54 protein-coding genes and 1 tRNA gene (1 of these 55 running past the window's edge) are annotated in these 56,172 nt (G+C 66.0%); 23 read left to right on the top strand and 32 right to left on the bottom strand.

Annotated elements, in window-relative coordinates; genetic code table 11:
• The first annotated feature begins 63 nt into the window (after positions 1-63).
• A complete protein-coding gene (locus SPHN_RS09630) occupies positions 64-1,215 on the top strand; it encodes a GNAT family N-acetyltransferase (protein WP_248522922.1) in 1,152 nt (383 codons plus the stop codon).
• A gap of 162 nt (positions 1,216-1,377) precedes the next feature.
• Here SPHN_RS09630 and SPHN_RS09625 read toward each other — a convergent pair whose 3' ends face one another.
• The 7 genes from SPHN_RS09625 to SPHN_RS09595 all read right to left on the bottom strand — a co-directional run bounded on the left by SPHN_RS09625 (position 1,378) and on the right by SPHN_RS09595 (position 8,180).
• Positions 1,378-1,704 (bottom strand): hypothetical protein, encoded by a 327-nt coding sequence (locus tag SPHN_RS09625; RefSeq protein ID WP_248522921.1) that lies wholly within the window; start codon positions 1,702-1,704, stop codon positions 1,378-1,380.
• Positions 1,705-2,511 carry a transporter gene (locus SPHN_RS09620; RefSeq protein WP_248522920.1) on the bottom strand — a complete coding sequence of 269 codons (807 nt, stop codon included), beginning with the start codon at positions 2,509-2,511 and terminating at the stop codon, positions 1,705-1,707.
• Complete coding sequence (gene xth / locus SPHN_RS09615) at positions 2,508-3,278, bottom strand: exodeoxyribonuclease III (RefSeq protein ID WP_248522919.1); 771 nt, start codon at positions 3,276-3,278, stop codon at positions 2,508-2,510. The genes SPHN_RS09620 and xth overlap by 4 nt, the downstream gene beginning before the upstream one ends.
• Before the next feature lie 8 nt (positions 3,279-3,286).
• Positions 3,287-3,625, bottom strand: coding sequence for an iron-sulfur cluster insertion protein ErpA (gene erpA / locus SPHN_RS09610; protein ID WP_187504898.1), 339 nt, complete (start codon positions 3,623-3,625; stop codon positions 3,287-3,289).
• Between the two features lie 358 nt (positions 3,626-3,983).
• Positions 3,984-4,742, bottom strand: coding sequence for a M23 family metallopeptidase (locus SPHN_RS09605; RefSeq protein ID WP_248522918.1), 759 nt, complete (start codon positions 4,740-4,742; stop codon positions 3,984-3,986).
• Positions 4,743-5,038: 296 nt separating this feature from the next.
• Positions 5,039-5,503: a peroxiredoxin gene (locus SPHN_RS09600; protein ID WP_248522917.1), complete on the bottom strand. Its 465-nt coding sequence runs from the start codon at positions 5,501-5,503 to the stop codon at positions 5,039-5,041.
• Positions 5,496-8,180, bottom strand: a complete 2,685-nt coding sequence (locus tag SPHN_RS09595) for a bifunctional [glutamine synthetase] adenylyltransferase/[glutamine synthetase]-adenylyl-L-tyrosine phosphorylase (RefSeq protein ID WP_248522916.1) — start codon at positions 8,178-8,180, stop codon at positions 5,496-5,498. Before SPHN_RS09595 ends, SPHN_RS09600 begins: the two co-directional genes overlap by 8 nt.
• Here SPHN_RS09595 and SPHN_RS09590 point away from each other — a divergent pair.
• Positions 8,170-8,439 (top strand): hypothetical protein, encoded by a 270-nt coding sequence (locus SPHN_RS09590; protein WP_248522915.1) that lies wholly within the window; start codon positions 8,170-8,172, stop codon positions 8,437-8,439. The two genes, SPHN_RS09595 and SPHN_RS09590, sit on opposite strands and share 11 nt — an antisense overlap.
• 32 nt (positions 8,440-8,471) lie before the next feature.
• Here SPHN_RS09590 and SPHN_RS09585 read toward each other — a convergent pair whose 3' ends face one another.
• The 3 genes from SPHN_RS09585 to SPHN_RS09575 all read right to left on the bottom strand — a co-directional run bounded on the left by SPHN_RS09585 (position 8,472) and on the right by SPHN_RS09575 (position 10,336).
• Positions 8,472-9,125: a sigma-70 family RNA polymerase sigma factor gene (locus SPHN_RS09585; RefSeq protein ID WP_132896205.1), complete on the bottom strand. Its 654-nt coding sequence runs from the start codon at positions 9,123-9,125 to the stop codon at positions 8,472-8,474.
• A 149-nt stretch (positions 9,126-9,274) separates the two neighbouring features.
• Positions 9,275-9,412: a hypothetical protein gene (locus SPHN_RS09580; RefSeq protein ID WP_248522914.1), complete on the bottom strand. Its 138-nt coding sequence runs from the start codon at positions 9,410-9,412 to the stop codon at positions 9,275-9,277.
• A 120-nt stretch (positions 9,413-9,532) separates the two neighbouring features.
• Complete coding sequence (locus SPHN_RS09575) at positions 9,533-10,336, bottom strand: response regulator (protein WP_248522913.1); 804 nt, start codon at positions 10,334-10,336, stop codon at positions 9,533-9,535.
• A 260-nt stretch (positions 10,337-10,596) separates the two neighbouring features.
• On the opposite strand from SPHN_RS09575, the gene SPHN_RS09570 reads away from it, so the two are divergent.
• From SPHN_RS09570 to SPHN_RS09560, 3 genes are all read left to right on the top strand, one after another.
• On the top strand, positions 10,597-10,800 hold the full coding sequence (locus SPHN_RS09570) for a NepR family anti-sigma factor (RefSeq protein WP_248522912.1): 204 nt from the start codon (positions 10,597-10,599) through the stop codon (positions 10,798-10,800).
• A gap of 107 nt (positions 10,801-10,907) precedes the next feature.
• Positions 10,908-12,437 carry a sensor histidine kinase gene (locus SPHN_RS09565; RefSeq protein WP_248522987.1) on the top strand — a complete coding sequence of 510 codons (1,530 nt, stop codon included), beginning with the start codon at positions 10,908-10,910 and terminating at the stop codon, positions 12,435-12,437.
• Positions 12,438-12,759: 322 nt separating this feature from the next.
• Positions 12,760-12,894: an entericidin EcnA/B family protein gene (locus SPHN_RS09560; RefSeq protein WP_248522911.1), complete on the top strand. Its 135-nt coding sequence runs from the start codon at positions 12,760-12,762 to the stop codon at positions 12,892-12,894.
• Between the two features lie 78 nt (positions 12,895-12,972).
• Here the strand turns inward: SPHN_RS09560 and tatC are convergent, their stop codons facing one another.
• The 5 genes from tatC to SPHN_RS09535 are packed head-to-tail and all read right to left on the bottom strand — an operon-like array spanning position 12,973 to position 16,044.
• Positions 12,973-13,755: a twin-arginine translocase subunit TatC gene (tatC, locus tag SPHN_RS09555; protein WP_248522910.1), complete on the bottom strand. Its 783-nt coding sequence runs from the start codon at positions 13,753-13,755 to the stop codon at positions 12,973-12,975.
• Positions 13,756-13,798: 43 nt separating this feature from the next.
• Positions 13,799-14,389, bottom strand: coding sequence for a Sec-independent protein translocase protein TatB (gene tatB, locus SPHN_RS18590; RefSeq protein ID WP_432715070.1), 591 nt, complete (start codon positions 14,387-14,389; stop codon positions 13,799-13,801).
• Between the two features lie 53 nt (positions 14,390-14,442).
• Positions 14,443-14,688: a Sec-independent protein translocase subunit TatA gene (locus SPHN_RS09545; protein ID WP_248522909.1), complete on the bottom strand. Its 246-nt coding sequence runs from the start codon at positions 14,686-14,688 to the stop codon at positions 14,443-14,445.
• A gap of 28 nt (positions 14,689-14,716) precedes the next feature.
• A complete protein-coding gene (gene scpB, locus SPHN_RS09540) occupies positions 14,717-15,325 on the bottom strand; it encodes an SMC-Scp complex subunit ScpB (RefSeq protein WP_248522908.1) in 609 nt (202 codons plus the stop codon).
• Entirely contained in the window at positions 15,322-16,044 is a 723-nt protein-coding gene (locus SPHN_RS09535; RefSeq protein WP_248522907.1) for a segregation and condensation protein A, read from the bottom strand. Before SPHN_RS09535 ends, scpB begins: the two co-directional genes overlap by 4 nt.
• Positions 16,045-16,348: 304 nt before the next feature.
• Between SPHN_RS09535 and SPHN_RS09530 the strand changes: the two genes are divergently transcribed.
• The gene (locus SPHN_RS09530) at positions 16,349-16,867 is read left to right on the top strand and encodes an META domain-containing protein (protein WP_248522906.1); all 519 of its coding nucleotides are present in this window, start codon (positions 16,349-16,351) and stop codon (positions 16,865-16,867) included.
• A gap of 85 nt (positions 16,868-16,952) precedes the next feature.
• On the opposite strand, the gene SPHN_RS09525 is transcribed toward SPHN_RS09530, so the two are convergent.
• From SPHN_RS09525 to SPHN_RS09515, 3 genes are all read right to left on the bottom strand, one after another.
• Positions 16,953-17,954 (bottom strand): glycoside hydrolase family 3 N-terminal domain-containing protein, encoded by a 1,002-nt coding sequence (locus SPHN_RS09525; protein ID WP_248522905.1) that lies wholly within the window; start codon positions 17,952-17,954, stop codon positions 16,953-16,955.
• 35 nt (positions 17,955-17,989) lie between these two features.
• Entirely contained in the window at positions 17,990-22,081 is a 4,092-nt protein-coding gene (locus tag SPHN_RS09520) for a translocation/assembly module TamB domain-containing protein (RefSeq protein WP_248522986.1), read from the bottom strand.
• A 62-nt stretch (positions 22,082-22,143) separates the two neighbouring features.
• Positions 22,144-24,147, bottom strand: coding sequence for an autotransporter assembly complex protein TamA (locus SPHN_RS09515; protein ID WP_248522904.1), 2,004 nt, complete (start codon positions 24,145-24,147; stop codon positions 22,144-22,146).
• A gap of 139 nt (positions 24,148-24,286) precedes the next feature.
• Between SPHN_RS09515 and SPHN_RS09510 the strand changes: the two genes are divergently transcribed.
• Positions 24,287-24,499 carry a hypothetical protein gene (locus SPHN_RS09510; RefSeq protein WP_248522903.1) on the top strand — a complete coding sequence of 71 codons (213 nt, stop codon included), beginning with the start codon at positions 24,287-24,289 and terminating at the stop codon, positions 24,497-24,499.
• A gap of 263 nt (positions 24,500-24,762) precedes the next feature.
• On the opposite strand, the gene SPHN_RS09505 is transcribed toward SPHN_RS09510, so the two are convergent.
• Complete coding sequence (locus SPHN_RS09505) at positions 24,763-25,395, bottom strand: S24 family peptidase (RefSeq protein ID WP_248522902.1); 633 nt, start codon at positions 25,393-25,395, stop codon at positions 24,763-24,765.
• A gap of 102 nt (positions 25,396-25,497) precedes the next feature.
• Between SPHN_RS09505 and SPHN_RS09500 the strand changes: the two genes are divergently transcribed.
• The 4 genes from SPHN_RS09500 (at position 25,498) to SPHN_RS09485 (ending at position 28,530) form a co-directional block, all read left to right on the top strand.
• Positions 25,498-25,674, top strand: a complete 177-nt coding sequence (locus SPHN_RS09500) for a hypothetical protein (RefSeq protein ID WP_248522901.1) — start codon at positions 25,498-25,500, stop codon at positions 25,672-25,674.
• Entirely contained in the window at positions 25,671-25,997 is a 327-nt protein-coding gene (locus SPHN_RS09495) for a hypothetical protein (protein ID WP_248522900.1), read from the top strand. The genes SPHN_RS09500 and SPHN_RS09495 overlap by 4 nt, the downstream gene beginning before the upstream one ends.
• A gap of 78 nt (positions 25,998-26,075) precedes the next feature.
• Positions 26,076-27,260: an acyl-CoA dehydrogenase gene (locus SPHN_RS09490; RefSeq protein WP_248522899.1), complete on the top strand. Its 1,185-nt coding sequence runs from the start codon at positions 26,076-26,078 to the stop codon at positions 27,258-27,260.
• A gap of 133 nt (positions 27,261-27,393) precedes the next feature.
• A complete protein-coding gene (locus SPHN_RS09485) occupies positions 27,394-28,530 on the top strand; it encodes a CaiB/BaiF CoA transferase family protein (RefSeq protein ID WP_432715069.1) in 1,137 nt (378 codons plus the stop codon).
• Between the two features lie 212 nt (positions 28,531-28,742).
• Here the strand turns inward: SPHN_RS09485 and SPHN_RS09480 are convergent, their stop codons facing one another.
• Positions 28,743-30,050 carry a sugar MFS transporter gene (locus SPHN_RS09480; protein WP_248522897.1) on the bottom strand — a complete coding sequence of 436 codons (1,308 nt, stop codon included), beginning with the start codon at positions 30,048-30,050 and terminating at the stop codon, positions 28,743-28,745.
• Between the two features lie 118 nt (positions 30,051-30,168).
• On the opposite strand from SPHN_RS09480, the gene SPHN_RS09475 reads away from it, so the two are divergent.
• The 6 genes from SPHN_RS09475 (at position 30,169) to SPHN_RS09450 (ending at position 36,919) form a co-directional block, all read left to right on the top strand.
• Complete coding sequence (locus SPHN_RS09475) at positions 30,169-30,714, top strand: (2Fe-2S)-binding protein (RefSeq protein ID WP_248522896.1); 546 nt, start codon at positions 30,169-30,171, stop codon at positions 30,712-30,714.
• 479 nt (positions 30,715-31,193) lie between these two features.
• Positions 31,194-32,216: an RcnB family protein gene (locus SPHN_RS09470; RefSeq protein ID WP_248522895.1), complete on the top strand. Its 1,023-nt coding sequence runs from the start codon at positions 31,194-31,196 to the stop codon at positions 32,214-32,216.
• A 117-nt stretch (positions 32,217-32,333) separates the two neighbouring features.
• The gene (locus SPHN_RS09465; protein ID WP_431358286.1) at positions 32,334-33,017 is read left to right on the top strand and encodes a prolyl hydroxylase family protein; all 684 of its coding nucleotides are present in this window, start codon (positions 32,334-32,336) and stop codon (positions 33,015-33,017) included.
• A gap of 566 nt (positions 33,018-33,583) precedes the next feature.
• Positions 33,584-35,335: a single-stranded-DNA-specific exonuclease RecJ gene (gene recJ, locus SPHN_RS09460; RefSeq protein WP_248522894.1), complete on the top strand. Its 1,752-nt coding sequence runs from the start codon at positions 33,584-33,586 to the stop codon at positions 35,333-35,335.
• A gap of 61 nt (positions 35,336-35,396) precedes the next feature.
• A tRNA-Glu gene (locus SPHN_RS09455) sits at positions 35,397-35,471 on the top strand.
• 347 nt (positions 35,472-35,818) lie between these two features.
• Positions 35,819-36,919 (top strand): oxidoreductase, encoded by a 1,101-nt coding sequence (locus tag SPHN_RS09450; RefSeq protein WP_248522893.1) that lies wholly within the window; start codon positions 35,819-35,821, stop codon positions 36,917-36,919.
• A 66-nt stretch (positions 36,920-36,985) separates the two neighbouring features.
• Here SPHN_RS09450 and SPHN_RS09445 read toward each other — a convergent pair whose 3' ends face one another.
• Genes SPHN_RS09445 through SPHN_RS09420 form a run of 6 tightly spaced genes read right to left on the bottom strand, consistent with a single transcriptional unit; the run spans position 36,986 to position 43,187 of the window.
• A complete protein-coding gene (locus SPHN_RS09445; RefSeq protein ID WP_248522892.1) occupies positions 36,986-37,837 on the bottom strand; it encodes an HpcH/HpaI aldolase/citrate lyase family protein in 852 nt (283 codons plus the stop codon).
• A complete protein-coding gene (locus SPHN_RS09440; protein WP_248522891.1) occupies positions 37,834-38,286 on the bottom strand; it encodes a MaoC family dehydratase in 453 nt (150 codons plus the stop codon). Before SPHN_RS09440 ends, SPHN_RS09445 begins: the two co-directional genes overlap by 4 nt.
• Positions 38,286-40,139 (bottom strand): acetyl/propionyl/methylcrotonyl-CoA carboxylase subunit alpha, encoded by a 1,854-nt coding sequence (locus tag SPHN_RS09435; protein ID WP_248522890.1) that lies wholly within the window; start codon positions 40,137-40,139, stop codon positions 38,286-38,288. The genes SPHN_RS09440 and SPHN_RS09435 overlap by 1 nt, the downstream gene beginning before the upstream one ends.
• A 2-nt stretch (positions 40,140-40,141) precedes the next feature.
• Positions 40,142-40,417 carry a barstar family protein gene (locus tag SPHN_RS09430; protein ID WP_248522889.1) on the bottom strand — a complete coding sequence of 92 codons (276 nt, stop codon included), beginning with the start codon at positions 40,415-40,417 and terminating at the stop codon, positions 40,142-40,144.
• A 5-nt stretch (positions 40,418-40,422) separates the two neighbouring features.
• Positions 40,423-42,018, bottom strand: a complete 1,596-nt coding sequence (locus SPHN_RS09425; RefSeq protein ID WP_248522888.1) for a carboxyl transferase domain-containing protein — start codon at positions 42,016-42,018, stop codon at positions 40,423-40,425.
• The gene (locus tag SPHN_RS09420; RefSeq protein ID WP_248522887.1) at positions 42,018-43,187 is read right to left on the bottom strand and encodes an isovaleryl-CoA dehydrogenase; all 1,170 of its coding nucleotides are present in this window, start codon (positions 43,185-43,187) and stop codon (positions 42,018-42,020) included. Before SPHN_RS09420 ends, SPHN_RS09425 begins: the two co-directional genes overlap by 1 nt.
• 93 nt (positions 43,188-43,280) lie before the next feature.
• Here SPHN_RS09420 and SPHN_RS09415 point away from each other — a divergent pair, with 93 nt between their 5' ends.
• The gene (locus SPHN_RS09415; protein ID WP_248522886.1) at positions 43,281-44,159 is read left to right on the top strand and encodes a LysR family transcriptional regulator; all 879 of its coding nucleotides are present in this window, start codon (positions 43,281-43,283) and stop codon (positions 44,157-44,159) included.
• A 145-nt stretch (positions 44,160-44,304) separates the two neighbouring features.
• On the opposite strand, the gene SPHN_RS09410 is transcribed toward SPHN_RS09415, so the two are convergent.
• Positions 44,305-45,600, bottom strand: a complete 1,296-nt coding sequence (locus SPHN_RS09410; protein ID WP_248522885.1) for an MFS transporter — start codon at positions 45,598-45,600, stop codon at positions 44,305-44,307.
• 479 nt (positions 45,601-46,079) lie between these two features.
• Here SPHN_RS09410 and SPHN_RS09405 point away from each other — a divergent pair, with 479 nt between their 5' ends.
• The gene (locus SPHN_RS09405) at positions 46,080-47,345 is read left to right on the top strand and encodes an arsenic transporter (protein WP_248522884.1); all 1,266 of its coding nucleotides are present in this window, start codon (positions 46,080-46,082) and stop codon (positions 47,343-47,345) included.
• 51 nt (positions 47,346-47,396) lie between these two features.
• Here the strand turns inward: SPHN_RS09405 and wrbA are convergent, their stop codons facing one another.
• Both wrbA and SPHN_RS09395 read right to left on the bottom strand, forming a co-directional pair.
• The gene (gene wrbA / locus SPHN_RS09400; protein WP_248522883.1) at positions 47,397-47,999 is read right to left on the bottom strand and encodes an NAD(P)H:quinone oxidoreductase; all 603 of its coding nucleotides are present in this window, start codon (positions 47,997-47,999) and stop codon (positions 47,397-47,399) included.
• A 125-nt stretch (positions 48,000-48,124) separates the two neighbouring features.
• The gene (locus SPHN_RS09395) at positions 48,125-48,844 is read right to left on the bottom strand and encodes a pirin family protein (protein ID WP_248522882.1); all 720 of its coding nucleotides are present in this window, start codon (positions 48,842-48,844) and stop codon (positions 48,125-48,127) included.
• Positions 48,845-48,990: 146 nt separating this feature from the next.
• Here SPHN_RS09395 and SPHN_RS09390 point away from each other — a divergent pair, with 146 nt between their 5' ends.
• The 3 genes from SPHN_RS09390 (at position 48,991) to ctrA (ending at position 51,131) form a co-directional block, all read left to right on the top strand.
• Positions 48,991-49,884 carry a LysR family transcriptional regulator gene (locus SPHN_RS09390; RefSeq protein WP_248522881.1) on the top strand — a complete coding sequence of 298 codons (894 nt, stop codon included), beginning with the start codon at positions 48,991-48,993 and terminating at the stop codon, positions 49,882-49,884.
• Between the two features lie 194 nt (positions 49,885-50,078).
• Positions 50,079-50,252 (top strand): hypothetical protein, encoded by a 174-nt coding sequence (locus SPHN_RS09385; RefSeq protein WP_248522880.1) that lies wholly within the window; start codon positions 50,079-50,081, stop codon positions 50,250-50,252.
• 177 nt (positions 50,253-50,429) lie between these two features.
• Positions 50,430-51,131 (top strand): response regulator transcription factor CtrA, encoded by a 702-nt coding sequence (gene ctrA, locus SPHN_RS09380; RefSeq protein ID WP_248522879.1) that lies wholly within the window; start codon positions 50,430-50,432, stop codon positions 51,129-51,131.
• Positions 51,132-51,298: 167 nt separating this feature from the next.
• On the opposite strand, the gene SPHN_RS09375 is transcribed toward ctrA, so the two are convergent.
• Entirely contained in the window at positions 51,299-52,726 is a 1,428-nt protein-coding gene (locus SPHN_RS09375) for a phospholipase D-like domain-containing protein (protein ID WP_248522878.1), read from the bottom strand.
• Between the two features lie 99 nt (positions 52,727-52,825).
• Here SPHN_RS09375 and dinB point away from each other — a divergent pair, with 99 nt between their 5' ends.
• Positions 52,826-53,908 carry a DNA polymerase IV gene (dinB, locus tag SPHN_RS09370; protein ID WP_248522877.1) on the top strand — a complete coding sequence of 361 codons (1,083 nt, stop codon included), beginning with the start codon at positions 52,826-52,828 and terminating at the stop codon, positions 53,906-53,908.
• An 11-nt stretch (positions 53,909-53,919) separates the two neighbouring features.
• Here the strand turns inward: dinB and SPHN_RS09365 are convergent, their stop codons facing one another.
• Both SPHN_RS09365 and SPHN_RS09360 read right to left on the bottom strand, forming a co-directional pair.
• Positions 53,920-55,710: a CHASE4 domain-containing protein gene (locus SPHN_RS09365; protein ID WP_248522985.1), complete on the bottom strand. Its 1,791-nt coding sequence runs from the start codon at positions 55,708-55,710 to the stop codon at positions 53,920-53,922.
• A 92-nt stretch (positions 55,711-55,802) separates the two neighbouring features.
• On the bottom strand, positions 55,803-56,172 hold the end of the coding sequence (locus SPHN_RS09360; RefSeq protein WP_248522876.1) for a putative bifunctional diguanylate cyclase/phosphodiesterase. 1,532 nt of this gene lie beyond the right edge of the window; 370 of the gene's 1,902 nt are visible here — the last part of the coding sequence; its start codon lies off the right edge, out of view — the gene reads right to left on this strand; the stop codon is at positions 55,803-55,805.

The following is a 56,172-nucleotide window of genomic DNA, read 5'->3' as shown; positions in this document are numbered from 1 at the left end:
TGTCACTCGCCTTTACGCCGGACGCTGGCTAGACACGCGCGACTGCGTTTTCGGGAACGACACATGGCTAAGCTTACGATCCGTCCGGTCGAGACGAAGAAGGACCGGAAAATCTTCATCGATCTCCCGTTCCGACTTTACGCCGACGATCCCAACTGGGTGCCGCCGCTGAAGTCCGAGGCGCTCGGGCTGATCACGCCCGACAAGAACGGCTGGTTCAGCCATGCCAAGGCGCAATTGTTCCTCGCCGAGGAGGACGGCCGGGTCGTCGGCCGCATCTCCGCGCACATCGATACGCTCGCGCTGACGATGCCGCCCGAGCAGGGCTTCGGTCCCGGCGTCGGCCAATGGGGGCTGATGGAAGCCGAACGGCAGGACATCTTCCAGGCGCTGCTCGCCCGCGCCGAGGACTGGCTGCGTGAGCAAGGCATGACGCGCGTGCTCGGGCCGATCAGCATGTCGATCTGGGAGGAGCCGGGGCTGCTGATCGACGGTTACGATCATCCGCCGACGATCATGATGGGCCACGCCAAGCGCGAATATCGCGGCTGGATCGAATGGGCGCAGTATCGCCCGGTCAAGCGGCTGATGACCTACGAGGTCGACGTCACGAAGCAATTCCCACCGATCGTCCAGCGGATCATCAAGTCGGGCGAGAAGAACCCGCGGATCACCGTCCGCAACGTCGACAAGACCAAGTTCGAGGAAGAGGCGGCGATCATCCTGTCTATCCTCAACGACGCGTGGCGCGACAATTGGGGGTTCGTGCCCTTGACCCCTCCGGAGATCAAGGACGTTGGCGTCAAGCTGAAGCCGATCGTCTTCAACGACCTGATCCGGATCGCCGAGCTGGACGGCAAGCCGGTCGCGTTCATGATCACGCTTCCCGACCTGAACGAGGCGATCAAGCCGCTGAACGGCAGCCTGCTCCCGTTCGGCTGGGCGAAACTGTTGTGGTGGCTGCGCAAGCCCAAGGTGCGGACGGTGCGCGTGCCGCTGATGGGCGTGGTGAAGGAGTTGCAGGCGTCGCGGATGGCGAGCCAGCTGGCCTTCATGATGATCGAATATATCCGCCGTGCGTCGGTCGAGCATTATGATGCGAAGCGCGCGGAAATCGGCTGGATTCTGGACGACAACCAGGGGATGCGGTCGATCGCGGAGACGATCGAGAGCCGGGTTAACAAGGTGTACCAGGTGTACGAGCGGCCGCTCTAGGGGGCCAAGGCCGCTGAACGTCGCAGCGAGGGAAAGGCCGCTAAAGGTTGTCATCCTGACGAAAGTCAGGACCCAGAGCCCAACAGAGCAGCATTCTGAACCCTGGGTCCTGACTTTCGTCAGGATGACGGGAGGCGTCAGTATGACGCAGGGCGCGCGGCCCTACTCCCGCTTCCCCCTGCCGAACGGCATCTTCAGCGTCACCGCGCCCCCCTGCCCGCTCGCACCGGGCAGTTCGGTACGAATGGCGTGGACATTGCCCGTTCCTCCCCCCGGCAGCCGAAACGACAGCGGATCGCCGCGCGCAGGCTGGACGGGCTCGGCCAGTTTGGCGACGCGCTGATCGGTCGGCCGCGCGCAGACGACGATCTCGCCATCGGGATCAGCCTGTACCGGACACGCCATCGTCGCCCGCGGCGCGCGCTTGCGCAGTTCCGGCGGGAGCGGCGGCCCGGCTATCGCTTGCAGCAGGAGCAAGCCGACCAGCATCTAGAACCTCCGCGATAACCCGGCATACACCCGCGCGTCGGGCGTATCGTGGTTCAGCCCGGCCGCGCCGAACATGTCGAACTGGAGATCATCGTTCGCCATCCACGCCAGCGAGAGCGCGGCGAGCGCCTGCGTCGCATGCTTCTCCGGATCGTTGTCGCGCAACGCCTGTAATTCGCCGGTCAGCGTAACGGTCTTGGCGACCTCGACCGACAGGCCGGCTGTCGAGCTATACGCGAGATGCCGACCATTGCCGTCCTGGTCGACCGCCGCATCGATCTCCGGCGTCAGGTCGAGCGATACCGAATCCGACAGTTCGTAGGTCAACGGCACGAGAAACCCCGCGCCCCAGTCGCCCGCGTCGATCGACGACCGCCCGACCGGCAGCGTCACGAACGGCAGCACCGATACCGACAGGTCCGAGCCGTCCGGGTGGTGGAGGTTCGCCTTCATCCCGAGCGAAACATCGCCGACCCCGTTCACCGAATCGATCCCGCTCGGGTCGCGAATCCGGTCATGCCCGAACGGCGTCCAGCCGATCCGCGCCTCGATCGTGTCGCTGACGCCGACGCGGACTAGCGTGTCGCCAAACAGGATGCTGTCCTCGCGCGAGCGCGGCTGGTCGTCGCGCGTCCAGTCGGCCAGCGACGTCTCGACCGAAATGCGCCCCGGTGCGATCGTGCAGGCAGGCGTATCGAGACCCGGCCGATCCGGGCAGTATTCGCGCTCCTGCGCCGATGCCGTACCCGAGAAGCCAACACTCGCAACCAAAACACCCGCCAGCGCGACGCGGATTAGGCGCGTCAACGCAACCGGACCCAGGTCGGCGCGTGGTCGCTGGCTTTTTCGCGGCCGCGATAGGCCTTGTCGACGCCGGCATCGATCATCCGGTCGGCGGCCTGCGGGCTGAGCAGCAGGTGATCGATCCGGAACCCTGCGTCGCGCTGCCATGCGCCGGCCTGGTAATCCCAGAACGTCCAGACGCCACCCTTGGGGAATTGCGTGCGGAGCGCATCGGTCCAGCCTTGTGCGACGAGCGCACGGTAATGCTCACGGCTTTCGGGCTGCATCAGCGCATCATCCTGCATCGCGCGGATCGAGTAGGTGTCGTCGTCGTTGGCGATGACGTTGTAGTCGCCCGCGAGGATCGCCGGCTTTTCCTCGGCCAGCAGCACGCGCGCACGGTCGGCGAGGCGGTCCATCCAACGCAGTTTATAGTCGAACTTCGGGCCCGGCTGCGGATTGCCGTTGGGGAGATACAGCGCGGCCACGATCAGGCCGTCGATTTCCGCCTCGATGTAGCGGCTGTGCTCGTCCTCGGGTTCGCCTTCCAAGCCGCGCTGGCGGACGACGGGCGTGCCGCTCTTTGCGAGGATCGCGACGCCGTTCCACGCCTTCTGGCCGTGCCAGACTGCGCCGTAGCCGACCGCTTCTATGTCCGCGATCGGGAAGGTGTCGTCGCTCGACTTGAGTTCCTGAAGACAGACGATGTCGGGTTGTTCTTCGACGAGATACTCGATCAGCCGCGGCAACCGCGCTTTGATGCCGTTGACGTTGTACGTGACGATTTTCATGGGGCGGATCAGACCGAGAAGCTGGAGCCGCAGCCGCAACCCGATGCGGCGTTGGGATTCTCGACCTTGAACGCGGCGCCAGCGAGCGACTCGACGTAATCGACCGCACACCCGCGGACGAGATCGATGCTGACGCTGTCGACGACGAGCTTCACGCCGTCATGCTCGGCGATGACGTCATCGGATTCGACTGAGTCGGCGAACCCGAATTTATACTGGAACCCGGAACAGCCACCGCCATCGACCGAGAGCCGGAGGATGGCCGGCTTCCCCTGTTTGACGGCGATCGCCGCGACGCGCGCCGCAGCGGAGGGGGTGAGGATGATGTCGGGAGCCAGCGTTGCCATCGCTTGGAGATAGGGGGTTGGGGGAGCGGCGGCAACCTTGGGGTTAGCGTCCGGAAGGTTCCGAGATCGGCATCCGTGGCTCGCCCGTAGGACCGGCGCTGCTGCCTGGGCGTAGGATCGGCACCGGTGCCTTACCGTAGGACCGGCGCCGCCGCCTCGCCCGTCATCCCAGCGAAAGCTGGGCTCTCATTCTGATGGTCCGTCCCCGTGGTGGGATATCCCAGCTTCCGCTGGGATGACGGTACGGGCGGTAATGGGGTGGCCGGATATCGATAATCCGTCCCCGTGGGTCGAGGTCCCGGCTTTTGCCGGGATGAAGGGGGTGCGGCCTACATTAGCGCTTACGCTTGCGTCCGCATCAGTCCTGCGCGGCGGGGCCGCCGGTGGAGACGGGGATCGCTTTGACCGAGCGGTCCTGTGCGGCGAGCAGATAATCCGCGGTCGTCAGGAACGGGATCGGGTTGACGGCGTGGCCGTCGATACGGACTTCATAGTGAAGATGCGGGCCGGTCGAACGCCCGGTCGAGCCCATCAGCGCGATAAGCTGGCCGCGGGTCACGCGCGTGTTGTCGGCGACCAGGATCTTGGAAAGGTGGCCGTAGCGGGTGGCGATACCCTTGCCGTGGCTCAGCTCGACCAGATTGCCGTAGCCGCCCTGACGACCGGCGTGCGCGACGACGCCGTCGGCGGTGGCATAGATCGGCGTGCCGACCGGGCCGGGGATATCGACGCCGGCATGCATCGCCGCGGTACCGCGGAACGGATCCGAGCGGATCCCGAAATTGCTGGTGAACGAAAGCGAGTGGACCGGCTGGACCGACGGGATCGCGATAACGCCTTGCTGGGTGGCATCGAGCTTCTTCCAGGTCTGGAACAGCGTGCGGAACTGCGCGTCGGCGCGGAGATCGGCGGTGGCTTCCTCGGTGTTGGCGGCGATCATCGGACCACCGGTCGCGGCTTGGACGCCGTGCGCCTGGCTTGCGACTGTCTTGGCGGGCCCCCCGGCCTGCGCTGCTGCGGTCGAAGCGAACCCGGCGACGCCCATCGTCGCAGCGATCGCATATTGCCCGATCGAAGAGAATTTACGCACCGCGAACACAGCCTTGAGGCGTGTCACGATGGCTGCAGTGGTAAAATCGACCATTGGTCCCCGACAAAAAAATGCAGGGCCGTTCGCCCAAGGCGGACGGCTCCGAAACTCTGTCCTGACTCGCAGCCCCTCCGCGCACCAGACAGGTGGAGTTAGGCCGGATACCGCCGCGACGGGCAAGAGCGAGGCGCCGTTCGCGCGCCGGAGCGGCAGACTGATACGGCGAGTTGATGGAATCGCCCGCCTCGCGCAGGGAACGATCGCGGAACGCGGCCGACGGCCGACGGAATATCTTCGAATCTCCGCCCTTTACTGCCCGCAGTTCAGAGCGCCTTTGCGGCCGCCAGCACCGCGTCGGCATGGCCCGGAACGCGGACCTTGCGCCACGCTTTCACCAGCGTGCCATCGGCGCCGAACAGAAACGTCGCGCGCTCGATCCCCATGTATTTCTTGCCATACATCGCCTTCTCGACCCAGACGCCGAACGCCTCGCAGGCAACGCCGTCGACATCGCTGGCGAGTTGCACGGTAAGCGAATGCTTGGCGGCAAATTTCGCGTGGGAGGCGGGCGTGTCCTTCGAGATGCCGACGACCTTCACCCCCGCCGCGTCGAACGCATCGGCGAGCGCGGAAAAGTCCTTTGCCTCGGTGGTGCAGCCCGAGGTGTCGTCCTTCGGGTAGAAATACACCACGAGCGGCGCGCCGAGGCTCGCCAGCGACACGGCTGCCTCGTTGCCCGCATCGTCAACCGTGACCGTCACGTCCGGAATCTTCGACCCTTCATCCATCCTGCTCTCCCGTCACTTGCGCCCAGAACCGGCGGACTTCCTGCCGCGTCGATTCGAGCGTGGCAACCACCGCCGGCCAATCCGCGACCCCGATCGCGCGCGCGATCAGCTCTTCCGTCGCATGCCCCGGCGGCGCGGCATCGGGCGCGACGAGGCGGAGCGTGACCAGCAACCGGGTCAGCACGTCATGCGCGGCGCGCAACGTGGGCGGGACGAGGCCTTCGGTCGCCAGCCGATCGATCGCGGTACCGAGATTGGGGTCGAAGCCGGCGCGGTTGACGAGTTGGACAACATGCACTGCGAACTCCAGGTCGACGAGGCCGCCGGGGAGGAGCTTGGCATCGAGCGGTCCCTTGGGCGGCTTGTGCGCCGCCATGTCCGCACGCATCGACTTCGCCTCGGCGACCACGTCGCGGGTCGGGCGATCGCCTTCGAGCACGCCGCGCACGATGTCAGTCACCGCGGCGCGCGCGTCCGGCGACCCGAACACCGGCCGCGCCCGGGTGAGCGCCATATGCTCCCACGTCCATGCATCCTCGCGCTGGTAGCGGGCGAAACTGTCGAGCGTGACGACCAGCGGCCCCTGCCCACCCGACGGTCGCAACCGCGTGTCGATCTGATAGAGCGGGCCCGCCGCCGTCGCGACCGACAGCGCCGCCGTCACGCGCTGCGCGAGGCGGTTGTAGTACAGGGTCGCGCCGAGCGGCTTCGGGCCATCCGACTCTGCCGCGAAGTCGCCCGTAAACAGATAGATCAGGTCGAGATCGGACGCGTGCGTGAGCATCGCGCCGCCCATCCGCCCGAGCGCGAGGATGACGAGTTCGCTGCCTGGTACGATCCCATGCACCTTGGCGAACTCGTCGATCGTCGCGCGCGAGAGCACGCCGATCGCCGCCTCCGCGACCCGCGCGTAGCCGGCGGCGACGTGCAGCGGATCGGACGCGCCTGCGACGATCTGCGCCCCGAGCGCGAACCGCAGTTCGCCGACCACCCGGCGGACATGATCGAGCCGCGCCTGGTAGTCGCCCCCGACCTCGCCCGCGCGCATCGCCGCCTCCAGCGCCGCGATATCGCCAACCGGCTCGAACGCGGTCGCGTCGATCAGCCCGTCGAGCAGATCCGGGCGCCGACCGAGATCGTCGGCAAGCGTCGGCGCATGGCTGAGGATGGCGGCAAGCAACGTCGCCAGCCCCGGTCGCGCCTCCAGCAGGCGGAAGATGTTGATCGCGCTCGGCAGGCGTTCGAGTAGCGCATCTAGCCTGAGCAACGCCGCCTGCGGCACCGGCGCGGTCGCGAACGCCGTGACGAGCGTCGGCAGCACCGCCTCCAGCGCCTCGCGCGCTGCAGGGCTGCGCAACGCCGGATAGGCCCCGCCCCGCCACGCCTCGATCCGGCGGCGCGCAGGCTCGGGCTCGTCGAACCCGGCAGCGGCGAGATCGGCCTCCAGCGTCACCGCGTCATGCGAGAACGCAGGGCGCGCGGTGTCGTCGAGCGCGTCGTAGATCCGGCCGGTCGCCGCCACCCGCGGGGCGAGCAACGCCAGCAGCGCGCCGGCATCTTCCAATCCGTGCAGCTTGGCCACGCGGTCGAGCGCCTCCCCGGTCGGCAGCGCGTGCGTCTGGCGGTCGTCGATCATCTGCACGCGGTGCTCGATCGTCCGCAGCAGCGTGTAGCCGTCGATCAGCGCCCGCGACTCGTCGGTGCCGATCCAGCCCGCGTCCGCCAGTCGCGCGAGCGCATCGCGGGTCGCCGGCGCGCGGACGCTGCGATCGCGTCCGCCGTGGATCAACTGGTGGATCTGCGCGAAGAATTCCGCCTCGCGTATCCCACCCCGCCCGCGCTTCAGGTCGTAGCCGGGACCGAACGCCTGCCCCTGCGAATGGTGATCGCGGATCCGTGCGGAAATTCCGCGTATCTCACCGATCGCGCCGAAATCGAGTGCCCGCCGCCAGACGAATGGCCGGATCGCATCGAGAAACCGCTGGCCCAGCGCGAGATCGCCAGCCGCCGCCCGCGCGCGGATAAACGCGGCGCGCTCCCACGGCAAAGCCTGCGCCTCGTAATAGCCGATCGCCGCCTCGACCGGCAGCACGATCGGCGTGATTTCGGGCGAGGGTCGCAAGCGCAGGTCGACGCGCAGGACATAGCCGTCGCCATCGCGCGCCTGGAGCAGTTCGACGACGCGCCTGCCGATCCGCACGGCCGCCTGCTCGGGCTCCTCGCGCGGCTTCACTGGCAGGGTCGCGGGATCGAACAGCAGGATCGGATCGATATCGGACGAATAATTGAGCTCGCCGCTGCCCTGCTTGCCGAGCGCGATCGCGGTGAAGCCGAGCGGCTCCGCGCCGGGCGTCCGCTCCTCGATCGCGGCCCGGATCGCGGTATCAAGCGCATGGTCGGCAAACCGGGTCAGCGCACCGGTGACCGCGGTCAGGTCGAGCACGCCCGCAAGATCGCCGATCGCGACATTCAATGCCATCGCGCGCCGTTCGAGCCTGAGCCGTTTGGCAACCGCCATGTCGGGCGTCGCACTGGATGCGCCAAGATCGAGCCGCCCTTCGGCAAGCGCACGGGCAAGTACCGGCTCGCGGTCGAGAATCATCGCGAGGAAAGGAGACCAAAGTCGCGCCCGGTCGAGCGCGTCGTTTATCGCGTGTTCAGTATTCGTGCTGCTCATCGCGCAACACTACAGAATTCAGTCCATACTTTACACGACAAAGCAACAAATAATCGACTTAGCCGTTATTGCCAGCATGACCTATTCGTTCCTTACCATCAGCCGCGAAGCCGAAGGCCAGCACGTTGTCCGCCGGCCGAGACCGACCGACGTCATCGGCACTTCGTTGCGCGATGCGTTCGGGCCTCAGCCGAGGCTGCCGGAAGATATGGAACGATTACTGCGGTCGCTCGACGGTGCAAAAATTCGACACCACTGAGACCCCAACCATCTTAATCTTCGGACCGAGAATCAGCGCCCGCGGCTAAGATGCTCGACATCGCCCATGATCGAATCCAGGGCTGTCTTACTTGTATCAGTCTCATGATCGCGTCGCGACGGCAGCGAGCCATCGGTCAAGATCGTTTCGAGTGCCACACGACCTCGAGCGACGCGGCTCTTGATCGTCCCGACCGCAACGTTGCAGATTTCAGCCGCCTCCTCGTAGGCAAAACCACCCGCCCCGACCAGGATCAGCGCCTCGCGCTGTGGTTGCGGCAGATGCATCAGCGCACGCTGCATGTCACCAAGCTCGACATGTCGATCCTGGCTCGCCGGCGCCGCAAGGATGCGATCAGCGACAAGATCGTCCCATTCGCCCTTGAACCGCGCGCGACGCATCTGCGACAGATACAGGTTGCGCAGGATGATGAAGGTCCATGCCCGCATGTTGGTGCCAGCCTGAAACCGCAAACGCGCAGCCCAAGCCTTCAGCAGGGTTTCCTGGACCAGATCATCGGCGAGATCGCGGCTGCCTGACAGCGATCGGCCGAACGCACGCAAATGGGGAATGACCTGCGCGAGTTGAACCTTGAACTCGGCATCCGACAGAGAGACGTGCTCCACCGGCGCGACGACTTCGTCGATATCGTCCTCGTCATCGGTATGTGGAGCAGGCTGTACCATGAAAATCCTGTCAGTTTCGGTCACGTGTTTTCGGGCACGTCACCGTAAGCACTTTTCACCAAGCGGAGCCCGGTGACGGCGAACATAGGCGTTCACGACCGCAATGCCAGCCGTGCAGTCCTAACTTATGTCAGCGGAAAACACTTATGTCAGCGGAAAACGAGAAAGCCGAATATCGCGATGACCAGCACCAGCGAAATGCCCAAGATGTATCGCGTCATGTGCGGCGTCGAGCCGGCGCGAGCATCTTCGGTTTTAATGTGGATACGTTCGTTCGGGTCAGCCATGTCGAGTAAACCCCCGAAAACCGTTTTGGGTCCGCAACCATTTACGGAAGCGGACCCAAGATGCAGCGATATCGCCGCCCAATCAAGCGGTTGGAAAAAGTTGACGACGAACCGTGTCCGTTAGGCCGTCGGCACGGTCGCCTGGTCGAAGAACAATGCCTGACTGATCGCAGCCTTCACGGTCGAACGCTGGAAAGGCTTGGTGATCAGGAACGTCGGCTCGGGACGCTCGCCGGTCAACAACCGCTCGGGGAACGCGGTAATGAAGATCACCGGAACCTCGAACTCGGCCAGGATGTCCTTGACCGCGTCGATGCCCGAACTGTCGTCGGCCAGCTGGATGTCGGCGAGCACGAGGCCCGGCCGCGTTTCCATCGCCAGCGCAACCGCTTCGTCGCGGGTAACGGCGACCCCGGTCACGTCGTGCCCGAGATCGCGAACGATGGTTTCGATGTCCATCGCGATGATTGGCTCGTCCTCGATGATCAGGACCTTCGCACGCGTCTGGTTCTCGATTTCCGACAATGCGTCGGCGACCAGGTCGTCGACCTCGCTCGTATCGACTTCGATCAGGTACGCGGCGTCCTCGGGCGTGAAGCCCTCCATCGCGGTCAGCAACAGGGCCTGGCGCGACAAAGGCGTCATGCGGGCTAGACGCGCCCGGGCGACGGCCTCGTTACCACCGGAGTCCTGGACGCTTTCGTCCGCGACTTCATCGAAATTGGCCGAGTTCCAGATGACCTGGAACATCCGATACAGGCCGAGACGCGGGTCTACGTCGCGCGGGAATTCTTCCGGTGCGGCGACGATCGCTTCCAGGGTCGCGCGCACATATTTATCGCCATGCATCTGGCTGCCGGTCAGGGCCCGGCCATAGCGCCGCAAAAAGGGAAGGTGCGGTGCGAGTTGCTGTCCTAAAGACATGGGTAACGAATACTCCCTGATCCTGTGCGGCCCCTCATGTGTCGGGCGGCTCGTGTCATTGCAATGGCGGTGGCCGAAAAACCACATCTTCGCCCTATGCGTCGGCAAGACATATGCGCTGACAAACTACGGAGATGCGATTTTCGCTTAAACGTGGAACTATCGAGACCGTGTTTGGTTTCACCGACATATTCGGCGACTCCGCAGCTGGCCCGACGTCCGTCGTGGCGGGTATGCACATCGCCCTTTTGTGACATGGTATGCCAGATGATCAGGTTCGCGTCGTGCAGGGGGAAGTTTTGAGTTTGGGCCACGACACGCAGAATACAGTGCCAGTCACAAAGCCCGTAAAGGGGCCGGACAAGGATCAGCAAATGGGCTCGGCTCTGCGTTCGGTTTATCAGAAAACCGTTGATGAAGCGATTCCGGACGACCTGCTGGACCTTCTCGGCAAGCTCGACTGAGGGCGGGCCGCATGGCCTCGCCCCCCGACCCCGATCGCGTTCAGCCGTCTCCCCTAGAAGCCGGTGACCAATCTGGTCTTCACCGTGAAACGCGCCTGATCTCGGCAATGGGGCGCCTACCGACCGGCGCGAAGTTGTTTCTGATCCTGAGTGCAGCCCTGCTGCCCTTGGCGCTGATCGCCGTGTTCGCGACGTTTCAAACTACTCGACTTGCCGACACGGAAGCGCGGGCTCGCCTCCGGGTAACGGCCAACGAGAGCGCCCGCGCTCTTGCCATCGAGCTGGTCGGCGACATGACGGCGCTCCGGGTCGCGGTCAATGCTCTGGGCAACGATCCGGCAGACGCCCCGAGTTGCGCCCGCGCCCAAGGCGTGTTCGCTCAGCAATCGTCGGCCGGGACGCGTTTCGTCATCACCGAGCGTGACGGAACCGTGCTGTGCGGCACGCCGATCCCCATGCCGGCTGCGCTGCGCAGCGACGACATGCCGATCACCGCAGACATTATTCCTGACCGCGGCCTGGTGCTGGCGATCTCGGGCCCAGGCGGTAACACATTCGCCCGCGCCTATTTCCCGCAGCCCTTTCTCCAGAAGATCGGTCGTCCATCGAGCGCGGCACTGACTTTCAGCAGTGCGCTCGTGCTCGACGAAGATGCGCTGGCGCTCGAGACCATTCCGGACGAGAAGCCCCTCGATCGCATGGAGACGATGCGAACCGACCTCGGGGTTGCGGGGATCGCCTTGCGCACGAGCATTCGCAGTGCTCCGGTAACATCGTCGCTGGTGGTCGCGATGCTGCTGCCGTTGCTGATGTGGATTGCGGCGGCCAGCATTGCATGGTTCGTGGTCGATCGTCTGTTGATCCGGCCTCTTCGCCGCCTGCGGGGTGCGGTCGCAGCGTTCACGCCGGGCGAAGCGCTCGATCTCGGTGCGGTGCGGACCTTGCCCGCCCAGGAAATCCGCGAGCTTGGCGATACGTTTCAGGCCATCAGCCAGACTGTGGCGCTGCACGAAGCAGGATTGGCCGAAGGGCTCGTGCGCCAAACCAAGCTGACCCGCGAAGTCCATCACCGGGTCAAGAACAACCTGCAAGTCATTTCCAGTCTCATCAATTTTCATGCCCGCAGCGCCCCGAGCGAAGACGCAACCGCGGCCTATTCATCGATCCAGCGCCGCGTCGACGCGCTGGCGGTCGTGCACCGCAACCACTTCGCCGAGCTGGAGGAAAATCGCGGGCTGAACCTGCGCACCATGATCGGCGAGCTCTCTGCGAATATTCGCGCGACTGCATCCGATCGGTCGCATGGGCTTGGCATCACGCTCGATATCGATCCGTATCTGGTCAACCAGGACGTCGCGGTGGCGATCGCGTTCCTGGCGACCGAAACGATCGAGCTCGCAATGTCCTGCGATCCTGCGGCGCAAATCCGAATCGTCGTCAAGCCCGCCGATGTCCCCGAGCGGGCATTGCTTCGCGTGGTCTCGCGCGCGCTGGTGGAAAGCGACGCCCTGCGTGAGGCCGCAGCGCGATATGGTCGCGTCATGGAGGGGCTGTCGCGGCAGTTGCGCTCTCCCCTTCACCACGACCCCTTGATCGGGGCGTATGAAATCGCATTTGCCATCAAAGGCCGCGACTGATTAAAAGTCGACACCGCACAGTTAACGGTTGTTAGCCTTAGATTTTTTTCGGATAATCGTCTCAAGCGCGGAACACTTCGGCGCGGTCGCCGTTCAGTAAATCGGACAGCGACTTTATGCCCCCCCGCTCTCGCTGTCCAAGTCATAGGCCCGGACGCATCACCCTCCCCCCCCGGTGATGTGGCCGGGCCTTTAAACTTAGGCGCCGGTCGCCGGGTCCAAGCTCTTGGAATATCGCAAAAACGGAGCGGCCGGTCGGAACGAATTCCGATCCCGAACATTCCAGCCGGGGTGGCATTCGTGCCCTTCTAGGAGGATTATTATGCGTAAGTTGGTTGGATTGGTCGTCGTCGCAGGCGCGCTCATGGTTTCGGCATGCAACACGGTCGAGGGTGCGGGCAAGGACGTCGCATCGGCAGGCAGGACCGTCGCGCAGACCGCAGACGGCGCCAAGTAAGCTCTTGCGCTTTTGATAACGGAACGGGGCCCGGTGCACATGCACCGGGCCCCGTTTCCATGTAAGCCTTCTGCGCTCTTAACTCTCGACGATATCGGTGGAGTCGCCCTCGATCGCCTTGGCTTTCGCCCGGCTTCGCTCGGTGAACCAGATCCCGATCAGCGCGAGCTCATACAGGATGACCAACGGGATCGCGAGCAGCAACTGGGAGCCAATGTCCGGCGGCGTCAGCACCGCGGCGATCGCGAACGCGGCGACGATAGCGTAACGCCGCGCGCCGATCAGCTGTTTCCGCGTGACGATGCCTGCCCGTTCCAGCAGCATCAGCAGGACCGGCAGCAGGAACGAGATCCCGAAGCCGAACAGGAACTGCATGGTGAACGACAGATAATTGCCGATCGCCGGCAGCGCCTCGCGGTGGATACCGCCGACCATGCCGTCAAACCCGAGCAGGAAGTGCAGCGCCATCGGAATTGCGATGTAATAGGCCATCGATGCGCCGGTCAGGAACAGCACCGGCGTCGCGAGGATGAACGGCAGCAGCGCGCGCTTCTCCTTCTTATAGAGGCCGGGCGCGACGAACTGCCACAGCTGGTTCGCGATCACGGGGAAGGACAGCATCATCGCCGCGAAGAACGCCACCTTGATCTGGACGAAGAACGCCTCGAAGATTTCGGTATAGATCACCTTGTTCTGCCCCGCCGCGAGCAGCGGATGGACCAGGAAGCCGAAGATATCCTCGGCGAAATACATCGCGATCCCGAACGTCACGATCAGTGCGGCAATGCAATATAGCAACCGCCGCCGGAGCTCGATCAGATGGTCGAGCAACGGCGCCCGGCTTGCGTCGATCTCGCTCATGCTCTGCCTTCGGCGTTATGTTGGGCGATCACGGCGGGTTCGCTCATGACGGCGCCACGTCGGACTTGCCGGTCTTGTCTTCGCGGGCGGGAGCCGTCGAAGCTGGCGTATCCGGGGGGGTGTGGGACAGATCCGAACCACTATGGCCGATCGGCGGCTGCTCCGGATCGGCCGGCGCCGGCGTCGACGATACCGTCGGCGGAGCGGCGGCGACCACCGGCTTCTCGACCATCACCGGTTCGTCCGTATGATCGCCCGCCGCATGATCCCCGCCCGCATCATTTCCGCCCGCATCATTTCCGTCCGCATGATCCGCAGACCTATAATCGCGGCGGTACTCGTCGGTCTCCGGCGAATGCACGACCTGCGCGGTATCGGTCGCGCCGTCCGAACCCGTCTGGGGATGCTCGCGCATGATGCGTTCGTTTTCCGACGCCCAGCGCTTTTCCATCTCCTCGAGTTCGGCCTCGCGCACCATCGAATCGAAACCCGAACGGAATTGCCGCGCGACGCCGCGCGCCTTGCCGACCCAATAGCCGACCACGCGCATTGCCTTGGGCAAATCCTTCGGACCGATCACGACGAGCGCGACGAATGCCACGAGCAGGAACTCGGAGGGCGCGATATCGAACATTCAGCCGCGCCTATCTAGGGTCTTCAACTCTGCCAACTTCAAGCACGATCGCTTCAGGCAGGACGGTCGTCGCGGACGCGATTGCCGTCGCGATCGAACGCGGGATCGGCAGACTTCTGCGCTTCGATCCGTGCCGATGGCTTTGCCGGCGTCTCGTCGTCGTTCTCCGACATGCCTTTCTTGAAGTTCTTCACACCCTTGGCGACGTCACCCATCAGGCTGGAAAAGCGACCGCCGCCAAGAAGGAGGATCGCGACGACCGCGAGGACGAGCAAGTGAATCGGGCTAAAACCGCCCATGGCCATTCTCCTGAAAACTGAACCCTATCTAAGGCTCATCCCGCCTCAATGCCAGAGATTGCGCCATCCCCCCGCCATCTTCGCTATCTTCGAGCCGATCGAAGGCGAGATCGACCGGATCGAGCAGCCCGGCGGCGCGCAGATCGTCGATCCCCGGCAGGTGGCGGCGGCTCGCCAGCCCGAAATGAAAGAGGAATTCGGGGCTGGTCGCGAACATCAGCGGCCGCCCCGGCACTTCGCGCCGCCCCGAAGGCTTGACCCAGCCCGCCTCCATCAGAACGTCGAGCGTCCCCTTCGAAATCTGCACCCCGCGAATCGCCTCGATTTCCGCGCGCGTGACCGGCTCGTGATAGGCGATGATCGCCAGCGTCTCGATGCCAGCGCGACTGAGTTTGCGCGGCTCCTCGCGGTCGCGGCGCAGCATGTGCGCCATGTCCGCCGCGGTCTGGAACTGCCACCGATCGCCCCGCCGGACGATGCCGATCCCCCGCCCGGCATAGTCCGCGGCGAGCCGATCCAGTGCCGCACGGACATCGCCCGCCCCGACATGCGCGCGGATCGCGTCGATCGTCAGCGGGGTCTCGGCCGCGAACAGCACCGCCTCGACCGCCCGCACGAAATCATCCGGCGGCATCACGCGCGCGCTCTCAGATAGAGTGGCGCGAACGGCGAGGCCTGGCGCAGGTCGATCTTACCCTGCCGCGCGAGTTCGAGTGCCGCGACGAAGCTCGACGCCAGCGCCGATCGCCGCAACCGCTCTCCAGCTTCGGGAAGGAAACTCTCGATCGCGCTCCAGTCGATCCGTTCGCCGACGAGAATCGACACGCGCTCCAGCGCCGCCTCCAGCGTCATCACCTCGCGGTCGGCGACGACATGCATCACCGGCCGCGTGCGTGCCGAAATCCGGCCATAGGCGGCGATCAGGTCGAAGATCTCCGCCTGCCATGCCGCTTTCCGCACCGTCCGCAGCCCCTCGGGCGCGCCTCGCGCGAACACGTCGCGCCCGGTCCGATCGCGCGCCATCAGCCGCGCGCCGGCCTCGCGCATCGCGCTCAACCGTTCGAGCCGAAGCTGCAACCGCAGCGCGAGTTCCTCGGGATCCGGCTCGGCGAGCGGATCGCGCGGCAACAGCAAGGCGGACTTCAGATACGCCAGCCACGCCGCCATCACGAGATAGTCCGCCGCCAGTTCCAGCTTCAGCGCGCGCGCGGAATCGACGTAGGCGAGATACTGCTCGACCAGCGCAAGGATCGAAATCTTGCGCAGATCGACCTTCTGCCCGCGCGCAAGCGACAACAGCAGATCGAGGGGCCCCTCCCACCCGTCCAGATCCAGCGTCAATTGTGCGTCGCTCATGACGCCGAGATACAGGATTGCACGCGGTTCGGCATCCGTGAAAGGATGGGCTGGCGATGGACTCAGGCCACTCGCTTGTGTCCAGTGAGCATCCGGTACCGCGACCTATTCCGCATCGGAATTCTGCATAGCCGTGCAGCCCGGTTTTTCCGCCGTTTTCGGATCGAGGCGAAAATTGTGAATTTTGCATCAGGGCCCGAGAGATTGGTAGTCACCTGACATTGGCTTACACAGATAATCGCGTCCGGTTGCAGTTGGATGTTAGGCCGTTTTCGGTAGAATTTTGCCTGCCTTGGAGAGTTTCGTGCGAAACCTGCTCTTGCTAACGCTGATTGCGCTCTGCCTTGCTGAGTGTACCGCACCGCAGCCAGTAGACGGTTTGACCAGAGACCGGCTTACCAACCACTACTGGGGCTTACGACGGTTCCTTGGCAACAAGGTTGCTCATGCGGAACCCGAAGCGGCGAGCCTCCGCTTCCGTCCGAACGGACAGATCGACGGCACCGCGAGTTGCAATAGCATTGGCGGTAGCCGTCTAAATTGGTCGGCTACCACGGTGGGTAACGCAGGCAGCTTCTCACACAACAACGCGCAGCCGATGATCCAAACAGCGGTAGGCTGCGGTGATCGCCGCAGTGTCGTCGTGGCAAACGATTTTTGGCAGCGAATGGACGCGGCTGAGGCGTGGTCACTACAGGACGGACGGCTCCAGATCACCTTCTCTGATGGGGGCACGGCGGAACTGGTATCCATTACCAATCCTCTCCTTGGGCGCGGGTCCGAAAGCGGGCGCAAGACCTCGAACAATTTCGACCACAAGTAGGCGGCTAGCTACAGGCCACTTGCGCAAATGCTTGATGCAAAACTTTTGATTTTTGCATCAAGCATCAATGCCCGCATGTTTTCTATCAGGCTCGCTCCAACAGCGCGTCCCGCGTGGCTATCAAGTTAGCGAAGTCGCCCTTGGTTTGTCTGACCGATGCCATCGCCCGATCGAGCCGCCCCCGCGACGCGCCGGAAATTTCACCCAGGCGACCGGCGATTTCGATCATCTCGTCCATGCGGGCCCAGCAGTCGAGGACGAGGTCGCAACCGGCTTCGATCGCGCCCGCCGCCTTGTCGCCGGCGGTGCCCGACAGCGCCTTCATGTCGATGTCGTCGGTCATCAGCAGGCCTTCGAAGCCGATCCGTTCGCGGATGATCCGTTCGATCACGATCGGCGACAGCGTCGCGGGGCGGTCGGCGTCCCACGCCTCGAACACGATATGCGACGTCATGCCCATCGGCGCCTGGTTGAGCGTGCGGAAGGGTTCGATGTCGATTTCCAGCTCGGCGTCGGTCGCGGTGACGGTCGGGAGGTGGTGGTGCGTGTCGAGCTTGGCGCGGCCGTGGCCCGGCATGTGCTTGACGATGCCAACGACGCCGCCCTCGGCCAGCCCCTCCAGCGTCGCCCGGCCGAGCGCCGCCACCCGCATCGGGTCGGAGCCGAACGTGCGACAGGACACCGCATCGGTCGTATCGGGTTGCGCCACGTCGAGCAGCGGCGCGCAATCGACGGTTATCCCGACCTCGCTGAGCATCACGCCCAGCGCCTGGCCATTCGCACGCGCCGCCTGGATCGCGGTCATTGGGGCGCGTTCATAGGCTGCATCGAACACCGGGCCCGCTGGGAATGCCGGCCATTCGGGGGGGCCCATCCGCGCGACGCGGCCGCCTTCCTGATCGATCAGGATCGCCAGGTCGTCGCGGCCGGCCAGTTCGCGGAGCGAGTCCGTCAGCGCCCTTACCTGCGTACGATCGACGATGTTGCGCTTGAATAGGATGTAGCCGGCAGGCTCGCACTCGGCGAAGAACGCGCGTTCCTGGGGCGTGAGGACGGGGCCGGACAGGCCGAAGATGACGGGCTTCATGCACTCTTCCTAACGAGACCGGCGCGCGCGATCATTCAATAATCCTTCGACACGCGCACGTTCGCGCTCTGGCGGCCGAGCGTCGAGATGCTCGACAACAGCGATAGCCAGCGGGTGACCTGGAACTCGACCTGCGTGGCGGAATAGCCCTGCCCGTCGGTGACGATTTCCGCATACAGCCGCCGCGTGACGTATTTGCCGGCCGCGATCGACGTCCCCTGCCCGGTCTGCGGGTCCGCCGGCAGGATGCGCAGGCGATCGAGACCGGCCGCGCGGCGCACCGCGTTGATCGGGTTCAGACCGCTGCCGCCGCCCTGCAACGCCGCGACCGCCGCCGCCAGCTGCAACGCTTCGGGCGCGGACAGGTTGGTGATCGAGGTGCCGAACAACAGCCGCGAGAGCAGTTCGTCCTCGGGCAGCGCGGGCGTGCTCGTGAAACCGATTTCGGGTTTCAGCGCATAGCCGGTGACGCGGATCGACGCGCTGAGCCCGGTCGAATCCGCGTTTGCCTCGATATCGAGCGCCGGGTTGGCGGGCACGCCGCCGTCGAACCGGATCACGCCGCGCGCGAGTTCGAACTGGCGGCCGGCGAACTCGTAATCGCCGCGGACCAGCGTCGCGCGACCGGTGATCGCCGGGTTATCGGGCGCGCCCGCGATCTGGAGGTTGGCAGACCATTCGCTGGTCAGCCCGAGCCCGCTGACCATCACCTGGCTGGGGGCGCGCGCCTTGATCGCCAGCGTCCAGGGCGTGGTGCGTTTCGCGGTCTCTTCCCCGCCCTCGGGCAGGTTGATCTCGCGGATGTTGAGCTGCGGCACCGCGCTGGCGGCGGTCGCCTGGCCGAGACGGTAGCGGCTCTTGTCGAGCAGGACGTCGCCCGCGATCGTGCCGCCTGAGCCGTTAGACTTGAACGTCAGCGGCCCGGAGACGGTGGCGCCGATGTCGTCGCGGTTGATCATCACCGCCTTGTCGGCCTGCAGCGTCAGATCGAGGCCGATCCCGGCGGCGGCGGCGAATTCGAACTGGCCGGTGCCGGTGACGCGCCCGCCCTTGCCCGCGTCCGCGCCGAACCGGTCGATCACGAGCCGCGAGCCGCCGAAGCGGCCGGTCGCCTGGACGTTGGTGAGGACGGTGCCGGTGGTCGCGCTCTCGATCCGCGCGCCGTTCGCCTGGACGACGCCGCGCAAGGTCGGGTTGGCGAGCGTGCCGACGACGTCCGCGCCGATCGCGACCGGGCCCGAAAGGTCGAACAGCTCGACCCCGGTGAGCCGCCACAGCGTGTCAGCGGGCCCGCTGTACCGAAGCTGCCCGAACAGCCGGGCGTTGCTGATGCGCGACGCGAGGTCGCCCCCTCCAGCATTGGGCCCGAGCGGTGCAAGCTGGGCCTGCGCGCGCCCGATCGTCTTGCCGCCCGAGGCGATCACCGCGCGCAGGCCGAGCTTGTCGGGCGACAACACCGCCGCGACGCCGACGTCGATCGGTCGCGACGACAGGACGAGGCCGGCGCGGGCGAGGCCGCGGATCGTGAGGTCGGCCTTGCCGGTCGGCGCGGCGCCGTTCGTCGTGGCGAAGTTGAAACGCCCCGATGCCGAACCGCTCAGGCCGAGCCCCGGATAGCCGATGTCGAGCAAGGCAAGCGGCATCCGCGTCAGGCTGGCATCGATCGCGGTGCTGGTCGCGGTGAAGAGCCCGCCGACCTGCGCCTCACCGCCGCCGAAGCTGAGCTTGGTCGGGGCGAGGTGCCAGCCGTCTTCGGCCTGGGTGACGACGGCGGGGGTGAGCAGTTTCAGGGGGCGACCGTCGAGCGTCCCTTGCGCGGAGATCGCGTAGCTGTTCGCGGTGACCTGCGTAACGCTCTGGATATCGAACGCGCGCCCGCGGGAGCCGGCGATCGACGCCTTGATCGTGCCGATGCCACCGCGCAGGGAGGCGGAGCCGTTGAACCGCGCGAGGCTGAGCGCACCGCGACGCAGGCCGAGCCCGGTCGCGGTCGCCTCGATCGAGGTGCCGGCGGGATCGAGCAACGTGACGAAATCGAGCTTGCCCTGGCGAAGTGCAACGGTGTCGAGCGTCGCGGCTTTTACAGCGAGATGGCCTTCGATGCGCTGGATCTGTCCAACCGGACGGAACAGGAGTTCACCCGAGATACCGCCGCCCGCGACCGCGAGCGCACCGTTGAAGCCGCCATCGACGACCGCGATATTGCCGCTCGCTTTGGTGCCAGCGACGTTCAACGCGGCGATCGCGATCGTCGCGCCCTTGCCCGGCGGCAACAGGATCGCGCCGTTGGTCGTGAACGGCCCGAGCCGCGAGCCGCCCGCCGCGGTGAACGCGAACCCCTGCGCCGTCGGATCGAGATGCGCGCGGACGTTCGACAGGCCGAGCGTCGCATTCGGGCTCGCGAAGACGAGATCGAGCGTCGGCTTCTCGATCTGCCCGTCGAGTTTCAGCGTCACCGGGCCATAGGTCTGCTGGCGTCCGCCGCCCTCGAAATGGAAGGTCCCATCCCGACGCCGGTAACCGTTGCCGGTCAGCCGAATCTGCGGCGCGGTCAGCACCAGATTGGTGAAGTGCAGCACGCCATCGGTGGTACGTTCGAGGTTGGTCGTGATCCTCGGCAATCCGCCCGCGAGGCTGCGGAAGAACGCGTTGTCGAGCCGCACCATCTGCGCGCTGCCCTGCCCGATCACGCGCATCCCCTTGCGGTTCGGGCCGGGGACGACGCGCAAGGTCGACTTCACGTCGACGATGCCGAGCCCGGGGATCAGATAGCGCCCGAGCCCGCCATTGATGCCGACCTCGAACTGCCCGTTGCGCAGGTCGACCGCCAGATTGATGCTGCCGGTGAGCTTGTCGGACCGCAGCCTCAGCGCGTCGCCGGACAGCAGCGTCGGGGTCACGCGGAGGAGCCCGTCGACCGACAGGTTGCGCAGGATCCCGCCCGCGACCGTGCCGACGCCGGTGACGCGGGCGGCGGTGAAGCGGATCGGCACGGTCACCGGCGCGGCGGAAAGCCGCCCCTTGCCGGCGGCGTGTGCATTCTCGAACCCGGTCTGGTCGAACGCGAACCGGCTGGCGTCGATCCGGTAGTCGAACGCCGCGGTCGCGAACGGCCCGTCGAGGATCGCGCGCAGTTCGACCATGTTGCCCGTCATATTGGCGAACAGCGCGGGCGGACGCAGCAGCCGCGCCTTGATCCGCACGTCGCGGTACGCGTTGGCGCCGAGATCGATGATGCCGGTCGTGTCCACCGCCAGCGCCGGCGTGCGCAACGAGAGTTGCCCGTCCAGCCGGCGGTCGGCGAACCCTGCACTGCCGTTGACGAGCACGCGCGGCGCGGTCAGCTTTTGCAGGCGGCCCTTGAGCAGCGACGACGGCGCGAGCGTGCCCGACAGCGTATGACGCCCGGCAACCTGCGCCAGCGCGAGATCGACCACCCGCGTCGTCCCGATCATGCCGTTGGCGCGGCCGTTCCACTTCGCCCAGCTGCCGTCGCCGGTCACCGCCAGCGCGACCGGCCCCTTCGCCTTGACCATCCGCGCGAGCACGCCGCCCGCGGCCCCCTTCGCGGCGACGTCGATGTCGAAGCGGTCGCGCGCCGGCTCCGCGTCGATCCGGAGCGTCAGGTCGTCGCTGCCGGCAACGCGCGCCTTCAGGTCGACCAGCGCGCGCCCCGAACGAATATCGGCACGTCCGTCGAGTCGCGCAATCCGCTGCGTCCCCAGCACGCGCTTCGCGAGCGTCAGCCGCCCGACCGACAATTGGCCGATCCGGATATCGAAGTCGGGCAGGATAGATCCGCGGGTCTTCGACGGCCGGGTTCGCGGCGTGTGCGTCAGGATCGCGCGATCGACGATCAGCCGCCGGATCTCCAGCCGGTTCAAGAACCAGTCGAACGGCGACCAGTCCAGCCGGACGTTCGGCGCCTGGAAGACAAGCCCCTCCAGATCGTACACGCGCAGATCGATCAGCCGCGTTTCGCCGTACAGCGACCCGTCGATCCGCCCGACCGTGAAGCGCAGCCCGTTCGCGGTCCGGATCGCGGCGATCCGGTCCGCGACGAAACGATGCCCGATCCCCGTGTCGACGATCAGCAACGCCGTGCCGAGGATCACCAGCAGCGCCATGACTGCACTGACAATCCAGCGCCACCACGCGATCCGGCGCTTTGGAAGGGTCGCTTCCTCGCTCAAAACGCCTGCCCCAGCGACACGTACACCGCGATCCGGCTATCGCCCGGCTGTGGGTTGATCGGCGTGCCGACGTCGAGGCGGATCGGCCCGAAGTTCGAATAATAGCGCACGCCGATCCCGGTGCCGTATTGCAGCCCGGTGAATTTCGGCAGCGGCGAGGTATAGATGTTGCCCGCGTCGAGGAACGGGACGATGCCGAAATTGCCGAACGCCTTCACACGAGCTTCTATCGAAAATTCGGTCAGGCTGCGGCCGCCGATCGGGTCGTTGTTGGGATCGCGCGGGCCGATCGACTGATAGCCGTAGCCGCGCACCGACGCGCCGCCACCGGCATAGAACCGCCGCGACGGCGCCACCTGATCGCGCGGCGCACCGACGATAGTGCCGAGCCGGGTCCGCGCCGCAAGCACCACGCTGCCGCCGATCGGCTGGTACACGCTGCCGTCGAACTGCGTCCGCGTGTAGCCGAACACCGACCCCTGCAACGACACTTCGGGGCTGAGCCGCCCGCCAAGCCGAAAGCCCTTGGTCGGGTTCAGCAGGTCGTCGGAGCCGTCATAGTTGAGACTGGTCGGCAGCGCGCCGATGAAGAACGTCCGCCGCCGCGGATCGCCGGTCGACACGATCACGTCGCGCTCGTCCGACGCGATCAGCTCGGCGCCCAGCGACCACGTCCAGGTCTTCTGGAAGAAGATGTTGGTCTGGCGCTCCAGCGTGCCCGCGAGCGTGAAGGTCTTCGCATCATAGGCATCGCGGTTGGTGTGCACCGCGGAGGCCTGCAGCGTCAGCACGCGGTCGCGCGCCTGGAAATTGTTGCGCCGGAACACGATCGAGCCGAGCTGCTCCTGCGTCCCCAGCACGCTGCGCAACGTCAGCGCGCCCTCGGGCGGGAACAGGTTGCGGTGCGTCCAGCTGATTTCCGCCCGCGCACCCTCGCCGGTGCCATAGCCGAGTTCGCCCGCGATGGTATGCGGCGGCGCCCGATCGAGCTTCACCGCGACATCGACGGTGTCGGGCGTCGTGCCCTGCACCGGCTTGATGTCGACCGCGGAGACCAGGCTGGTCTGGATCAGCGCGCGGCGGAGATCGTCGATCTTGGCCGCGTCATACGCATCGCCCGGCGAAAAGCGCGCAATCTCCGCGACATGATCGGCATCGAACACCCGGTTGCCGGGCAGCGCGACGATCTGCCCGAACTTGCGCGCGCCGCCGGGCTGCACCGACAGGTCGAGCGTCGCGGTGCGCGTGGCATGATCGACGACGATCGCCGGATCGCCGACCTTGGCGAACGGAAAGCCCTCGCGGCCGATCTGCGTGGTGAGCTTGGCCTGACCCGCAACGATCGCATCGGAATTGACCGGATCCTCGGGCTTCACGCCGAACGCGGTGACGAGGCCCGGCGCCTTGTCGCCCGCCGCGGCGATGCCGTCGATCGTCACGCCCTTGAACCGGTAGAGCGTGCCGGGCGCCACCGACAGCACGACCATCGGCTTCGCGCTGGGCTCTATGCGCGTCACGATATTGGAGTCGTAATAGCCCTCCGCGCGCAGCAGGCTGTTCAAAAGGTCGGCGTCCTCGCGGGCGCGACGATCAAGTTGCGCGGCGTTGGCGGACTGCCCGTCGTTCGCGTCCAGCGTCGAAAGCTGTGCGAATCGCTGGCGGAGAAGGCCGGCGTCGATCGCATCGATTCCGTCGATCCGCCAAGCATAGCGGGTTTCGGCGTTGGCATCGGTTGCGGCTATCGCGGTCGCGGGATCGTCCGGCCGGACGGCGAGATCAGGCCACGCGACGCCGATATCGGGAAGCGGGGCGAGCGGCGAGTTGGGATCGAGCGACATCGGCGTGTCGGGCGTCTGACCGACAGGCGCCTGCCCGAGCGCCCCCAGTGCCGGCACCTGAACTGGCGTCGGTACGGGCGCCGGAGTCTGTGCCACGGCACCGGAGATCGTCAGAACGAAAAAGGCGGCGGCCGGCCCGGCTCGCCCGACGCGGGACACCATCACCGGCTCCTAGCCGGGCTTGTCGTTGCGGAACAGTATGTAGCGCCGTATTTCCGCCACGTTTCGTCCGGGGGCCGCGGGCAGCTACGGCGGCGGCGGCAAGGCTGGCATCGCGGCGCGTCGCGTGGCAGGACGAGGCATGGCCGACCCTAATTCCCGCGACCCCGTTTCCCGCGATACCGCCCCTCCGCACAAGGATCCGAGCGCCGCGGGCGGGTTTCTCGTCGCGCTGGGGATGCTGGGCGGCGCGGGCGTCGGCTTTGCGATCGGGCAGGTGACGCCCGGGTTTCTGATCGGGACCGGGGTCGGGGTCGTGGCGGCGGTGTTGGTGTGGCTGCGCGATCGGCGTTGAGCGTGGGAGTCCTTCTGGGCTCGCGACGTGACGGCTAAAACTGACCCATCTTCGCCGGCCAGCCCCCCGTTCGTCCTGAGTAGCGGTCGAGTAGCTGCAACGCAGCGTATCGAGACGGCGTATCGAAGGACAGGTTGGTACGCGGAACCCATGCTTCGATACGCGCCCTCGATACGCTCCTAACGGAGCTACTCGGTCGCTACTCAGCACGAACGGAAGAGGGGTTACGAATAGGGAGTACGGAAGGGGGTTGAAGCCTCTCGCTACCGCGGTTCGCGCATCTGCCAGACGACACGGCCGATCACCGTGATCCGTCCGTCCGGCACCGGCCCCGCGGCCGGATTGTCGCTCGTCGCCACCAACGTGCCGCCGGTCAGCGCGACTCGCTTCACCATCACCGCGTCGTCGATCCGGATCACGTAGACGCCGCCCTTTGCGCGCGGTGTCCGGCTGGCGGTGTCCACCACGATATGATCGCCGTTGAACAGCCCTGGCTCCATCGAGCTGCCGCGTACGCGGATGATCGCCGCCTGCCCGTCCTTCAATCCAAGCCGGCGCGCGAGACCCGGATCGAGCGTGTCGGTGCCAAGCGCGATCTCGCCATCGACCAGCGCGCCGGGGCCTGCCGATGCGACGACGTTGAGCTTCGGGACGCGGAACTCCGCCGCGTGCTCCGGCGGTGCGCCGAGGATGGCCTCGCTGACCCCGAGATAATCCGACAGCAACCGCCGATCGCGTTCGCCGAGCAGCTTGGGCGATCCGCGGCGGACATATTGTTGAAGATACGCCGGGTTGCGCCCGAGCATCGCCGATAGCGCCGCCAGACTGTCGCCGCGCGCCGCCGCGAGCGTCGCCAACGCGCGTCGCGGATCGGGATCGGGTGCGATTTTGGCCACCGACCGACCGTAACGTAGGAAATTTCCTAGACAAGTAGGATTTGTCGGAACAGATCAAGAACATTGGCCAAGGACTCGGGCCAGGACTCGGGAGGAGCGACGATGACCGTTCTCGTGAAGATCGATCGATATCTGCGGCAGACCGGCATGCCGATGACGAAGTTCGGGCGGCTGGCGGTCGGCGATCCGCGGCTGGTCCATGACCTGCGTCGCGGTCGCCAGCCGCGCGAACCGATGGTGGCGCGAATCGAGTCGTTCATCGCGGCGAACCGGTCGTGAGGATGGACGCGCTGCGCGGCCCGGATGCCGGCACACTGCTGATCCGCGCGCTGCGGAGCCAGGCGATGACAGCGAGCGTGACCATGCACGTCGAGTCGATCGCCTGCACGCCGTGGGCCAGCGCGACGTTCGTCGGGACGCAGCACCGGCTGACGATCGTCGCCGATCCCGTACCCGGTCTTCGAGAGTGGATCGATCAACTGCCCGAGGCGGGGTTTGCGATCCGTGGCCATATCGTCGCGGATCTGTCCGTCGATCGGGTCGAAGCGATCGACGGACGGACACATGCAACGGTCGCCATACTGACGCTGCTCGACGCCTAAACCGTTCGCGGCTTGGCCGTGGGGGGTGGACTTTCGCGCCGCGAGACACGAAGTCGGCGGTCAACGAAGGAGATGACGATGGCCGGCATGGGCAAGTTCGACTGGGCGGATCCGTTTTTGCTGGACGACCAATTGAGCGAAGACGAACGCATGATCCGTGACAGCGCGAAGGCCTATGCCGACGACAAGCTGGCACCGCGGATCATCGACGCGTTCCAGCACGAGCATACCGATCCCGCGATTTTCCGCGAGATGGGCGAACTCGGATTGCTCGGGCCGACCATTCCCGAGGAATATGGCGGCGTCGGTGCGTCCTATGTCGCCTATGGGTTGGTCGCGCGCGAGGTGGAGCGGATCGACTCAGGGTATCGCTCGATGATGTCGGTGCAGTCGAGCCTGGTGATGTACCCGATCAACGCGTTCGGCTCCGAGGCGCAGAAGCGCAAGTTCCTGCCCAAGCTTGCGAGCGGCGAATGGATCGGCTGCTTCGGCCTGACCGAACCCGATGCCGGCTCCGATCCGGGCAGCATGACGACGCGGGCGAAGAAGACCGCGAACGGCTATGTGATCTCGGGCGCGAAGACGTGGATTTCCAATTCGCCGATCGCCGACGTGTTCGTGATCTGGGCGAAGTCCGACGAGCATGGCGACGCCATCCGCGGTTTTATCCTGGAGCGCGGCATGAAGGGGCTGGAGACGCCCAAGATCGAGGGCAAGCTGAGCTTGCGCGCGTCGATCACCGGCATGATCATGATGGACGAGGTCGAGGTCGGCGACGACGCGTTGCTGCCCGACGTGCAGGGCTTGAAGGGGCCGTTCGGCTGCCTCAACCGCGCGCGCTACGGGATTTCGTGGGGCGCACTCGGCGCGGCGGAGTTCTGTTTCCACGCGGCGCGGCAATACGGCCTCGATCGCAACCAGTTCGGGACGCCACTCGCCGGACGTCAGCTGTACCAGAAGAAACTCGCCGACATGGAGACCGAGATCGCACTCGGGTTGCAGGCGTCGCTGCGGGTCGGACGACTGATGGACGAGGGCCGGTTCGCGCCGGAGATGGTCTCGATCGTCAAGCGCAACAACGTCGGCAAGGCACTCGATATCGCGCGGATGTCTCGCGACATGCACGGCGGCAACGGGATTTCGGGCGAGTATCAGGTGATGCGTCACATGATGAACCTCGAGACGGTCAACACGTACGAGGGGGCACATGACGTACACGCGCTGATCTTGGGGCGCGCGATCACGGGTATCGCGGCGTTTTGACATCCCCCGTCACCCCAGCGAAAGCTGGGGTCTCCCTCCGCAAGGGCACGCTCCATTACCGGGAGATCCCAGCTTTCGCTGGGATGACGAACTTGGGTGACGCGTTGATAAAGATGGGTGATGGGATGAGACCGTGGTGAAAGACACCCCCCTCACCAGCCTCAAAGTCGTCGAACTCGCGCGCATTCTCGCCGGGCCCTGGGCGGGGCAAGTCCTCGCCGATCTCGGCGCCGACGTCATCAAGGTCGAGAGCCCTGCCGGCGACGACACCCGCACTTGGGGCCCGCCGTTCATCGACAACCCCGACGGCAGCCGCGACGCCGCGTATTTCCACGCCGCCAACCGGGGCAAGCGGTCGGTCGTGGCCGACTTCACCACCCCCGAAGGCCAAGCCGTCGTCCGTGACCTGATCGCCGACGCCGACGTCGTGATCGAGAATTTCAAGGTCGGCGGGCTCGCCAAATACGGGCTCGACTACACCACGCTTGCCGCGATCAACCCGCGGCTCGTCTATTGCTCGATCACCGGGTTCGGGCAGGACGGGCCTTATGCCCCCCGCGCGGGCTACGACTTCATCGTCCAGGGCATGAGCGGAATCATGGACCTGACCGGCGAGCCTGATGGCGCACCGCAGAAGATCGGCGTCGCGTTCGCCGACATCATGACCGGACTGTATGCGGTGATCGCGATCCAGGCGGCGCTGGCGATGCGCGAGCGCACAGACCGGGGTCAGCACATCGACATGGCGCTGTTCGATACGATGACCGGGGTGCTGGCGAACCAGGCGATGAACTGGTTCGCGAGCGGCGTGTCGCCAACGCGGGTCGGGAATGCGCATATGAATGTGTGCCCGTATGCAGTGTTTCCGTGCCTTGATGGGTGGTTCATCCTCGCGGTTGGCAATGACGGGCAGTTCCGGCGGTTCTGCGACGCGATGGGCTCGCCCGAGATGCGCGACGATCCGCGGTTCGCGACGAATGCCGGGCGGCTGGCGTTCAAGGACGTCCTGTTCGCGGGGATCGAGGCGGCAACGTCTCGGGTGGCGAAGCTCGAGTTGCTTGCGCGGCTCGAGGCGGTCGGGGTGCCGGCAGGGCCGATCAATACGGTCGCGCAGGCGTTCGATGATCCACAGGTTGTCGCGCGGGGGATGGCGATCGATGTGGCTCGGCCCGATGGGTCGTTGGTGCCGGGGCTACGTACGCCGATCCGGTTTTCGGAGGCTGAGCTTGCGACTGGTCGGGCCGCGCCGATGCTAGGGTCGTCCGAGTAGGCCGGCGCTCCTCCCTACAACCACCCCCACACCATCGTCACCCCAGCGAACGCTGGGGTCTCATGCGGCAAAGCGCGCGGCTCGAACCGGGAGACCCCAGCTTTCGCTGGGGTGACGGACGTTGCGGGGGTGACGGACGTTTCTCGGGTTGCGGCTAGGGTTGGCGGCGAATGGTGCCAAGGTGACGGATGGGGCGGTTCAGGCCGAAGAGTTCAGGCCGCGACCTCTGTCACCGGCTTCCGGGCGTACAACCCGTACGCCAGGATCAGCGCATAGCAGATCGCCGGGAGCAGCAACGCGAAGTGCAGGCTGCCCGACGTGTCCGCCAGCATCCCCGTCAGATACGGGATGATCGCGCCGCCGACGATCGCCGTGGCGATCACGCCCGAGCCTTCCGCCGCGCGCTTGCCGAGACCTTCCGACGCGAGGCTGAAGATCGTCGGGAACATCACCGCGTTCATCAGGCCGATCGCCAGCAGCGCCCAGCCCGACAAAGCGCCCTCGGTGTTCGCCGAGATCAGAATCAGTGCCAGCGTCCCCGTCGCGACGCCCGCGAGAACCTTGCCCGGCGACACCTTGTTCAGCACGTACGCACCGATGAACCGGCCGACCAGCGCGCCGCCCCAGTAGAACGGCACGTGCTTGCCCGCCGCGACGTCGCTCAGGCCCATCACGCTCGGCTGCATCAGGTAATTGACGATCAGCGAGCCGACCGCGACTTCGGCGCCGACGTACAGGAAGATGCACGCCGTTCCCATCGCGAAGCGCGGGCGCTTGAGCAGCGTGAACGCGTGCAAGATGCTGCCGGTCTGCTCCTGCTCCTCGTTGAGCCGGTTACGGCGGGTCCACACGACCGCGGCGACGATCAGCAGCGCGATCGCGAGACCGATATAGGTGTGCACGACCGTCCGCGACGACTCCGTCCGGTACGCGTCGAGCGCGGCGCCGGTGAGCGTCGAGGAGTCGACCGTCGCCAGCCCGCCGAGGATCAGCGCGGAGCCGACATACGGGAAGATGGTGGTGCCGAGCGAGTTGAACGCCTGTGCAAACGTGAGGCGGCTCGAGGCGGACTTGGGATGGCCCAGCGCGGAGATCAGTGGGTTGGCGACGACCTGCACGACGGTGATGCCCGCGCCGAGCACGAACAGCGCGAACAGGAACATGCCGAAGCTCGCCTGGCCTGCGGCCGGGATGAACAACAGGCAGCCCGCGGTCATCGTCACGAGGCCGATCGACGCGGTCCGCATGTAACCGGCCTTGCGCACGATCGCCGCGGCGGGGATCGAGAACAGCGCATAGGCGAGGAAGAACGCCGACTGGACCAGCATCGCGGTCGCATGGTCGAGCGTGAAGAGCTCCTTCATCTTCGGGATGATGATGTCGTTCAGCGAGGTGATGCCGCCGAAGATGAAGAACAGCGCGAACACGAACACGCGCAGGTCGGGCGCGTCGTAGCCATGGCTGGCATCGCCGCCGGCTGCCCCATCCTGACGGGGTGTGGATTTGGTATCGACGTGCATCGTGTTGCGCCCTCTCGCGGTATTATGCGCGCGACATAAGCCGGGGCGCCGCTGCGTGGCAATGGCGCGCGGGAATGCTGCTTGGTGCGATCCGCGCGGACCGGCTAGGACGGCGACCATGAGCCGCTTCACCGTCAACAACGAGCCGATCGAATACAAGCTAGACAACGAGACGCCGCTGCTGTGGGCGTTGCGCGACGCGTCGAACCTGACAGGCACGAAATATGGCTGCGGTACGGGGCATTGCGGCGCGTGCACGGTGGACATCGACGGGCGCGCAGTGCGCAGTTGCCGCGTACCGATCGGGTCGATCGAGGGCGCCTACGTCACCACCATCGAAGGTCTGTCGCGCGAGCGCAATCATCCGGTGCAACTGGCCTTCATCGCGGAGGCGGTGCCGCAATGTGGGTTCTGCATTCCGGGGATGGTGATGGCCGCCGCCGCGCTGCTGAAACGCAACGCGGACCCGAGCGAGGCGCTGATCCGCGAGCAGATCACCAATCTGTGCCGGTGCGGGGTCTATCCGCGCGTGGTCGAGGCGGTGCAGCGCGCCGGGCGGGCGATGCGCGGGGAAGAGGTGATTCCGGCGGGGCCGCGGCCGGGGATCGATCCTGCGGATTCAGCGCGATTGGTGCCTGCTCTGGTCCCCCCGCCGGCGCGGTAGAGCGCGCGCGCAAAACCAAGCATGGTCTCCCGCGAAGGCGGGAGTCCAGACTGAGCTGCCGCCTTCGCGGGAGAAACTGGGCTGCCGCCTTCGCGGGAGAAACTGGGCTGCCGCCTTCGCGGGAGAACTGGGAGGGCGATCTTGTGCGCGTGACTCGATCGCTTGCACGGTTAGCCGCCGCGATCGCTGCATCACCCCGGCGGAGGCCGGGGCCCAGTTGGAACGTCCAGCGTGATAGATCGCAGTACGTCGTTACACGCCATCCCCAACTGGGCCCCGGCCTTCGCCGGGGTGGTCGTTATTTACGGTAAGCTCCGCGGCGCATTGGCGGCGAAGTATTGTTGGTATAAAACTACAAAATTCACCCCCAAACCTGTCTAATCACTGACGAACCCATTCAGCGTCCCCACACGCCGCACCGTCTAGACCGCGCCCATCATAGGAGTCGGCTTGTGCGCCGGCAGTCGAGGACCACCGCGATGACGGGCAAGTTTCTAAAACTCTTGATGGCGGCGTCGGCGTTGGTGCCGGCGACGTTCATGGCAAGCACCGCCAGCGCACAACAGGTCGAGCAGGACCGTGGCGATCGCGGCCCCCGCGATGACCAGCGTCAGGAGCGCGCGCCACGCGCCGACCGCGGGGATCGCGGGGATCGCGGGGATCGTGGTCCGCGCCAGAACGGCCAGGCGTTCCAGCAACAGCGTCCCGCCGCCCCCGATCAGCCCCAGCGTCCGCAACGCGCCGACCTGGACACGCGCGCTCAAATCCGCGGAGACCGTCCTGACTTGAACGGCCAGGACCGGCCCGGCCAGCAGACCGGCCAGAACCGCGGCGACTGGAATCGTGGCGACTTGAGTCGCGGCGACTTGAATCGCGGCGACTTGAATCGTGGCGACTTGAGTCGCGGTCAGGGTCGCCCCGGTTTCGTCCCCGGCAGCGATCGCGGCAACCAGCAGGCGGATCGCGGCCAGTTCGATCGTAACGATCGCCAGCGCGATTGGCGGAATGATGGCCGCACCGGCGACCGAGGCGACTGGCGTGGTGACCGCGACGGTTACCAGAGCCGCCAGCCCAACCGTGCGTACGGCGCCGCGCCTGGCTATGGCCGCGGCGGCGACGAAAGGGGCCGCTACGATCAGGGCGGATACAACCAGGGCCGCTTCAACCAGGGCCGCTTCAACCAGGGCGGCGCGTGGAACCGTGGCTGGCGCAACGACAACCGCTACGCCTGGAGCAACTACCGCGCGTCGAACCGCGGCGCTTACCGCCTCCCGCGCTATTATGCGCCGAGCGGCTGGGGATCGGGCTATCGTCGCTTCGGAGTCGGCTTCTCGCTGAACAGCATTCTCTACAACCAGAATTACTGGATCCAGGACCCGTACACCTATCGCCTGCCCGAGGCGTACGGCCCGTATCGCTGGGTGCGCTATTACAACGACGCGTTGCTGGTCGATCTCGACAACGGCCGCGTGGTCGACACGGTGTACGACATCTTCTGGTAAGCGCCCGCCTACCCGTCACGCAGTAACAGGGGAGAGCCCCGTGGTGACAGACGTCGCCGCGGGGCTCTTGCGTTTCCCCCTCTTGCCTTTCGGGGCCAGTTCGCCAAATCCTGCGGCGTGGGTATCTTTTCAAAAGCCAAGAAGGTCGATCCGGCCATGGCACTCCGCCAGGCCGCCGGATCGCAGGTCGCCGCCCGGCTCAACGCCAATCCCGCGGTGCAGCGCATCGCGATGGACACGGTGCAGTTCTATTACCAGTCCGACTTCCTCGATCCCAAGACCTGCAAGCAGCTGATCGCGATGATCGATTCGAAACGGCGGCCGTCGACCTTGCTGTCCGATCGCCCGAACAGCAGCTTCCGCACCTCGGAGAGCTGCGACATGGATCGCTGGTCCCCCGAGGTGCAGCCGACCGACGAGGCGATCGCCACGCTGCTCGGCATCGACCTCCTCCACGGCGAGACGATGCAGGGCCAGCGCTACGCCCCCGGCCAGCAATTCCGCGCGCATCACGATTATTTCCACGAGTCCGAAAGCTATTGGGCCAAGATGCAGGAGCAGGGCGGGCAGCGTACCTGGACCGCGATGGTGTTCCTCAACGACGTCCCCGAGGGCGGCGCGACGTGGTTCCCGCAGGCCGGCATCAAGATCGCCCCGAAACGCGGCATGCTGCTGGCGTGGAACAACATGAACCCGGACGGGACGCCGAACGGGCTGACGCTGCACGAAGGCATGCCGGTGATGGAGGGCGTGAAGTATATCGTGACGAAGTGGTTCCGCGAGCGGCCTTGGATCAAGTGAGGCCGGGGCGAGCTGCAGCCTTGCGGGGACGAGGCCTCCCCGCCTGCTCTGGCGTCATTCCAGCGGAAGCGGGAACCCATAAAGGTTAGCCTCGGCGATCTGACCGCAACCGCGGCGTATAGGGATCCCCGCCTGCGCGGGGATGACGAAGTTGGAGGCGGTTTCCCCTATTTCCCTACTGCGTCGTTCCCTGTCCATCACCGTTCGTCCTGAGTAGCCGTCGAGTAGTCACCGAAGGCGGCGTATCGAGACGGCGTATCGAAGGACAGGTTGGCGCGCGGAACCCATGCTTCGATACGCACCCTCGATACGCTTCTGCGAAGCTACTCGGTCGCTACTCAGCACGAACCGGTGCGGGGGGCGGGAGCGTCTTCTCCTTCCACCGCCCCCCACCAACAAGCCCCCTCTCCACCCCCTTCACGTCATCCTGACGAAAGTCAGGATCCAGAGCCATGAACGCCCACCCCCATAATCCTGGATCCTGACTTTCGTCAGGATGACGGTGCGAGCGCTCGCCCAATGCACGGTCCGCTCGACAATCCCCCCGCAGCCACTACGTCCGAGACATGACAGTTCTCGGCGTAACCTCCTCCATCCTCGGCCAACCCTGGCGCTGGCGCGCGCTCGCCGCAGACGGCCGGGACGGTTTCACTGGCGACGACCTCGTTACCCAGCTCCTGCTCGCCCGAGGCTGCCCGCGCGACGTGCTCGATGCGCACCGCACCCCCTCGATCCGCGCGTTCATGCCCGACCCGTCGATCTTCCGCGACATGGACCGTGCCGCCGAGCGCCTTGCCGACGCCGTCCAGGCGCAGGAACAGGTTGCGATCTTCGGCGATTACGACGTCGACGGCGCCACCTCCGCCGCGCTCATGGTCCTGGTCCTGCGCGACCTGGGGATCGAAGCGCGCCCCTACATCCCCGACCGCCTGCTCGAAGGTTACGGCCCCTCGGGCGAAGCGCTGGTCCGCCTCGCCGGCGAAGGCGCCACCCTGATCGTCACGGTCGACTGCGGCGCGCAGGCGTTCGACGCGCTCGACGCAGCTCGCGACGCGAAGGTCGACGTGATCGTCATCGACCACCACAAATGCTCGACCGCGCTCCCGCACGCGTTGGCGCTGGTAAACCCCAACCGCCTCGACGAGACCGAAGGCGCCGCGCACGGCCACCTCGCCGCGGTCGGCATGTGCTTCCTCGCCGCCGCCGCGCTCGTCCGAAGCTTACGCATCCGCGGCTTCTTCAAGGACCGTGCCGAGCCCAAGCTGATCGACCTGCTCGACATCGTCGCACTCGGCACCGTCGCCGACGTCGCTCAGCTCCGCGGCCTCAACCGCGCGTTCGTGTCGCAGGGCCTGAAAGTCATGGGCGCGCGCAAGAACATCGGCGTCGCCGCGCTGATCGAGGCCTCGCGCCTGACCCGCAACCCGACCTGCACCGACCTCGGCTTCGCGCTAGGGCCCCGCATCAACGCCGGCGGCCGCGTCGGTCGCGCCGATCTCGGTGTCCGTCTGCTCACTACGCAGGACCCCGACGAAGCGCGCGCGATCGCCACCGAACTCGACCGCCTCAACGAGGAACGTCGCGCGATCGAGACTGCCGTCCAAGAGGCCGCCGACCTCCTCTCGAGCCGCGACCGCGCCGTCGCGGTGGTCGCGGGTCATGGCTGGCACCCCGGCGTGATCGGCATCGTCGCCGGCCGCCTCAAGGAGAAGCTCGGCCGCCCGGCGATCGTCATCGCGATCGACGAGAACGGCATCGGCAAGGGTTCCGGCCGCTCGATCCCCGGCGTCGATCTCGGCGCCGCGGTGATGGCCGCGCGCGAACACGGCCTGCTGGTTGCGGGTGGAGGCCATGCGATGGCCGCCGGCCTGACAATCGACGCCGCCGCGATTCCCGCCTTCACCGACTTCCTCGAAGAGCGCCTCGCCGCCGCCGTCGAGCGCTCCAACGGCGACCGCGCGCTCCTGCTCGACGCAGTCCTCGCGGCGGGCGGCGTCAACCCCAGCCTCGTCGAATCGATGGAAGCCGGTGGCCCGTACGGCATGGGCTGGCCAGCTCCCCGCGTCGCGATGGGCCCGGTCCGCATCATCAAGGCGGACATCGTCGGCAACGGCCACGTCCGCACGATCGTGGCGGGCGATGACGGCCGCAGCATCAAGGCGATGGCCTTCCGCGCCGCCGAGAGCGCGCTGGGCCAGGCGCTGCTGGGCGCCGCCCCCCACCGCAAGCTCTGGCTGGCGGGCCGCGCGAAGATCGACGACTGGTCCTCGCGCCCGTCGGCCGAGCTTCATGTCGAGGATGCGGCATGGGCGGACTAAATTGTTGCACCGAAACGCTTGACGCCCCGCCCCCTTCCCCTTAGTCGGCCTCCACCACGCAGGCCCCTTCGTCTAGCGGTTAGGACGCGGCCCTTTCACGGCTGAAGCACGGGTTCGATTCCCGTAGGGGTCACCATAATCTGCCAAAGCGTCAGATTCGATGGTCGGCCTCTAACAACTTAGCCCATTTCCGGACTTCTTGAGCGCGGGCACGGCTTGCCAATCCCCTGGTCTAGACACGTCGGACTAGGCGCGCCGAGGTGATGGGCCAGGACACGGGATGGTTGGAGCCGAATCGCGATGACGCGGTCTTGGCTAACGCAGCCCTTCGCGTACGACGTGTCACAGCGATGCAGACGAGCGGGCCGGTAAAGCCCGGCCTCGGTTATCATCTCTTCGGGCCGATACGGCTGTCACACAAAACGATATGGTGAGGTCATTATGATGTCAGACCAGCATCATGCTATTTTCCCGGCAATACGCGTGGGCCTCATCGGATACGGGTTTTCCGGCAAGACCTTCCATGCGCCCTTGATCATGGCCGAACCCGACCTCGTCCTGACGGCGATCGCGTCGAGCGACGCGGCAAAGGTCCGTGCAGATTTTGCAGAGATCGTCATTCATGCCGATCCGCAGTCGCTGATCGCCGCTGCCGACATCGACCTGGTCGTCATCGCGACACCCAACGACACGCATGCGCCGCTTGCCCGTGCGGCGATAGCGGCAGGCAAGCATGTCGTCGTCGACAAGCCCTTTACGCTGAATCTCGACGAAGCACGCGACCTGGTCGCGTTGGCGGCGCAGCGCGACGTACTGCTTTCGGTGTTTCACAACCGGCGCTGGGACAGCGATTTCCTGACGATCCGCGCGGCGATCGAAGAGGGCGTCATCGGCGAAGTCACGCATTTCGAATCGCATTTCGATCGCTACCGCCCTTTGGTCCGCGATCGCTGGCGGGAAAATGCCGGCGTCGGCAGCGGCGTCTGGTTCGATCTCGGGCCGCATCTGGTCGATCAAGCGCTTCAGCTTTTCGGGCTGCCGGACCGGATACGAGGATCGCTCTCGGGACAGCGCGTCGGCGCCGTGACCGACGACTGGGCGCACGCGGTCCTCGATTACGGCGACCGTCGGGTCGTGCTGCAGGCGATCATGCTGGCGGCCGGCGGTACCCAGCGCTTCACCGTCCATGGTACCGCCGGCAGCATCACGAAACGGCTTGCAGACCGTCAGGAGGAACAACTGATTGCCGGTATGCGTCCCGGTGCGCCGCACTGGGGCGAGGATCCCGATCCGCTGATGATCTACGACGCGGCCGACGTTCACGTGCGTCCAGCGTTGGCGGGCGACCAACGCGCCTATTACGACGGTATCGCCGCTGCACTGTCGGGCCGCGGCCCAAACCCGGTCGAACCGATCGAGGCGCTCGCGTGCATGGCTGTCGTCGAGGCCGTCCGAATATCCGCGTCATCGGGGACGACCGTCGCAGTCCCGCTTGCCGACGCTGAGCGAGAGGCCGCTGAACTGGCTTTGGGAGCCTTCAAAACGCGCGCGTCCACCAGACCGGCCACGATCCGGCGCGCGTAAACACGCGGCGATCACAGCGCGGTCCGTCGTGATCGCACCCGGTGCAATCATCCGCCGAGCCACTCGCTACGGCGCCTCCCCATCCCGCTCCAATATCCTGCACGCCTGTTTCAGATGCGGCGCGTCGACCATCCGGCCGTCGACCTGCAACGCACCCGCCTCCGGCTGCGCGGCGAACGCAGCGACGATCGCGCGCGCATGTGCGATCTGCGCCGCATCGGGCGTAAACGCGGCGTTGATGGTCGCCACCTGCGCCGGGTGGATCGCCATCATGCCCGTGAAACCATCGCGCGCCGCGCGCTTCGCATACGCCTCCAGCCCCGCCACGTCGCGAAACGCCGGATACACCGTCTCGATCGCCGGTACCCCCGCCGCATGCGCGCCGAACAGCGCCAGCGACCGCACCATTTCGTAAGGCGCGGTATAGCGACCGTCGTCCTCGCGCGAGGTTGCCGCACCGATCGCGGCGGGCAGGTCCTCCGCCCCCCAGGTCAGCCCGGCGAGCGCCACGCCGCACGCCGCATAGCTGCTGAGCTGGAAGATCGCCGCGGGAGTCTCGGTCGCGATCGGCAGGATCGGCGCGTCGATCCCCGCCGCCGCCAGCCGCTTGGCGAGCAAGCGAACACTCGCCGCCCCTTCCGCCTTGGGCAACACGACCGCATCCGGTGTCAGGCCGTATAGTGCCGACAGGTCCTCACGGCTCAGGTCGGTATCAAGCGGGTTGATCCGGACGAAGACCGCGACGTTGCCGCGCTCCGTGCGCAACCGCCCCGCGACCGCCGCCCGTGCGGCGTCCTTTGCCGAAGCCGCCACCGAATCCTCGAGGTCGAGGATCAGCGCGTCGGCGCCACTGGCCGCGGCCTTGTCGAACCGTTCAGGCCGATCGCCCGGCACGAACAGCAGCGATCGCAACCTCATGCCGGCGACCTGTTGATCAGCGCGCTGCGCAGGCACTGGCAGACGATCTCGTCGCGCTGGTTGAGCAGGCGGTGCGCGAACGTGACGATCCCCGCATCGGGTCGCGACCGGCTTTCCTTCAGCGCATGCACCTCGGTCTCGGCGCGCAACGTGTCGCCGATGAACACCGGCTTCGGCATCACGAGCTTGTCGTAGCCGAGGTTCGCGACCAGCGTGCCGAGCGTCGTGTCCCCCACCGACAGCCCCACCATCAGCGCGAACGTGAAGGTGCCGTTGACCAGGATCTGCCCGAACTCGCTCGCGCGCGCCGCCTCGGCGTCGAGATGCAGTGGCTGCGGGTTGTGCGTCATCACCGTGAACAGCAGATTGTCGGTCTCGGTCACGGTGCGACGGATCTCGTGGACGATCGTGTCGCCGACCGTCCAATTGTCGTAGAAACGCCCGGCCATCATTCGCTCCCTTTATCGATGCGCGCGAGCATCGTGCCTTCGGATACCTGCGCGCCTTCGGTTACCTTCAGTTCGGCGACGACGCCATCGAACGGCGCGAGCAACGCCTGCTCCATCTTCATCGCCTCCAGCACCAGCATCCGCTGGCCCTTGGTCACCGCCTGCCCGGCCTCGACCAGCACCGCGATGACGCGGCCCGGCATGGGCGCCAGGATCGCGCCGTCGCCCTCGCCCGCCCCGGCGATGTGGTCGGCACGGCGCGGACCGAACGGCCACGCCTCGCCGTCGAGGTACAGGACGCCGTCCGCGACGACCGCCGCCGACGCCTGGTCGCCGGTGACGAGATACGGCTTGCCCGCGACCTCGACTGCGACCTGCGAGGACGGCGCGGCATTGGTGCGAAACCCGCGCAGGCTGGTCCAGGGATCACCGGTCACTGTAGGAAGGATCGCCGCCGCCGCCGCCGCCAGTACGGCCGGCGAAGGCTCTGCCGCCGGGATCAGCGCATCGGCATGACGCTCGATGAACCCGGTATCGACCCGCCCCGCGACGAAATCGGAATGCGCCGCGGCACGCGCGAGGAAGGCGGCGTTGGTCCTGACCGGCCAAACCTGCGTACCGCGCGCCGCCGCCGCCAGCTTGCCCGCTACTTCGCCGCGCGTCGCACCGTGGACGATCAGCTTGGCGATCATCGGGTCATAATAGGGCGTGACCTCGCCGCCTTCCTCGACGCCGCTGTCGATGCGGACGCCGTCCGGAAAGCGCAGCCGATCGAGTGGGCCGGTCGACGGCAGGAACCCCGTGCTCGGGTTCTCGGCATAGAGCCGCGCTTCCATCGCCCAGCCGGTGATCGACAGTTCGTCCTGTCGCTTCGGCAGAGGTTCGCCGCTCGCGACGCGCAACTGCCACTCGACCAGATCCTGCCCGGTGATCGCCTCGGTCACCGGGTGCTCGACCTGGAGCCGGGTGTTCATCTCCATGAACCAGATCCGGTCGGCACGCAGGCCGTCCGATCCGTCGGCGATGAACTCGATCGTTCCGGCGCCGACATAGTCGACTGCGCGCGCCGCCTTCACGGCCGCCTCGCAGACCGCGGCCCGCGTCGCGTCGTCCATGCCGGGTGCGGGCGCTTCCTCGATCACCTTCTGATGGCGGCGTTGCAGCGAACAGTCGCGCTCGAACAAATGGACCGCGCCGCCGTGCGTATCGCCGAACACCTGCACCTCGATATGCCGCGGCGAGAGGATGTATTTCTCGATCAGCACCTGCGTGTTGCCGAACGACGACGCGGCCTCCCGCTTGCAGCTCTCCAGCATCTCGGCGAAGTCGGCCGCGGCATCGACCTTGCGCATGCCCTTGCCACCGCCGCCCGCCACCGCCTTGATGAGGACCGGATAGCCGATCGCTTCGGCTTCGGACTGCAATCGCTCGGGCGTCTGGTCCGCGCCGAGATAACCCGGCGTGACGGGCACGCCCGCAGCGATCATCCGTTCCTTGGCGGCGTCCTTCAGCCCCATCGCGCGGATCGCGGCGGGCGGCGCGCCGACCCAGACGAGACCCGCGGCGAGCACGCTCTCGGCGAACTCGGCATTCTCCGACAAGAAGCCGTAGCCGGGGTGGATCGCCTCTGCGCCGGTCGTGCGCGCCGCCTCCAGCAGGCGGTCCTGCCGCAGATAGCTGTCGGTAGCCGCCGCGGTACCGATGCATACCGCTTCGTCGGCCTCGCGGACGAACGGCATGCCGGCATCGACGTCGGAATGCACCGCGATGGTGCGGATGCCGAGCCGCCGTGCGGTGCGGATGATGCGGCGGGCGATCTCGCCGCGATTGGCGATAAGGAGACTCTGGATCATGCTTAGCTTTCCAGTCGCAAGGCGATAGCGTCGGTGCCACGTTCGGCGACCGCGTCCAGGATGACGGTGACGATGCGATCGAACCGCGCGCCGATCGTCGCGCGCGCCGCTGCGGCGTTGACGATGTGCAGGCGGATCGGCGGCGCGACGACTGCTACGAGCAGGTCGAACAGTGCGTCGAGACTGCCGCCATACCACTCAACGCCCGATGCCTCGCGGATCAGCGTATGGAAGGCGGCTTCGTCGGCGATCGAGGCACCTTCGATGGTCAGGTCCATGCCCATCACATCCGGAACAGGCCGAACTGTGCGCGCTCGGGGATCGGCGCGTTCAGCGTGGCGGAAAGGGCTAGGCCAAGGACGTCGCGGGTCTGCGCGGGATCGATGATCCCGTCGTCCCACAGCCGCGCGGTGGCGTAATAGGGATTGCCCTCGTCCTCGTATTTCTGGCGGACCGGCGCCTTGAAGGCCTCTGCCTGCTCCGGCGTCCAGCTGTCCGCATCGCGGTGGACGGTCGCCAGCACGCTGGCCGCCTGCTCGCCGCCCATCACCGAGATCCGCGCATTGGGCCAGGTGAACAGGAAACGCGGGGCAAACGCACGCCCGCACATCCCGTAATTGCCCGCGCCGAAGCTGCCGCCGATCAGCACGGTGATCTTGGGCACCGACGCGGTCGCCACCGCGGTCACCAGCTTGGCGCCGTTCTTGGCGATCCCCTCCGCCTCGTATTTGCCGCCGACCATGAATCCCGAGATGTTCTGGAGGAACAGCAGCGGCACGCGGCGCTGGCAGGCGAGTTCGATGAAATGCGCGCCCTTCAGAGCGGATTCGGAAAACAGCACGCCGTTATTGGCGAGGATCGCAACCGGCATGCCCCAGATCTTGGCGAACCCGCAGACCAACGTGGTGCCGTACAACGCCTTGAACTCGTGGAACTCCGAGCCGTCGACGATCCGCGCGATCACCTCGCGCACGTCATACGGTGCGCGAACGTCCTGTGGCACGATGCCGTACAGCTCCGCCGGATCGTATTTGGGTGCGCGCGGGGTGGCGATCTCGATGTCGACGGACTTCGGACGGTTCAGCGTCGCGACGATATCGCGGACGATCAGCAGCGCGTGCTCGTCATTCTCCGCGACATGATCGACCACGCCCGACTTGCGGCCATGCGTTTCCGCGCCGCCCAGTTCCTCGGCGGAGATCACCTCGCCCGTCGCCGCCTTCACCAGCGGCGGGCCGGCGAGGAAGATCGTCCCCTGGTTGCGGACGATCACGCTCTCGTCCGACATCGCCGGCACATAGGCGCCGCCCGCGGTGCAGCTTCCCATCACGCACGCGATCTGCGCGATGCCCTCCGCGGACATCTGCGCCTGGTTGAAGAAGATGCGGCCGAAGTGATCGCGATCGGGAAACACCTCTGCCTGATGCGGCAAATTGGCGCCCCCGCTATCGACCAGATAGATGCACGGCAGCCGGTTCTCGCGCGCGATCTCCTGCGCGCGAAGATGCTTCTTCACGGTCATCGGGTAATAGGCGCCGCCTTTCACCGTGGCGTCGTTCGCGACGATCATGCATTCGCGCCCCGACACGCGACCGATCCCGGCGATCATCCCCGCACCGGGCGCGCCGTCGTCGTACATGCCGTTCGACGCCAGCGCGCCGACCTCAAGGAACGGCGAACCCGGATCGAGCAACCGCTCGACGCGGTCGCGTGGCAGCAGCTTTCCCCGCGACACGTGCCGCGCACGATGCTGTTCCGACCCACCCAAGGCGGTCTTCGCGATGGTCGCGCGCAGCGTCTCCGCTAGTGCCCGGTTATGCGCCGCGTCCGCCTGGAACGCTTCGGACGTCGCATCGACCTGTGTCGTGAGCGTCGGCATTACTGGGCCTTAGGCGCGTCGTGACCGATCAGCTCGCGCCCGACCAGCATCCGGCGGACCTCGTTCGTCCCCGCACCGATATCGAGCAGCTTGGCGTCGCGCCAATAGCGCTCGACCGGCCAGTCCTTGGTATAGCCCGCCCCGCCCAGCGCCTGGATCGCCTCGTTCGCGACCTTCACCGCGTTCTCGGACGCCAGCAAGATGCAGCCCGCGGCATCGAACCGAGTCGTCTGACCCGCGTCGCACGCCTTGGCGACCGCATAGACGTACGCGCGCGACGAATTGAGCGCGACGTACATGTCCGCGATCTTCGCCTGCATCAGCTGGAACTCGCCGATCGGCCGCCCGAACTGCTTGCGCTCGCGCACATAGGGCAGCACCACGTCGAGACAGGCCTGCATGATCCCGAGCTGGATGCCCGACAGCACCACGCGCTCGTAATCGAGCCCCGACATCAGCACGCCGACGCCGCCGTTGAGCGGCCCCATCACTTGGCTCTCCGCCACGAAGCAATCGTCGAACACGAGTTCGGCGGTCGGCGACCCACGCATCCCGACCTTGTCGATCTTCTGCCCGATCGAGAAGCCGGCGAAATCCTTCTCGATCAGGAACGCGGTGATGCCTTTCGATCCGGCGTCGGGTATCGTCTTGGCGTACACGACCAGCGTGTCGGCATAGGTCGCGTTGGTGATCCAGAACTTGGTGCCGTTCAGCCGCCAGCCGCCATCGACCTTGTCCGCGCGCAGCTTCATCGACACGACGTCCGAGCCCGCACCCGCTTCCGACATGGCAAGGCTGCCGACATGCTCGCCGGAGATGAGCTTGGGCAGGTATTTCGCCTTCTGCTCAGGCGTCCCCCAGCGGCGGATCTGATTGACGCACAGGTTCGAATGCGCGCCATAGCTGAGCCCGACCGATGCGGACGACCGGCTGATCTCCTCGCACGCGATCAGATGCTCGAGATAGCCGAGCCCCAGGCCGCCATCAGCCTCCTCGACGGTGATGCCATGGAGCCCGAGCGCGCCCATTTCCGGCCATAGCTCGCGGGGAAAACTGTCCTCGGCATCGATGCGCGCCGCGATTGGCTCGATCCGGTCGAGTGCGAACCGCCGCGTGGTGTCGCGGATCATGTCGGCCATCTCGCCGAGCCCGAAATTCAGGTCTGCCATCATCATCTCCTGTCGATCTTTTGCCGACTATCTACGGGATTGCCCGATCGCTGGAAAATTGAAAGATCGCGATCAACGCTATAGATAATGTCTATGATCGATCGCTATCATCTGCGGTATTTCCTATCCGTCATCGATACCGGCAATTTCTCGCGCGCGGCGGCGGCCTGCAACGTGTCGCAGCCTACTTTGTCGGTCGGGATCGCCAAGCTCGAAACCGCGCTGGGCCACCCGCTGTTCAACCGCACAAACCGACGCGTCGCGCTGACCGATGCCGGCGCGCGGCTGGTCTCCCATGCCCGCACGATCGAGGCGACCTTCGCCGCTGCCGAACGCGAGGTGATCGGCACGCCGACCCAGCAGACGCTGCGGCTCGGCGTGCTGGCGACGACGCCGCGCCGCTGGATCGAGGATTTCCTGCGCGAACACCGGTCGCGCGGCGCCGGCAGCCAGATCGAGATCGTCGAGGGCAAGGAGCGCGACCTGCGCGAGCGGCTTGCGCGCGGCCGGATCGACGTCGCCTTGATGCTGCTCCGCGATGGCGACGATTACGCCAGCCAGCGGCTCTTCACCGAAGGCTACAGCCTTGCGCTAGGCGTGTCGCACCCGCTCGCGGGTCGCGACGTGATCCGCGCGGAGGAACTCGGCAACGATCCGATGATCGTCCGTCGCCACTGCGAACTGCTGCCCGAGACCAGCCGCTTCTTTACGACGCGGGGCGTGCGCCCGGTGTTCGCATCGCGCACGACCAGCGACGACAAGGCGCTGAGCTATGTCCGCGCCGGCCTGGGTGTCACCGTGATGCCGGACTGTTTCAGCGAGCCCGGAATCGTCCACGCACACCTCGAAGGATTCGACTTCACCCGCGATATCGGTCTCGTCTTCGCACCGCATGCCGACCCGCACGAGCTTGCCCAATCGCCGACGCTCGCCGCGCTGGTCGCGGCGATACATCCCGACGAGGTCTCCTGATGCCACCGCGTGCAGCTCGAGGCCGACGACCCGCTGCTCGCGATGCTCGCCTCCCACGACGTTCGTCCGTCCAGAGCCCCTCCCCTCCGAATACTGCGCAAACGTCACCGTTGGAGCGCATTTCCAAAGGTGAAGCCCTTGGGGATCAGGCCGTGCCTTTGTCCTTTGTTTCGGGCATGGCCAGCGCATACAGGCCCAACCCCAGTGCCGCGATGGTCGCCAGCGTCAGGAAACTGGCGGTGTAGCCGGCCCAGACGATGATAGCGCCGGCAAGCGTCGCCGACAGCGCCGCCCCCAGCCCCTGCGCGCTCGCCACCGCACCCTGGCTGACGTTGAAGCGGCCGGTGCCCTTGGTCAGGTCGGCGATCACGACCGGGAACAGCGCGCCGAAAATGCCTGCGCCAATGCCGTCCATCGCCTGCACGCCGACCAGCCACCACGGATCGTCCGACACGGTGTAGAGGGCGCCACGCGCGGCGAGGAACGCGAAGGCGACCAGGAACAACGGCTTGGTCCCCCAGCGCTCGGTGTTGCGACCGACGACGATCGCGACCGGCACCATCACCAGCTGCGCTGCGACGATGCATGCGGCGGTGAGCGAGGTCGCCAGATCCTTGCCGACGGTGCGCGCCAGAAGCTGGCTGACCGAGGTCAGCATCGCCGCGTTGGCGAGGTGGAACAGGAACGCAGCGAGCGCGAAGATCATCAACGGCTTGTTTTCCAGCAGCGTCTTCCAGCCGCTCGGCTGCTCACAATCGGAGGCGTCGTCGTCCGCGGCGGCCTCGTCCGGTTCGCAATCGAGCCCGCGCGCGACCGCGTTGTCGATGTCGTCGTTCTTGATCCGCGAGGCGCTCACGATGCTCGCGACGGTCAGCCCGCCCATCAACCAGAACACCACGACCGGGCCGAACTTCCAGGCCAGCACGCCGGCCACCGCCGCCGAGACCGCGTTGCCCGCGTGATTGAACGCTTCGTTGCGGCCGACTCGCTTGGCGAACAGCTTGGGTCCGGCCAGTCCAAGCGTGATCGCCGAGATCGCGGGCGCGAACACCGCGCCGGCGATAGCCGCGACCGACTGCGTGACGGCAACCGCGGTAAAGCCGGTGACGATCGGCAGCGAGATACTGCTGAGCGTGACGAGCAACGCGGCGATCATCACGATCCGCGGCTTGTTCCTGGCGCGGTCGATCAGGCTGCCCGCGGGGGTCTGCGAGATCAGCCCGACGATCCCGGCGATCGTCAGGATCGCACCGACGGTCGCCTCGTTCCAGCCATGCGCCGGCCCTCGCACCGCGATCAGATAGATCGCCAGATACGGTCCAAGACCGTCGCGGACATCGGCCAGGAAAAAGTTGAGCGCGTCGAGCGTGCGCGTCGGGATGTTTCCCGACTGTCTCCCTCCACCGGCGATTTTGGGCGCGCTGTCCGCGATTATGGCCATCAGGAGTCCCTATACGTCGCTATTCGTCGAGCGCTAAAGAGCTGGCCAGCGGCAAAGTTTCCAGCACCGGGGAATATATATACGATCGGGTTTTTCCCAATGATCTCCAAGGTTAAACCGAAACTGAACGAGCGGGTTCAGGATGAAATCATGAAAGAAATGTCACGGAACGAAGCGCCTATCCTTGCGCTTGGCTGCGAACGATCGAAACGACTTGGAATAAACTATAATGGCAGGATGCCTGACGTGGATTCACTCTAGCGACCGGCATATCGACGAAGCCGATGGGTACGACAGGCTGTCACGATTTGGTGCGCCCTCAGCCGTTGTGCAAAAGCACAGGGACCAGCCGTCAGAGCGCGGCATCGACGGTGCGCAGCGGGGCCTCGACAAGAATGGGCTCGACCGGTGATCCGTGTCACGAACTCGCGGGCTCCAGTGACGGCGCAGCGTAAATTTTCGGACGGGACAGCCGCGACGTGACTCAACCCGACATAGCGGCCCGATACGCGATCTGGGCGGTCTGTTTCATCGCGACGTTCGGCGTGATTGCTCGGCCGTTCAAGCTGCCTGAAGCGGTGTGGGCGGTGACCGGGGCGCTCGTGCTCGTCGTGTTCGGCCTGTTGCCGATCGGCGAAGCGTGGGCCGCGGTATTGAAGGGCAGCGACGTCTATCTCTTCCTGATCGGCATGATGCTGCTGTCGGAAGTCGCGCGGGCGGAAGGGGTGTTCGACTGGGTCGCGGTGCAGGCCGTCCGGATGGCGAGAGGATCGACCAACCGATTGTTCGCGCTCGTGTTCGGTGTCGGCATCGTCGTGACAATTTTCCTGTCGAACGACGCGACCGCCGTCGTGCTGACCCCGGCGGTGTATGCCGCCGCGAAGAAGGCGAAGGCGGATCCGCTGCCGATGCTGTTCGCCTGCGCGCTGATCGCCAATGCGGCCAGCTTCGTGCTGCCGATCTCGAACCCTGCCAACCTCGTGCTTTACGGTGGCCAGATGCCGACGCTCGGCGCGTGGATGGCGTCGTTCGCGCTGCCGTCGGTGATGGCGATCGGCGTGACGTTCCTGATGTTGCGCTGGGTCGAGCGCGAGCGGCTGGGCGGCACGTGCGAAACCGACGTGACGGCGATGACGCTGCCGCGTGGCGGGATCGTCGCGCTCGGCGGGATCGTCGTGACCGCGGTGCTCCTCATCGTCGCATCGGCGCGCGGCTATGATCTGGGCCTGCCGACGTGCCTGGCGGGTATCGCGACAACTGCGGCGATCTGCATCGGTGGTCGCAAGTCGCCGGTCTCGACGGTGCGGTCGGTATCGTGGGCGGTCCTGCCGCTGGTCGCCGGACTGTTCGTGCTGGTCGAGGCGCTGGCGAGCACCGGCGTCATCGCGATGCTCGCCCGGTGGTTGGCCGCCGGGGCCGCCAATTCGCCCGCAGCAACAGCCGGGATTGCGGGGACGATCCTCGCCTTCGGGTCGAACCTGATGAACAACCTGCCCGCCGGGCTGATTGCAAGCACGACGCTGGGTCAGGCGCATGTTCCGCAGATCGTCACCGACGGGCTGTTGATCGGCGTCGACCTGGGGCCGAACCTGTCGATCACCGGCTCGCTGGCGACGATCCTGTGGCTCACCGCAATCCGTCGCGAGGGCGAGGATGTCGGGTTCTGGCGCTTCCTGAAGGTCGGGGCGGTGGTCATGCCGCCAGCCCTGTTCGCCGCGCTCGGGATGCGGTTGCTGATCGGCTGACCCTCCGCACGCGAAACGACGCGGGCGTTGCCACCCGCGTCGTGTGTCGGATCAGGCGCTAAGCTTGGCCGCCGTCTCGGCGATGCGCTTGCCCTGATAGCGCGCGCCGTCGAGCTCGTCCTTGCTCGGCTGGCGGCTGCCGTCGCCATCCGACAGCGTCGTCGCGCCATAGGGCGAGCCGCCCTTGACCGCGTCGACGCCCATTTGCCCCTGGAAGCCATAGTCGAGCCCGACGATCGTCAGCCCGTGATGCATCAGGTTGGTGATGATCGAGAACAACGTCGTTTCCTGGCCGCCATGCTGGCTCGCGGTCGAGGTGAAGGCGCCGCCGACCTTGCCGATCAACGCGCCGGAGAACCACTGGCCGCCGGTCGTGTCCCAGAACTGCGCCATCTGCGCGGGCATCCGGCCGAAGCGGGTCGGTGCGCCGACGATGATCGCGTCATACTGCTCCAACGCGGCGGGGCCTTCGATCTCTGCATGCCCGCTGTCGGTCTTGAAATGCGCGGCTTCGATCACCGACTGCGGTGCGGTTTCGGCGACGCGGCGGATGTCCACCTCGGCACCACCGGCGCGCGCGCCTTCGGCAACGGCGTCCGCCATCTGCTCGATATGGCCGTAGGACGAGTAATACAGCACGAGAACCTTGGTCATCTGTCAGTCTCCTGGAAAGTCCGTCACCCCAGCGGACGCTGGGGTCTTTATGGGGCGGGTGCGGCGGCTCGAACCGAGATACCCCAGCTTTCGCTGGGGTGACGGTAAAGGTCGCCGCGGGACGCTTACTCCGAGTCTACCAGAACGATCTCGGCGTCATCCTGTGCCGTGATCGTCACCGTCTGGCCGCCCAGCAGCGCCGCTCCGTCGCGCGCGCCAAAGGCTTCGTCGCCGATCGTGATCGCGCCCGTCGCGGGCACCAGATACACGTGGCGGCCGTCGTCTATCGCATAGTCGACGCTATCCCCGGCCTTCAGCGTAGCGGCCAACACCCGGGCATTCGCGCGGATCGGCAATGCATCGACGTCACCCTCGAACCCACTCGCAAGCGTTACGAACTGCCCGGAGCGCTCGCCCTTCGGGAACGGCTTGGCACCCCAGCTCGGCGAACCGCCCTTGCGCGACGGCTCGATCCAGATCTGGAAGATCGTCGTCGTCTCGGGCTCGAGGTTATACTCGGCATGGCGGACGCCGGTGCCTGCGCTCATCACCTGGACGTCGCCGGCCTCGGTACGCCCTTTGTTGCCGAGCGAGTCCTGGTGGGTGATCGCGCCGCTGCGGACATAGGTGATAATCTCCATGTCCTGATGCGGGTGCGGCGGGAAGCCCGAATTCGCGGCGATCTGGTCGTCGTTCCACACCCGGATCGCGCCCCAGCCCATCCGCGCGGGGTCATAGTAGCTGGCGAACGAGAAATGGTGCCGCGCGTTCAGCCAGCCGTGATCGGCATGGCCCAGGCTTTCGAAGGAGCGGCGTTCAACTTTACTCAAGGTCGTGGTCGTCATGACATGTCTCCACTGGTTGACGCCAAGATAAGCGCGTGGATCAAGACGTAAATAGAAACGCTGGAAACCGATCGTTTCGCTGCTAGCGTACCGGCTGTAAGTAATCCTCCACGCAAGGGGGAGAATACAATGAAGGAGCTCCCCTTATGCGCCTGCCCGATCTCGAAGCCTGGGCGATCTTCGCGAGCGTCGTCGAGCATCGCTCGTTCAGCGCCGCTGCCGACGCGATCGGACTGAGCAAGGCGACCGTGTCGAAGGCGATTACGCGGCTCGAGGCGCATCTCGGCCAGTCGCTGTTCCACCGCACCTCGCGCCGTCTCGCCCTCACCGAGGCTGGTAAACCTCTTGCCGAGCATGCCGGCCGTATCCTCGCCGAGGCCCGGCTTGCCGAAGAGTCCGCCAACGATGCCGCGAGTGCGCCCACCGGTCGTGTCCGCCTTGCTGCGCCGATGAGCTTCGGGATCAAGAACGTCGCACCGCTGCTCGCCGAATTCCTCGCCGCACATCCGGGAATAGAGGTCGATCTGCATCTGTCCGATGCGCGTGTCGATATCGTCGCCGAAGGGTTCGACATCGCACTCCGTATCGCCGAGTTGCCCGACAGCTCACTCCGCGCGCGCCGGCTCTGCACGATCCAGGCGCATCTCGTTGCGGCGCCGCGATATCTCGAGGCCAACGGCACGCCGACGCATCCCGCGCAACTCGGCGAGCACAAGCTGTTCGGCTATTCCAACGTCGTCGGGCCCTGGCGCTTTCAGGGTCCCGGCGGCGCGGAGGTTTCGGTTCGCGCGGAAGGGCCGCTGACCGCCAATAGCGGAGAGGCGATCGTACCGGCGTTGGTCGCCGGGCTCGGCATCGCGCGGCTGCCCGATTTCATTATCGATGCGTACCTGGCGACCGGGGCGCTCACGACGATCCTGCCAGAATGGGCCCCCGCCCCGATCGGGCTGCATCTTCTGACCCCGCCCAGCCCATTACGCCCTGCCCGTGTCGAGGCGCTGATCGAATTCCTGACGAGGCGGCTCCGGGACCCGCTCTGAAGGCGGCATAATAGCCCTTGGGTGCGGGGTAGCAGGATTCGTCCCGGTCCAGGCTCGCCCTGACGCGCGGAAGACCCAGACGCGACCCGATTCGGCATCCTTCTGCAGAGACACTCCGTTCCTGTTGCCGCTTTCAATCCGCGTCGACGCCCTGCGTCGGCATTGCGCGCAACCGCCAGCGATCGAGATTTTTCTTGCCCATCATCGTTACCGCAGCCGACTATGAACGGCTGGCCGACGCGGAGCTTTATGCTGCCGCCACTGCCGATACTTTGGCACAGCGCCGAACGCATCTCGACCAGGCTTCAGTATATGCGACGCTCAGCGAGACGATTCGCAATGATCTCGCCCGGCGAGACGACCGCTGACGGCAAATTGATTGCGCACGCCGCACTATAATGCGGTGCAAACCGAGGGGCTCGATCACGCGGCCATGAGCCTTAGCTCGAAATTAACCTTTTGCCTTCAGATGTTGTGTGGTTAATAAATCTAAGTCGAGCTGCAGACATGGGGTGTCGGGCGGTCTCGCGACAAGGGGACGACGCATGCGGGTTCTGCTGATCGAGGACGAGCCGACCACGGCGAAGGCTATCGAGCTGATGCTGACGACCGAAGGGTTCAACGTCTACATCACCGATCTCGGGGAAGAAGGCCTCGATCTGGGCAAGCTGTATGACTACGACATCATCCTGCTCGATCTGAACCTGCCCGACATGCATGGCTACGACGTGCTCAAGCGGCTCCGGGTCGCGCGGGTATCGACGCCGGTGCTGATCCTGTCGGGCGTGAACGAAATGGACTCGAAGGTGCGGAGCTTCGGTTTCGGCGCCGACGACTATGTTACCAAGCCGTTCCACCGCGAGGAACTGGTCGCACGCATCCACGCCGTGGTCCGTCGCTCCAAGGGTCACAGCCAGTCGGTCATCCGGACCGGCAAGCTGGCCGTGAACCTCGACGCGAAGACGGTCGAGGTCGGTGGCAGCCGCGTGCATCTGACGGGCAAGGAATATGCGATGCTGGAGCTGTTGTCGCTCCGCAAGGGCACCACGCTCACCAAGGAAATGTTCCTCAACCATCTTTATGGCGGGATGGACGAGCCCGAACTGAAGATCATCGACGTGTTCATCTGCAAGCTGCGGAAGAAGCTCAGCCTGGCATGCGATGGCGAGAATTACATCGAGACCGTCTGGGGTCGCGGCTATGTGCTGCGCGAGCCCGACGAAGCGCTCGAAACCCAGGTCGCGTAACTCCCCCGTATTCGGGAGCGCTAGAGGCCGCGGTACCGGGGGGTATCGCGGCCTTTCCTGTGTGCCCCGTCATCCTGACGAAAGTCAGGATCCAGGGCAATCAAGCGGTGTGTTCGGAACCCTGGGTCCTGACTTTCGTCAGGATGACGGGTGCGGGCGGGGCTGACCTACTTCTTCCGCCGCAACCGGCGGAACAGGCCGCGCTTGCTGAACGTCTCGAACATCTCCTGCGGGCCTTCCGGGTCGAGCACCTCGTTGTCGGCGAGCCATTCCTCGACCGAGGTCAGGTCCGGCACCTCGTAAGGCTGCAACGTCTTGCCCTCGCCGCGCAGCCGCTCGATCGTCTTGATCAGCGAGCCGGTCTCCGAGATCAGGTCGCTCACCACCTGCGGCTCGACGCCGAGATGCTCCGCGATCAGGCCGTCGCGGATCGCGACGATCCCTTTCGACGTCGCCGCATCGGTCGCACGGATCGCCAGGTCGCATTCGGTGTCGAGTCGCAACGAACGGTTGTTCACGTTCGATGAGCCGAGCCGGAACACCTCCTCGTCGGCGATCAGGATCTTGGCATGGCAATAGATCGCCTCGCCGCCCGCAGTGAACGGATGATACATCCGCAGCCGGTTATACGTGTCGCGCCGGTGCAGCGCCTCCATCAGCCGCGCACGCGCGGTATCCATCGCGATCGGCTCCAACCACCCCTGCGCAGTAGTCGGGTTGATGATGACGATCTCGGGACCGTTCGCCTCGTCTAGTCGCTTCGCGACCGCCTCGGCGATCTTGCGCGACGCGAAATACTGGCTCTCGATGTACAAATGCTTCTTGGCGCGCGCGATCTGGCCGAGGAACAACGCCTCGCTCTCGTACACCGGCTCCTGGTCGGACATTTCGGGCTCGCTGCGTGCGATCGCCACGTCGACGTCACGGAAATCGACCTCGAGCCCCTCGGGCCAGAATTTGCTGCCGGGTTCGCCCGTCTCCATCTTCATCCCGCCTGCGAGATGCCAGCGGCGGCGGAACAACTCGCCCAGCGCATGTGCGACGGGGCCCTGCACGGCACTAATGGCGTCGTGCCACGGCTTGTAGGGCTTGCCCGAGGGCTGGATGCGGTGCGGTTCGTCGTCGCGGTGGTCGCGCGTGTCCCAGCGGTCGCCGGTCATGTCGATGCCGCCGCAGAATGCCAGCGCATCGTCGATGATCACGATCTTCTGGTGATGCGACGCGGCGGTCGGGTGATGCCCGTCGAGCTTGGTGTGGATGCGCTTGTGCTTCATCCATTTCATCATCGTGAAGACCGTCGAGCCGCGGAACAGCGACTTGATCGCGCCGGTATCCCAGCGCAGCACGAACACCTCGAGTTCCGGCTCACGCTCGACCAGCCATAGCATGAATTCGCCGAGTTTCTTCGGCTCGCCGGGGCGATCGACGCCGGGTTCGAGTTCGATGCGAGCGTCGAAATCCCAGCCGATCAACAGGATGCGGCGCTTGGCCCCCATCATGGCGACGCGTGCGGTGCGGAAATACTTCTCCGCATCGACGATCACCGCCATCTGTTCGGCGCGTTCGACCCGCCAGCATTCCGTCCCGACCTGCATTCGCGTCCCTTCGTTGCCCGTCGGCAGTACCCGCGGCCGCGCGATTGGTTGCGGATGCACCCTGTATCGCCGCCCTCCGCGCGCCTATCTAACGCGCTGATGCTTCCTCCTACCCAGCCTCCCGCCCAGCGCAAGGTGATCCATGTCGACATGGATGCCTTCTATGCCTCGGTCGAGCAGCGCGACGATCCCTCGCTCAGGGGCAGGCCGGTGGCGGTCGGCGGATCGCGCGCACGCGGCGTGGTGGCGGCGGCGAGCTACGAGGCGCGGGCGTTCGGGGTGCGCAGCGCGATGCCGTCGGTCACCGCGATCCGGCGCTGCCCCGACCTGGTGTTCGTGCCGCCGCGCTTCGACGTGTACCGCGAAGTGTCCGACCGGATCCGCGCGATCTTCGCCGACTATACCGACCTGATCGAGCCGCTGTCGCTCGACGAAGCCTATCTCGACGTCACCGAGGATATTCGCGGCCTCGGCACGGCGGCGGCGATCGCGGAGGAAATCCGCGCCAGGATCAAGGCGGATACCGGCCTCACAGCGTCCGCCGGAGTAAGCTACAACAAGTTCATCGCCAAGCTCGCCTCGGACCAGAACAAGCCCGACGGGATCTGCATCATTACGCCGAAGCGTGGCGCAGCGTTCGTCCAGTCTTTGCCGGTCAAGCGCTTCCACGGCGTCGGGCCGGTGACCGCGCAGAAGATGGAACGGCTCGGCATCCTCACCGGAGCGGACCTGTTCGCGCAGAGCCTTGCCTTCCTCCAGGCGCATTTCGGCAGCTATGCCGAGTATCTCTACAGGGCGGCGCGCGGGATCGACGATCGTCCGGTGCGGGTCAATCGCGCGGCGAAATCGGTCGGGGCGGAGCGGACGTTCGAGACGAACCTGACCACTGCCGAGGACTTGCGTGCTGCCCTGCAGCGGGTGGCGGATGCGGCATGGGTCCGGATCGAACGACACGGCACGCGCGGGCGGACGATCACGTTGAAACTCCGCCATGCCGATTTCCGCACGATCACGCGCGCCCGGTCGTCGCTGTCGGCGGTGACCGATAAGGCGGCATTCCTGGACGCCGGGCTGGACCTGCTGATGGCACAACTGCCGGTGCCCGATGGTGTGCGACTGCTTGGCCTGACATTGTCGGGAATCATGGGCGACGAGGACGAGGTTCAGCCGAGCCTGCTGTGACGCGTGATTTTTTAGGCCGCTTTCGACTGCGCCCTATCGCCTGCGTCGAGCGTCAGAATCGCGACGGCGCCGAGCCCCGGCCCGTCGCTCTCGAGCCGCAAAGTGCCTTTCATGGCGGCCATGGAATTGGCGCACCAGTGTAGCCCCAGTCCGCCCGACTTGTGCGCACGCGTCGAAAAGCCCCGTTGGAACAGCATTGCAGCAGCTTGAGGTGAGAAACCCTCGCCATCGTCGCGGACGGCGATCGTAACCCGGCCATTCGCCTCGGTGATCGTCGCGACGATCGATCCACTTCCAGTCCCGCGCGCGGCGATCGATTCGACCGCGTTACCGAAAATATTGGCGATCACCTGGCTGAGGATGACCCGGCTCGCCATGACCGGGCTCGGGCCGGCCGGAAAGCTGAACGCAATCGAGGCGCCCAGCGAATATCGCACGATCGTCGCGTTGCGGGCGATGATGTCGCTCACATCGCACAGCTCCAGCGCGGGGCGTTCGTGCGCCGCTTTCTGTTGCTGACCGATGATCTCCAGGACGTCCGCCATTGCCTCGCGTCCGACTATCAACTCACGGCGCCTGGCTTCGCGGTCGGCGCTTTCGGCCTCGATCGCGGCCGCGACGAGCGCGGCGAGCTTGCCGCGACGCGCAGCGGGTATGTCGCCCCGAGCGAGTTCGGCGATCGCGCGGTCTAGCGTCGCCCGATCGATTGCGGCGGACTGCACGATGCCCTGGCTCAGGATCGTGCTGATTGGGTTCAGCGCGTTGCTGACGTTGTGCATGACCGCGACCGCGCTTTCACTCCGCCCCAGATCGAACGACTGCACTTCGATCTGTTCGCGCAGATCCTTCAGCTGTCGCAGCATCGCATTGAAACTCCGTCCGAGCGAGCCGACTTCGTCGCGCCGCCCGTCCTCGTCGAGCAAGGCCAGCGATCCCGACAGGCGAACCCGCTGCATATGGCTCTCGACACGGTGGAGCGGTCGCAGAACGAGCCTCTCGATCAATCGTCTGAGCACCAACAGCACCAGCAACAGCACCATGGTCGAGCCGGCGACTGCGAAGATCAGCATGTGCCGGCCCAGCAGCGAAACATCGCGGGGCACGCTGAAGCGGGCGTCGGCAACCGCATGACCGTCGGCACCGATCAACGGCACTGCAATCGTCACCTTCGACGATTCGCGAGTCACGGCCGCGACATCGCCGCGGGGCATGATATCGATCCGCGCACCGGCTTGGAGCAGCGTCGACAGATGCGGCGCGGTGATGACCCGCGCCATCAACACGTAGCCACGCGGACGTCCTCTGCCGTCCGGACGACGAACGCGTGCGACACCGATCGCAGCAACCGAGTTGCCGATCCGTGCATAAAACCGCCCCGAGCTGCGCGGCCCCAGCGCGGTAGCAAGATCGGTACGCGCAATCATCGCCCTCAGCCTCTGGCGCTGGACCTTGGCACGCGGTTCGCCGGCCGCATCTTGCCAGCCCGCGATCACGGTACGACCCAGCGGACTGATATACGCCATGCCGTCGACCCCTATATTGCGCATCGCGACGGGCAAGAAGCGCGAGTGATCGAAACCCTCGTTCGCATCGGCCATGTCGACATAACTGTCGGTCCAGTCGCCATAGTCGCGCACCGCACTTTCGACCTTGGCGGCATAATCGGACAAGGCGACTCGGGCGCGCGCGACATGCCCCGCGATCGCCTTGTCCTCGAGCTTGGTGAAGCTCGGCGTGATGACGCTCGCGAGCAACAGCGTGATTGCGATCGTCGCGATCAGTCCGACCGCGGTCATGATCATCACCAGCTTCCCGCCGAGCGACGACCGGGTCCGCGTCCGTCCGAACTGTCGACCTAGAAGAGGCGGCAGCCGACCCATCGCGGCAGAAGGCATCAGCTACGGATTCCAAACGTCTGGCGAATCTTGTGGTCGTCGTTCGACACGTCGTCCTTGCCCGTCAGCGTACCCGACAGCGCCATCGTCAGCGCGAGATCGGCGGTGACCGGACGGGAGAAGAAATACCCTTGCAGATAGCTCACCCCGGCTAGGCGCAGCGCCTGGACCTGCGCCTCGGTCTCCACGCCTTCCGCGACCACGCCCAGGCCGAGCGCACGCCCCAGATGGATGATCGAATGGACGATCGCCGCGCTTTCGCGCTCGCGGCCCATGCCGTCGATGAACGACTTGTCGATCTTGAGGCAATCGAGCGCGAACTTGCGGATATTGTAGAGGCTGGAATAGCCCGTGCCGAAATCGTCGAGC

Origin of the sequence: Sphingomonas faeni, from assembly GCF_023195535.1 — a bacterium.
GTDB classification, from domain to species: Bacteria; Pseudomonadota; Alphaproteobacteria; order Sphingomonadales; family Sphingomonadaceae; genus Sphingomonas; species Sphingomonas faeni_B.
This window is presented reverse-complemented; position numbering and strand designations above follow the sequence as displayed.

What these genes read in the sequence shown, in the direction of transcription:
- SPHN_RS09475 (WP_248522896.1), top strand. Translation starts at nt 30,169, where the DNA reads ATGAGCCGCTTCACCGTCAACAACGAGCCGATCGAATACAAGCTAGAC.
- SPHN_RS09575 (WP_248522913.1), bottom strand. Translation starts at nt 10,336, where the DNA reads ATGTCTTTAGGACAGCAACTCGCACCGCACCTTCCCTTTTTGCGGCGC.
- SPHN_RS09490 (WP_248522899.1), top strand. Translation starts at nt 26,076, where the DNA reads ATGGCCGGCATGGGCAAGTTCGACTGGGCGGATCCGTTTTTGCTGGAC.
- SPHN_RS09565 (WP_248522987.1), top strand. Translation starts at nt 10,908, where the DNA reads ATGGGGCGCCTACCGACCGGCGCGAAGTTGTTTCTGATCCTGAGTGCA.
- SPHN_RS09395 (WP_248522882.1), bottom strand. Translation starts at nt 48,844, where the DNA reads ATGACGACCACGACCTTGAGTAAAGTTGAACGCCGCTCCTTCGAAAGC.
- SPHN_RS09600 (WP_248522917.1), bottom strand. Translation starts at nt 5,503, where the DNA reads ATGGATGAAGGGTCGAAGATTCCGGACGTGACGGTCACGGTTGACGAT.
- SPHN_RS09420 (WP_248522887.1), bottom strand. Translation starts at nt 43,187, where the DNA reads ATGGCAGACCTGAATTTCGGGCTCGGCGAGATGGCCGACATGATCCGC.
- SPHN_RS09520 (WP_248522986.1), bottom strand. Translation starts at nt 22,081, where the DNA reads ATGGCGCTGCTGGTGATCCTCGGCACGGCGTTGCTGATCGTCGACACG.
- SPHN_RS09580 (WP_248522914.1), bottom strand. Translation starts at nt 9,412, where the DNA reads ATGGCTGACCCGAACGAACGTATCCACATTAAAACCGAAGATGCTCGC.
- SPHN_RS09415 (WP_248522886.1), top strand. Translation starts at nt 43,281, where the DNA reads ATGATCGATCGCTATCATCTGCGGTATTTCCTATCCGTCATCGATACC.
- SPHN_RS09545 (WP_248522909.1), bottom strand. Translation starts at nt 14,688, where the DNA reads ATGGGCGGTTTTAGCCCGATTCACTTGCTCGTCCTCGCGGTCGTCGCG.
- SPHN_RS09445 (WP_248522892.1), bottom strand. Translation starts at nt 37,837, where the DNA reads ATGAGGTTGCGATCGCTGCTGTTCGTGCCGGGCGATCGGCCTGAACGG.
- SPHN_RS09430 (WP_248522889.1), bottom strand. Translation starts at nt 40,417, where the DNA reads ATGGACCTGACCATCGAAGGTGCCTCGATCGCCGACGAAGCCGCCTTC.
- tatC (WP_248522910.1), bottom strand. Translation starts at nt 13,755, where the DNA reads ATGAGCGAGATCGACGCAAGCCGGGCGCCGTTGCTCGACCATCTGATC.
- SPHN_RS09480 (WP_248522897.1), bottom strand. Translation starts at nt 30,050, where the DNA reads ATGCACGTCGATACCAAATCCACACCCCGTCAGGATGGGGCAGCCGGC.
- tatB (WP_432715070.1), bottom strand. Translation starts at nt 14,389, where the DNA reads ATGTTCGATATCGCGCCCTCCGAGTTCCTGCTCGTGGCATTCGTCGCG.
- SPHN_RS09515 (WP_248522904.1), bottom strand. Translation starts at nt 24,147, where the DNA reads ATGGTGTCCCGCGTCGGGCGAGCCGGGCCGGCCGCCGCCTTTTTCGTT.
- SPHN_RS09365 (WP_248522985.1), bottom strand. Translation starts at nt 55,710, where the DNA reads ATGATCATGACCGCGGTCGGACTGATCGCGACGATCGCAATCACGCTG.
- SPHN_RS09560 (WP_248522911.1), top strand. Translation starts at nt 12,760, where the DNA reads ATGCGTAAGTTGGTTGGATTGGTCGTCGTCGCAGGCGCGCTCATGGTT.
- SPHN_RS09435 (WP_248522890.1), bottom strand. Translation starts at nt 40,139, where the DNA reads ATGATCCAGAGTCTCCTTATCGCCAATCGCGGCGAGATCGCCCGCCGC.
- SPHN_RS09595 (WP_248522916.1), bottom strand. Translation starts at nt 8,180, where the DNA reads ATGAGCAGCACGAATACTGAACACGCGATAAACGACGCGCTCGACCGG.
- SPHN_RS09625 (WP_248522921.1), bottom strand. Translation starts at nt 1,704, where the DNA reads ATGCTGGTCGGCTTGCTCCTGCTGCAAGCGATAGCCGGGCCGCCGCTC.
- wrbA (WP_248522883.1), bottom strand. Translation starts at nt 47,999, where the DNA reads ATGACCAAGGTTCTCGTGCTGTATTACTCGTCCTACGGCCATATCGAG.
- erpA (WP_187504898.1), bottom strand. Translation starts at nt 3,625, where the DNA reads ATGGCAACGCTGGCTCCCGACATCATCCTCACCCCCTCCGCTGCGGCG.
- SPHN_RS09375 (WP_248522878.1), bottom strand. Translation starts at nt 52,726, where the DNA reads ATGCAGGTCGGGACGGAATGCTGGCGGGTCGAACGCGCCGAACAGATG.
- SPHN_RS09500 (WP_248522901.1), top strand. Translation starts at nt 25,498, where the DNA reads ATGACCGTTCTCGTGAAGATCGATCGATATCTGCGGCAGACCGGCATG.
- ctrA (WP_248522879.1), top strand. Translation starts at nt 50,430, where the DNA reads ATGCGGGTTCTGCTGATCGAGGACGAGCCGACCACGGCGAAGGCTATC.
- SPHN_RS09585 (WP_132896205.1), bottom strand. Translation starts at nt 9,125, where the DNA reads ATGGTACAGCCTGCTCCACATACCGATGACGAGGACGATATCGACGAA.
- SPHN_RS09510 (WP_248522903.1), top strand. Translation starts at nt 24,287, where the DNA reads ATGGCCGACCCTAATTCCCGCGACCCCGTTTCCCGCGATACCGCCCCT.
- SPHN_RS09570 (WP_248522912.1), top strand. Translation starts at nt 10,597, where the DNA reads ATGCCAGATGATCAGGTTCGCGTCGTGCAGGGGGAAGTTTTGAGTTTG.
- SPHN_RS09440 (WP_248522891.1), bottom strand. Translation starts at nt 38,286, where the DNA reads ATGGCCGGGCGTTTCTACGACAATTGGACGGTCGGCGACACGATCGTC.
- SPHN_RS09535 (WP_248522907.1), bottom strand. Translation starts at nt 16,044, where the DNA reads ATGAGCGACGCACAATTGACGCTGGATCTGGACGGGTGGGAGGGGCCC.
- recJ (WP_248522894.1), top strand. Translation starts at nt 33,584, where the DNA reads ATGACAGTTCTCGGCGTAACCTCCTCCATCCTCGGCCAACCCTGGCGC.
- SPHN_RS09425 (WP_248522888.1), bottom strand. Translation starts at nt 42,018, where the DNA reads ATGCCGACGCTCACGACACAGGTCGATGCGACGTCCGAAGCGTTCCAG.
- xth (WP_248522919.1), bottom strand. Translation starts at nt 3,278, where the DNA reads ATGAAAATCGTCACGTACAACGTCAACGGCATCAAAGCGCGGTTGCCG.
- SPHN_RS09470 (WP_248522895.1), top strand. Translation starts at nt 31,194, where the DNA reads ATGACGGGCAAGTTTCTAAAACTCTTGATGGCGGCGTCGGCGTTGGTG.
- SPHN_RS09410 (WP_248522885.1), bottom strand. Translation starts at nt 45,600, where the DNA reads ATGGCCATAATCGCGGACAGCGCGCCCAAAATCGCCGGTGGAGGGAGA.
- SPHN_RS09525 (WP_248522905.1), bottom strand. Translation starts at nt 17,954, where the DNA reads ATGAAGCCCGTCATCTTCGGCCTGTCCGGCCCCGTCCTCACGCCCCAG.
- dinB (WP_248522877.1), top strand. Translation starts at nt 52,826, where the DNA reads ATGCTTCCTCCTACCCAGCCTCCCGCCCAGCGCAAGGTGATCCATGTC.
- SPHN_RS09630 (WP_248522922.1), top strand. Translation starts at nt 64, where the DNA reads ATGGCTAAGCTTACGATCCGTCCGGTCGAGACGAAGAAGGACCGGAAA.
- SPHN_RS09390 (WP_248522881.1), top strand. Translation starts at nt 48,991, where the DNA reads ATGCGCCTGCCCGATCTCGAAGCCTGGGCGATCTTCGCGAGCGTCGTC.